Source organism: Streptomyces sp. NPDC059832, from assembly GCF_042731715.1.
Classification (GTDB): Bacteria; Actinomycetota; Actinomycetes; order Streptomycetales; family Streptomycetaceae; genus Streptomyces.
In genome coordinates this window covers 111,946-160,653 of the sequence record NZ_JBHWIY010000017.1, presented here as the reverse complement: position 1 = coordinate 160,653, position 48,708 = coordinate 111,946, and the positions used below count along the sequence as shown (strand labels likewise).

The following is a 48,708-nucleotide window of genomic DNA, read 5'->3' as shown; positions in this document are numbered from 1 at the left end:
ACAACAAGGTGAAGGTGACCGGCACGGTCGACGTCCTCGGCCGCCCGATCTCGCGCAGCGTGCTCTCCACCGTCACCCTCGTCGACGGCCACACCGCCCGGCATGCCGCCCGGAGCGGCCGCGGCGGCCTTCTCCGGCTTGTCGGCGATGACGGCCTCGGTGGTGAGGAACAGCGCGGCGATGGACGCGGCGTTCTGCAGAGCGGAACGCGTGACCTTCGCCGGGTCGAGGATGCCCTCGGCGATCATGTCGACGTACTCGCCGGTCGCGGCGTTCAGACCGTGGCCGACGGCCAGGTTGCGCACCTTCTCGACGACGACGCCGCCCTCAAGACCACCGTTGACGGCGATCTGCTTGAGCGGGGCCTCCAGCGCCAGCTTGACGGCGTTGGCGCCGGTCGCCTCGTCACCCGAGAGCTCCAGCTTCTCGAAGACGGCCGAGGCCTGGAGCAGAGCCACGCCACCACCGGCGACGATGCCCTCCTCGACGGCGGCCTTGGCGTTGCGCACCGCGTCCTCGATGCGGTGCTTGCGCTCCTTGAGCTCGACCTCGGTCGCGGCGCCGGCCTTGATGACGGCCACGCCGCCGGCCAGCTTCGCGAGGCGCTCCTGGAGCTTCTCGCGGTCGTAGTCCGAGTCGGAGTTCTCGATCTCGGCGCGGATCTGGTTGACGCGACCCTGGACCTGGTCGCTGTCACCGGCACCGTCGACGATCGTCGTCTCGTCCTTGGTGATGACGACCTTGCGGGCGCGGCCGAGCAGGTCGAGACCGGCGTTCTCCAGCTTGAGGCCGACCTCCTCGGAGATGACGGTGCCACCGGTGAGGATGGCGATGTCGCCGAGCATGGCCTTGCGGCGGTCACCGAAGCCCGGGGCCTTGACGGCGACGGACTTGAAGGTGCCACGGATCTTGTTGACGACCAGGGTCGACAGGGCCTCGCCCTCGACGTCCTCGGCGATGATCAGCAGCGGCTTGCCGGACTGCATGACCTTCTCCAGCAGCGGAAGGAGGTCCTTCACGTTGCTGACCTTGGAGTTGACGATCAGGATGTACGGGTCGTCGAGGGACGACTCCATGCGCTCCATGTCGGTGGCGAAGTACGCCGAGATGTAGCCCTTGTCGAAGCGCATACCCTCGGTGAGCTCCAGCTCCAGACCGAAGGTCTGGGACTCCTCGACGGTGATGACGCCTTCCTTGCCGACCTTGTCCATGGCCTCGGCGATGAGCTCGCCGATCTGGGTGTCGGCGGCGGAGATGGAGGCCGTCGAAGCGATCTGCTCCTTGGTCTCCACGTCCTTGGCCTGCTCCAGGAGGGCGGCGGAGACGGCCTCGACGGCCTTCTCGATGCCCCGCTTGAGAGCCATCGGGTTGGCACCCGCGGCGACGTTGCGCAGACCCTCGCGGACGAGAGCCTGGGCGAGAACGGTGGCGGTGGTCGTACCGTCGCCGGCGACGTCGTCCGTCTTCTTGGCGACCTCCTTGACCAGCTCCGCACCGATCTTCTCGTACGGGTCCTCCAGCTCGATCTCCTTGGCGATGGAAACACCATCGTTGGTGATCGTGGGGGCGCCCCACTTCTTCTCAAGGACGACGTTGCGACCCTTGGGGCCAAGGGTGACCTTGACGGCGTCGGCGAGCTGGTTCATGCCGCGCTCGAGACCGCGCCGGGCCTCCTCGTCGAACGCGATGATCTTGGCCATGTGAAGTGGTCCTCCCGGACAGGGGTGGATTTCTCCGGACCGAGTGGCGCCCGCGACGGACGGCCTGCGTGACCGGTGGTTCCTTGCCCCACCGACCTGCGGGCCTCACCGGCCCGGTCCAAGTTCTGTCACTCTCACCTGGAGAGTGCTAACGCCAATGATTAGCACTCGACCCCCGAGAGTGCAAGCGTCCCCCTCGGGATGTGGACACCGCGCCGGGGCGCGCGGGAGGCAGACACGGGGCGCACGGGACGCACTGAGGGCCCGTACCCCCGGGGTACGGGCCCTCAGTGCGTGAGTGCAGTGCGTGAGTGGCGTCGTTGGCCGACCGCTCGAACTCAGCCGACGGCGAGCTTGACCATGTCTGCCTGCGGCCCCTTCTGGCCCTGCGAGATCTCGAATTCAACTCGCTGACCCTCTTCGAGGGTGCGGTACCCGTCCATCTGGATCGCGCTGTAGTGGACGAAAACATCCGCACCACCGTCGACCGCGATGAAGCCGTACCCCTTCTCCGCGTTGAACCACTTGACGGTGCCCTGAGCCATGCCTAACTCCCCTATTACTGGCCCTTGCGCAGGACCGCACTTCGCGGACCCGGGTCAGAACTCACCCTCCGACAGGAGAGGGTGGGTGCGCCGGAACGCGTCGACCGCGGCTGAATGTATCTGCCCAACTGCCCTCTGCAACAGGTCAATCGGACGAGAATTCTCGGCAGAACCGAACGCCCGGATATGCGGAATTCATATGAATCCTGGGCAAGTCGGGCCAGGCAAAGGCGACTTATGCCTCAAGCGGATCGCGCACTTTGGCTGCATCTTGTCGTGGCCGGGCGCATTCTCGTATGCGGGCGGCACGGGCAGCTGGGGGGACTTCCCACACTGTACCGCGCTCAACCATGCAGAATTGCCCCCTCCGTTTTCAAACACGGAGAGGGCAATTCGATTACGCGGTGCGGTCGGACGGGGCGTCAGCAGCCGCCGGCCACGGCCGGGATGATCGAGATGCCGGCGCCGTCCGGCGTGGCCGTCTCCAGACCGCCCTCGAAGCGCACGTCGTCGTCGTTGACGTACACGTTGACGAAGCGGCGCAGCTTGCCCTGGTCGTCCAGGACGCGGGCGGCGATGCCCGGGTGGTTCTGCTCCAGGGACTCGATGACCTGGGAGAGGGTCGAGCCCTCTGCCGGGACCTCGGCCTGGCCGCCCGTGTAGGTGCGGAGGATGGTGGGGATGCGGACCTTGACGCTCATGGCGGGTGCCCTTCCTGGAGTCTCGGGTGGTCAGCTGGTGGCGAGGCCGGCGGCGCGGAACGCGTCCAGGCTGGGCCGGATCGTCGCGGTCGCCTGCGAGGTGTCGGCCACCGCGTCGAGGGTCTTGAGGCCGTCACCCGTGTTGAGTACGACGGTGGTCAGCGACGGGTCGATCAGACCGGCCTCGATGAGCTTCTTCGTCACGCCGACCGTCACACCGCCCGCCGTCTCCGCGAAGATGCCCTCGGTGCGCGCCAGCAGCTTGATCGCGTCGACGACCTGTTCGTCGTCGACGTCCTCCACGGCGCCACCGGTGCGGCGGGCGATGTCCAGGACGTACGGGCCGTCGGCCGGGTTGCCGATGGCGAGGGACTTGGCGATCGTGTTCGGCTTCTGCGGCCGGACGACGTCGTGGCCGCCCTTGTACGCGACCGAGACCGGCGAGCAGCCCTCGGCCTGGGCGCCGAAGAGCTTGTACGGCTTGTCCTCGACCAGACCGAGCTTGATCAGCTCCTGGAGGCCCTTGTCGATCTTGGTGAACTGCGAGCCGGACGCGATCGGGATGACCAGCTGGTCCGGGAGCTGCCAGCCGAGCTGCTCGCAGATCTCGTACGCCAGGGTCTTGGAGCCCTCGCCGTAGTACGGACGCAGGTTGACGTTGACGAAGCCCCAGCCCTCGCCGAGCGGGTCGCCGATGAGCTCGGAGCAGAAGCGGTTGACGTCGTCGTAGTTGCCCTCGATGCCGACCAGCTCACCGCCGTACACCGCGGCCATGACGACCTTGCCCTGCTCCAGGTCGTGCGGGATGAACACGCAGGAGCGGAAGCCGGCGCGGGCGGCGGCGGCGCCGACGGCACCGGCGAGGTTGCCGGTGGAGGAGCAGGAGAGGGTGGTGAAGCCGAAGGCGCGGGCGGCCTCGATGGCCTGGGCGACGACGCGGTCCTTGAAGGAGTGCGTGGGGTTGCCGGAGTCGTCCTTGACGAACAGCTTGCCCTGCTCGACGCCGAGCTCACGGGCGAGGTTGTCGGCCTGGACGAGCTTGGTCCAGCCGGGGTTCAGGTTCGGCTTCTCGGCGACATCGGCGGGGACCGGCAGCAGCGGCGCGTAGCGCCAGATGTTGGCCGGTCCGGCCTCGATGCGCTTCTTCAGCTCTTCGGGGGAGCCGCTCGGCAGGTCGTACGCGACTTCGAGCGGCCCGAAACAGGACGCGCAGGCGAAAATGGGGCCGAGTTCGAAACGCTCGCCGCACTCGCGGCAGGAAAGGCCCGAGGCGGGACCGAGGTCGACGGCTTCGGCGTTGGCGTCAGCGTCGGCGGAAGAATCGGTGCTTACTGCAACGGTCTGCGCAGCCATGGTGGCGAGGCCCTTTCTCCTCATCTTCCTCGCGGCGCGTTTCGCCACGAGACGGAATTGGCACCTTCCCCACCTGACCTCACGGTCGGCGGGGGGGTTGCCGGGACTTCAACGGGCCGTTCCCTCAGTCCCTCTGGATGAGCGCTGTGGCACCGGATCTTCGATCCGGGCATTTATCGGCGGACGGACCCCGGCATGCGATGGTCGTCCGCGTTGTTCAAGACTGTAACCGAAGCACCGGACTGTTGAGATAGTCGTCCGAACCGCGAGATGGATCACATACAGGGAGTATCGACCGTGCTGGAAGAGGTCGAATGCTGGCTGGCCAGGCGTTCCTGGTCGGCCGCCGACCGCCCGTTGGACCGCCTCCTGGCCGCCAGGGCCACGGCCGGGGAAGCGGGCCGCGGGAGCGTCAGTGTCGTACTGCCCGCGCTGAACGAAGGGGCGACGGTCGGCGAGATCGTCGCGACGATCCGGCGCGAGCTGATGGAGAAGGTCCGGCTGGTCGACGAGCTCGTGGTGATCGATTCCGGTTCCACGGACGACACCGCGAAGGCGGCCCGGGAGGCCGGCGCCCGGGTGGTGCACCGGGACGCGATACTCCCCCGGATCCCGGCCGTGCCCGGCAAGGGCGAGGTGCTGTGGCGCTCGCTCCTGGTGACCGGCGGTGACATCGTGTGCTTCATCGACGCCGATCTGAAGGACTTCTCGGCGGACTTCGTCTCCGGCATCGTCGGCCCGCTGCTGACCGACCCGGACGTGCAGTTCGTGAAGGCGATGTACGACCGCCCCTTCGGCGACACGGCGGGGCAGGGCGGTCGCGTGACCGAGCTGGTGGCCCGTCCGCTGCTCAATCTGCACTGGCCGCAGCTGGCCGGTTTCGTCCAGCCGCTGGGCGGCGAGTACGCCGTACGCCGCTCTCTGCTCGAACGGCTGCCCTTCCCCGTCGGCTACGGCGTGGAGCTGGGCCTCCTGGTCGACGCGCTGCACACGGTGGGGCTGGACGCGCTGGCCCAGGTCGACGTGGGGGTGCGCAAGCACCGGCACCAGGACGGGCAGGCGCTCGGCCGGATGGCGGCGGCGATCTACCGGACCGCGCAACTGCGGCTGTCCCGCGGCCACCTGGTACGCCCGGCGCTCACCCAGTTCGAGCGCGGCGCGAACGGCTTCGTACCGCGCACCCATGCCGTGGACACCGAGGAGCGGCCCCCGATGTGCGAGATCGAGGAGTACGTTTCGCGCCGCGCGGCCTGACGTGGCCTGACTTCGCACGTTTGGGCGGTTCGTGATCGGGCTAGATTCCGCAACATGGTCTCCGAGCACGAAGCCCAGTCCTCCGCCCGGCTCTCCGCCCAGGTCCTCGTCGCGTCCAACCGCGGCCCGGTGTCGTACACCCTGGGCGCGGACGGATCGCTCGACGCGAAGCGGGGCGGCGGCGGGCTCGTCTCCGGACTGAGCGCCGTCGACGACAAGTTGTGGGTGTGCGCGGCGCTGGGTGACGGGGACCGGGAGGCGGTCCGGCGGGGGGTCGGTGAGTCGGGCGTACGGATGCTCGACATCGACGCGGACGTGCACGCCGACGCGTACAACGGCATCGCGAACTCGGTGCTCTGGTTCGTCCACCACATGCTGTACCAGACGCCGCTGGAGCCGGTCTTCGACGCGGAGTTCCGGCGGCAGTGGGCGTCGTTCGAGACCTACAACCGGGCCTTCGCCGAGGCGCTCGCCGAGGAGGCGGGGCAGGGCGCCGCGGTGCTGGTGCAGGACTACCACCTGGCGCTGGTGCCGGGCATGCTCCGCGAGCTCCGCCCCGACCTGCGGATCGGCCATTTCTCGCACACCCCGTGGGCACCCGTCGACTACTTCCGGCTGCTCCCCGACGACATCGCCGAGCAGCTGCTGCACGGCATCCTGGGCGCGGACCGGGCGGCGTTCCTGACCCGGCGCTGGGCGGACGCGTTCATCGGCTGCTGCACCCAGATCCTGGGCGGCACCGGGCGGACCAGGATCGGGGTGCACGGTCTCGGCGCGGACGGGGACTTCCTGCGCCGCCGGGCGCACGAGGCCGATGTGGACGAGCGGATGGCGGCGCTGCGCGAGCAGACCGGCCCCGGCCGGAGGACGATCGTACGGGTGGACCGAACGGAACTGTCCAAGAACATCGTGCGCGGCCTGTTCGCGTACCGCGCGCTCCTGGACGAGCGGCCCGAATGGCGCGGACGCGTCGTCCATGTCGCCTTCGCGTACCCCTCCCGGCAGGACCTCGCGGTGTACCGCGACTACACGGCCGAGGTGCGACGGGTCGCGGACGAGATCAACGCCGTGTACGGCACGGAGGGCTGGACGCCGGTCGTGCTGCACGTCAAGGACGACTTCGCCCGCTCTCTCGCCGCGTACCGGCTGGCCGACGTGGCGCTCGTCAACCCGATCCGGGACGGCATGAACCTGGTCGCCAAGGAGATCCCGGTCGTCTCCGACCACGGCTGCGCGCTGGTGCTGTCGCGTGAGGCGGGGGCGTACGAGGAGCTGGGCAGCGACGCGGTCGTGGTGAACCCGTACGACGTCTCGGCAACGGCGACGGCGCTGCACGAGGCGCTGACGATGGCGGAGGACGAACGGGCCGCGCGCACGGAACGCCTGGCCGCGGCGGCGGTCGCGCTGCCGCCGCAGCAGTGGTTCCTGGACCAGTTGGACGCGCTGCGGCGGGAGTGAGCCGCCCGGGGTGTCAGATCCGCCGGGCCAGCCCGGCCAGGAAGGCGACGACGTCGCCCGGTCCGGCCAGCAGCAGGTCGGCCCGCTCGGCCAGTTCGGGCACCTCCGCGCTGCCGCTGCAGACCAGCAGTCCGGGGATGCCGTCGGGGCCCTCGGTACGGAGCTTCTCCACCGCGGCGTAGGCGGCGAGGTCGCCGAGGTCGTCGCCCGCGTACAGCACGGACTCGGCGTCCGTCTCCCGTACGTACTGGGCGAGCGCCACGCCCTTGTCCATGCCCGGCGGGCGCAGCTCCAGGACCAGCCGGCCCGGCTCGACGATCAGTCCGTGCCGGGCGGCGAGCTCGCCGAGCGGGCCGGTCAGCGCCTCGAACGCGGCCTGCGGATCGGCGGCCCGGCGGGTGTGGACGGCAATCGCCCGGCCCTTCTCCTCGATCCAGGTGCCGTGCCACGAGCCGGCCCGGTCCAGCACGCCCGGGAGCTCGGCGCGGACCGCGGCGATGCCGGGGTGCGGGGCGGGGGCATGGACGGTGCCGGACACGGCGTCCCAGCGCTCGGCGCCGTAGTGGCCGAGGACCACGAGGTGGTCCAGGCCGGGCACTCCGGCGAAGCCGCCGTGCCGGACCGCGACGCCGGCCGGGCGGCCGGTGATCACGGCGATGGAGGCCACCTTCGGGGCGAGCGCCGCAAGGGCCGCGACGGCGTCGGGGTGGGCGCGGGCCTGCTCCGGGTCCGGGACGATGTCGGCGAGGGTGCCGTCGAAATCGAGCGCGATGACGGCGCGGTCGGGGCGGGCGAGGATCGCGGCGAGGGCCTCTCGGCCGGCCGGGGTGGTGGGAGTCGGGAGCGCGGACGGGGTTTCGCTCGGTGTGGGTGCTTCGGGGTTGCTGCCCATGGAGGGAGCCTATAGCGGCGGGCCCGGAGCCGGCTCGCCCGCGGCGTGACGGGCGAGGAGCAGCCGGCCGCCACGCGCGCATGAGGCATCGAACGGACGAACGGTCCCGACCTGGCGTGTGGTGCCCATGGGGTGCGGACAGCGATCAGGGCGACCAGTTCCCCCACCTCGATCGGGAGCGGCCCTGATGCGCAGGTCTCTTGTCCTTTCCACGGTACTGGCGGCTCTCCTCGCGGGTGCCTCCCTCTCCCCCGCCCCGGCTCAGGCCCGGCCGGCCGGCCGGGCCTGAAGCCCGGCACGCGGCGGACGCCGGCCTCTTCTACACCAACGGCGACCACGTCCACGTCTCCAGTACGCCCCCGGCGACGGCGTCCGGACACGGCTGGTGGGTGCGGGTGAAGGGAGGGAAGCCCGGCGAGAAGGCCAAGGTCACCATCTGGCTCCAGGCGAAGGACCGGCACGGCAAGTGGAAGTCCGTGGCCAGTGGGTCGAAGAAGGTGAAGCCGACCAAGGGCAAGGCGAGCAGCACCCATCGGGCCAACGCCCGTAAGACCTGCGAGGGCCGGAAGAAGACGCAGTGGCGGAGCCTGATCGACGTGGACGTCATCGGCGAGGCCGGCTCCCCGGAGAAGGCCGTCACTGCCACGATGACCTTCAACTGCGGCGCGGGTGTGTAGGGAGAGGCAATGGGTGATGCGGTGCGGGATGCGACCCTGCTCATGGGCGTGCACGGAGTCCTCACCCGGCATCCCTGGCTCACACCGCCCGAGGACGGCTCGGAGTCCGGCGTACCCGAGGACACCTCGGATTCTGATTCCGACGTGGCCGAGGACGCCTCGGAGGCCGAAGACGTCGACGTCTTCGGCCTGGCGGTGAACCGGGCCGAGGCCTACGGGTGGAGCAGCACCCTGCTGGGCGCCGGCATGGAGCTCGGCGGAAGCCGGTGGGGGCACAACGACGCGGGGGAGGACTGGACGCAGGACGGGCGTGTCCGGGAGATCGGCTGGCTCCAGGTGGACGTGTCCTCCCGCCTGAACCGGCAGCGACTGCCCGTGCTGCCGGTGGCGACGGTCCTCGGCGATGTGCTGCGGCAGGTGGGCGACGTCCGGGTCACCGGAGTACACACCGTGGCACCGGTGCATCTGGCGCCGGATCCCGCCGCGGCTCTGCTGTACGCCGCGCATTGGTACGAGCTGGCCGATCCGGGCGCGGCCAGGGACATCACCGTCACCGTGTCGGGCCGCGAGGCGGGGCTGCCGGGCCGGGGCGGGCGCGTCCGCGACGAGGCGCTGGCGTGCGCCTACGGCCGGATGGCCGTCGAGCCGGAGAGCACCGCCGTGAACCTCCCGGGTCTGTCCCGGTCGCCGACCGGGAAGGTGCAGACCGAAGGGATGCGCCGGGCCCTGGCCTTCCGCTGCCGGGTGCCGGTGTGGTCCCTGGACGCGGCGGCCTGGACCACGGAGGTCTTCGTCGAGGCGCTCCGTGCCACCGGCACCGCGGAGCCCGTCCTGATCACCGTCTCCTGCTGAGCGGGCGCCGGTCCCAGCACCGCGCCGCCCCGTACTTCGCCCTCAGCGGCGTTCGCGTCTCGCGTCCCTCACCCGGCGCAGGCGGTTGACCGTCACCGGGTCCTCCGCCAGTGCGCGGCGGTCGTCGAGCAGGGCGTTCAGGAGCTGGTAGTAGCGGGTGGGCGAGATGCCCAGCTGTTCGCGGATCGCCCGCTCCTTCGCCCCGGGGCCGGACCACGACTGCCGTTCGACGGCGAGCACGGCACGGTCCCTGTCGGAGAGGCCGTCCGGGTCGTCGGGGCCGTTCGTGGGGGCGGTCATATCAGCCAACATATCGCCCGCCCGAAAGGCCGCCACCCGCTAATCCTCTTTCGCCGCCGCGGCCGAATCGCGCGCGATCCGCCCCAGCACGGTCCCGGGGCTGCCGTTCGGCGCGACCGCCTTGCCGATGTTCTCCTTGATCGACTCGCTGGACCGGGCCCAGGACCTCTTGCCGTACGGGTAGAACTGCGAGTCCGGCAGCGCGGCCAGGAACTTCCACAGCGGCTTGTACCTGGCGTCGGACTCCATGGCCGCGGAGGCGCTGTCGGTGACCGGGAGGAGGTCGTACTTGTCGGCGAAGCCGATGACGTTTTTGTCGGTGAACAGGTAGTCGAAGAACTTGCCCAGCTGCACACGGTGGCCGTGCTGCTTGAAGCCCATGATCCAGTCGGCCACGCCCAGCGAGTTCTTGCGGGGGCCGCCGCTGCCGGGCATCGGCACCATCCCGACGGAGACGCCCTTCCGCTCGGCCTCCTGCATCAGCGTCGGGTGACCGTTCAGCATGCCGACCCGGCCGTCGGTGAACGCGTCGAACGCCTTCTGGCGGTCGAGCTTCCCCGGGGCGACGGGGCCGACGAGGCCCTTGTCGACCAGGTTCGCCTTCAGCCAGTCGAACGTCCTGACGTTCTCGGCCGAGTCGATCTCGTACGAGCCGCTGTCGTCGATGTAGCCGCCGCCCCCGCCGAGCAGCCACATCATGGTCTCGGCCTGGGGCTCCTCCGGACCGAGCGGCAGCGCGAACGGGTAGGTCACGCCGCGCTGCCTGAGCACCGCCGCGTCGTCGCGGATGTCGTCCCAGGTCCGCGGGGCGTCGAGGCCCGCCTGCGCGAAGTACTTCTTGTTGTAGAAGAGCAGCCGGGTGCTGGCCACGAACGGCAGTCCGTACTGGGTGCGGTCCACGCTGCCCGCGTCGGCGAGGGACGGCAGGAAGTTGGCCTGGGTGCGGATGGACAGCATCTGGTCGGCCCGGTAGAGCTCGCCGGCCTTGGCGTAGTCGGCGTACGAGCCGATCTGGGCGATGTCGGGGGCCTGCCCCTTCTTCACCATCGTGGCGACCTCGCGGTCGATGTCCTTCCACGAATGGACGCTGACGTCGACCTTGATGCCGGGGTGGGTCGCCTCGAAGCCCTTGACGAGTCCGTCCCAGTACTTCTCGGAGCTGTTGGCGGGACCGGTGCCGTAGTCGGCCGCGACGAGCTTGAGGGTGACCTCCCCCGAACCGCCGCTGCCGCCGCAGCCCGCCAGCGTCGCCGTCATGCCCAGCGCGGTCACGGCCGCAGTCAGTACCCGGTAGCGCAGCTGCACAGCCCAGACCGTCCTCATCCATCGCGTCATCCGTGCCGACCACGCCGTCGTGGGGCCTTCGAACGGGGTGCGATCCTCCCCCAGGCCGTCGCCGATGGTCTACACCAAAGCGGTATCACTTTCGCAACGCAACCGGGCCGGTGCCCGGCGCCGCGCCTGAGAGCATTGTCCCCGAACTGCGCCTACTGCTAAGTAGGTTCAGGTGCGGGTGCCTTCGGGGTCCGCCTGCCCCGCACCACCGTTGTGCCGTACCGCCCGCACCGTCACGTGCCACGTCGCAAGGAGCCGTTCAGCATGTCGCGTACCGCATCGGAAATTGCCACCCAGCCCGGCTGCTGGCGGCGCGCCGCAGAGGCGGGGGCGGCGTTCGACGGGCTGCCGCGGCCGGGTGAGCGGGTCGCCGTCACCGGGTGCGGCACCTCCTGGTTCATGGCCATCGCGTACGCGGCGCTGCGCGAGGCGGCCGGGCAGGGCGAGACGGACGCGTACCCCTCCTCGGAGTTCCCGGCCGGGCGCCCGTACGACCGGGTGGTGGCGATCACCCGCTCCGGCACCACGACCGAGGTGCTGGAACTCCTCGGCGAGCTGCGCGGCAAGGTCGCCACCGTCGCGCTGACCGCCGACCCGGGGACGCCGGTGACGGACTCCGCCGACGCGGTGGCCGTACTTGACTGGGCGGACGAGGAGTCGGTCGTCCAGACCCGGTTCGCGACCACCGCGCTGGCCTTTCTGCGGGCCGGCCTGGAGGCGTCGGGTCCGCTTCCGGAAGGGGTGAAGACGGTCGCCGCCGCCGCGGTGGACGCGGAGCTCGCCGTGACGGAGCCGCTGGACGAGGCGGTGGTCTCGGCCGAGCAGTGGACGTTCCTGGGGCGCGGCTGGACGTACGGGCTGGCGCAGGAGGCCGGGCTGAAGATGCGCGAGGCGGCGGGCGCCTGGACGGAGTCGTACCCGGCGATGGAGTACCGCCACGGCCCGATCTCGGTCACCGGGCCGCACCGGGTGGCGTGGGTGTTCGGCCGGCTGCCGGAAGGACTCGCCGGCGATGTGGCGCGGGTGGGCGGAACGCTGGTCGCGCATGCCACCGCGGACCCGATGGCGGATCTGATCCGGGCGCAGCGGCTGGCGGTCGAACTGGCGGAGTCGAAGGGGTACGACCCGGACCACCCGCGCAACCTCTCGCGCAGCGTGATCCTTTCGCCCTGAGGTGTCCCTGAGCGGCCCGGTTCCCGTTGCCGCTCCCGTCCCGTGAATCCGCGGGCGCGATTTTGTATGGATCCGCAACAAACCGGGATAGTGGACTAGACCTTTTTGCCTCCTCGGGCGAAACTGTTTCCCGTGAAACACGTCATCGCCCTCGATGTGGGCGGCACCGGAATGAAGGCCGCACTGGTCGGGGCCGACGGCACCCTGCTGTACGAGGCGCGGCGGGCGACCAACAGAGAGCGCGGCGCCGAAGCCGTCGTGGAGTCGATCCTCGGCTTCGCCGCCGATCTGCGGGCGTACGGCGAGGAGCACCTCGGCGAGAGCGCCGTCGCGGCCGGCGTCGCCGTGCCCGGCATCGTCGACGCCGAGAACGGGATCGCGGTCTACGCCTCGAACCTGGGCTGGCGCGACGTACCCCTGCGGCAACTGCTCGGCGAGCGGCTCGGCGGTGTCCCCGTCGCGCTCGGCCACGACGTACGCGCCGGGGGGCTCGCCGAGGGCCGGATCGGCGCGGGCAAGGGTGCCGACCGCTTCCTCTTCATCCCGCTGGGCACCGGCATCGCCGGGGCCATCGGCATCGCGGGCACGATCGAGGCGGGCGCGCACGGGTACGCGGGCGAGATCGGGCACATCGTGGTCCGGCCGGACGGGCCCGACTGCGGCTGCGGACAGCGCGGCTGTCTGGAGACCCTGGCGTCCGCCGGCGCCGTCAGCCGCGCCTGGGCCGCCGCGTCCGGCGACCCGGAGGCGGACGCGGCGGACTGCGCGAAGGCCGTCGAGTCGGGCGACCCCGCGGCCGTACAGGTCTGGCAGAACGCCGTGGACGCGCTCGCCGCCGGACTGGTCACCGCGCTGACGCTGCTCGACCCGCGCTCCCTCATCATCGGTGGCGGTCTCGCCGAGGCCGGGGAAACCTTGTTCAGACCACTCCGTGCGGCCGTCGAGGAACGCGTCACGTTCCAGAAGCTGCCCCACATTGTCCCGGCGGCCCTCGGGGACACCGCCGGATGCCTGGGCGCAGGGCTGCTCGCCTGGGATCTTCTCTCCACGGAGGTATCCGCCTGATGGCCGGACGCGCAGACAGCACAGTTCTCGCAGGTGCCCGGGTGGTGCTTCCCACCGGGATCGTCGAGAACGGCCGGGTGATCGTCGAGGGCACCCGGATCGCCGGTTCCACGGCGGAGGGCGCACCGACCGTCGACCTGAGCGGCCACTGGGTGGTCCCCGGCTTCGTCGACATGCACAACCACGGCGGCGGCGGCGCGTCCTTCACCTCCGGCACCGTGGACGAGGTCCTCACCGGCATCCGCACCCACCGCGAGCACGGCACCACCACACTGGTCGCCTCCACGGTCACCGGCGAGATGGACTTCCTCGCCCACCGGGCCGGTGTCCTGTCCGAGCTGGTGGAGCAGGGCGACCTGGCCGGCATCCACTTCGAGGGGCCGTTCATCTCGCCGTGCCGCAAGGGCGCGCACAGCGAGGACCTGCTGCGCCACCCGGACCCGGCCGAGGTCCGCAAGCTGATGGACGCGGCGCGCGGCACCGCGAAGATGTTCACGCTCGCCACCGAACTGCCGGGCGGCATCGACTCGGTGCGGCTGCTCGCCGAGCACGGCGTCATCGCCGCGATCGGGCACACCGACGCCACGTACGAGCAGACCGTCGAGGCGATCGACGCGGGCGCCACCGTCGCCACGCACCTCTTCAACGCGATGCCGCCGTTCGCCCACCGCGAGCCCGGACCGATCGCGGCGCTGCTGGAGGACGAGCGGATCACCGTCGAGCTGATCAACGACGGCACGCATCTGCACCCCGCGACCCTGGAGCTGGCCTACCACCACGCGGGCGCCCACCGCGTCGCGCTGATCACCGACGCCATGGACGCGGCCGGCTTCGGCGACGGCCTGTACCAGCTCGGCCCGCTCGCGGTCGAGGTCAGGGACGGCGTCGCGCGACTGGTCGAGGGCAACTCGATCGCGGGCTCCACGCTCACCCTGGACACCGCGTTCCACCGGGCCGTGACCATCGACCGGATCCCGGTCGGCGATGTCGTGCGGTCCATCTCCGCCAATCCGGCCCGGCTGCTCGGCGTGTACGACCGGGTCGGCTCGCTGGAGCCGGGCAAGGACGCGGACCTGGTGGTCCTGGACGAGGACTTCGCGCTCAAGGGCGTCATGCGCAAGGGCGAATGGATCAAAGCGCCCCGGATCGGCTGATCTGCCCCGTTATTGACAGGGAGTCGAATACGTAACGAAGAGACGGCGGTTGGTCCCGAGGTCTGGGCCGACCGCCACCTCTTTGGCATGATCGCCTGGAAAACAGCCAGAGAAAGCGCATTCCGTCCACGGTTTCGCGCTTCGGAGCAGGGATCGAGGGAGCGGCCGCGGTGATCCTCACGGTCACACTGAATACGGCACTCGACCTGACGTACGGCGTCCCGGAACTCGTCCCGCACGCCAGCCACCGCGTCAGCGACATGTCCGAGCGACCCGGCGGCAAGGGACTCAACGTGGCCCGGGTGCTCTCCGCCCTCGGCCACGAAACAGTGGTCACCGGCTTCGCCGGAGGCTCCACCGGAGCAGTGCTCCGCGAGCTGCTGGCCGGCCTGCCGCCGCGGGAGACCGGTACGGACTCCCCGGCACCGATCGCCGCCGCGCCGATCACCGACGCTCTCGTCAGCGTCGCGGGGAACACCCGCCGCACCATCGCCGTCGTCGACCGGGCCACCGGCGACACCACCCAGCTCAACGAACCCGGCCCGCTCGTCAGCGCCGACGAATGGGCCGCCCTCCTCGGCCGGTACGAGGAGCTCCTCACCGGGGCCGACGCCGTCGCGCTCTGCGGCAGCCTGCCGCCCGGCATCCACGTCGGCGCCTACGCCGAACTGGTCCGGTCGGCCCGCGCCGCCGGTGTCCCCGTACTCCTGGACACCAGCGGCGAACCGCTCCGCCGCGGCATCGCCGCCCGCCCCGACCTGATCAAGCCGAACGCCGACGAGCTCGCCCAGCTCACCGGCTCCCGCGAACCGATGCGCGCCACCCGCGACGCCCGCCGCCGCGGCGCGCACGGAGTCATCGCCTCGCTGGGACCGGACGGCATGCTGGCGGTCACCCCCGACGGCAGCTGGCAGGCGACGCCGCCCGCCAAGGTCCTGGGCAATCCGACCGGCGCGGGCGACTCCGCGGTGGCCGGGCTGCTGTCCGGCCTCGTCGAGGGGCTGAGCTGGCCGGACCGGCTGCGGCGGGCGGTGGCACTGTCGACGGCGACCGTGCTCTCCCCGACGGCCGGTGATTTCGACCGCGCGGCGTACGAGGAGCTGCTGCCGCGCGTCGGCATCGAGGAACACGCACCGGCGGCCTGAGAGGCCGCGCCCGTCCCGACCCGCCCGATCGCGGTTCGAAATGAAGTAGCAAGAGGTCAGCATGCCGCTCGTCAGCACCGGTGAACTCGTCTCCGCCGCCCAGGCCGAGGGACGCGGGATCGCCGCCTTCAATGTCATCACGCTGGAGCACGCGGAGGCCATCGCGGCCGGCGCGGAGCGCGCCGGAGCACCCGCCATCCTCCAGATCTCCGAGAACGCCGTGAAGTTCCACGGCGGACGGCTCTGCGCCATCGCCGCCGCGGCCGCCGCCGTCGCCCGCGCCTCGGACGCCCCGCTCGCCCTCCACCTCGACCACGTCGAGTCCGTGGAGCTGCTGCACCAGGCGCACACCGAGGGCTTCGGCTCCGTCATGTTCGACGCGTCCAAGCTGTCGTACGAGGAGAACGTGCGGGCCACGGCCGAGGCGGTGGCCTGGGGCCACGAGCGCGGCATCTGGATCGAGGCCGAGCTCGGCAAGGTCGGCGGCAAGGAGGGCGAGGCCCCGCTCGACGCCCACGCCCCGGGCGTCCGCACCGACCCTGCCGAGGCCGCCGCGTATGTCCGCGACACCGGGGTGGACGCGCTGGCCGTCGCGGTCGGCTCCTCGCACGCCATGACCGAGCGCACCGCCGCCCTGGACCACGAGCTGATCGGCCGCCTGCGCGAGGCCGTCCCGGTCCCGCTGGTGCTGCACGGCTCCAGCGGCGTCCCGGACGAGGAGATCCGCCAGGCGGTCGCCTCCTCCGGCATGGTCAAGATCAACGTGGGCACGGCCCTCAACACCGCGTTCACCGGCGCGGTACGGGCGTACCTGGCCGAGAACACCACGGGCGTGGACCCGAGGAAGTACATCGCCCCCGGGCGCGAGGCGATGGCGGGGACGGTGGCGGGGTTCCTCGCGCTGATGGGCTGACCCGCTCCGCGCCCGGAGAACGATCCGGCCCCCTCGCCCGGAGGCGAGGGGGCCGGAGTGCGTCCAGGGATGGTCAGCGCTTCACGTGACCGGCCTTCAGCGACAGCTGATCCAGGTTGGCGTCGCACTGGTCACCCTCGTTGCACGAGATCGTGATCGTGTTCGGGCCCTTGTTGAGCTGCATCCAGGAGAACGTGGTCGTCCAGCCCTTCTCCAGATCGCCCTCAGGGGCCTCGGCGAAGTTCTTCATCCTGATCTCGCGGGGCGCCTCGGCATTGACCGTCAGGGACGTCTTGGCATCCTTGCCCGGCACTCCGTACGTCACGAACAGCGTGTACGGACCGGCCTTCGGCACCTCGACCGACCAGGTCGCCGACCGGCCGACCTCGTTGAGGTTGATGTACTGGCCGTTGGAGCTCTTGGCACCCTTGGTCGCGTTGTCCAGTTGGGCCGTGCCGCCGAGCTTCAGCGTCGCCGCGTCCTGCTTGGGGAGCTCGACCGGGGCCTCGGAGCTGGCGGACTGCTCGGGCTTCGGGGACTCCTCGACCTGGCCGCCGGGACCGGCGGAGGAGGTGGCCTCCTCCTTCTTCTTGTCCTTGTTGCCGTTGCCCGTGATCAGCGCGGCACCGATGCCGATGAGCACGACCAGGACCACCGCGAGAGCACCGATCAGCAGGCCCTTGGTGTTCGGACCGCCCTTGCCGGGGCCGCCGGGACGGCCGCGGCCGCCCTGCTGCTGGACCTGCGTGGTGGGTGCGCCGCCGGGGTACGTCTCCGGGGCGGCGTACTGCGCGTTCGGCTGGCCGTACGCCTGCTGCTGGCCGTACGCCTGCTGCTGGCCGTACGCCTGCTGCTGCGGCACCTGCTGGCCGTACTGACGCTCGCCGACGGTGCGTACCTGGTTGTACGAGGTCCGGGGCACGCCGGGCTGCGGAGCCGCCGGGGGGTAGCCGTAGCCGCCCTGCCGCGGCGGCTGGGCGCCCGCTGCCTGTCCGTCCTCGTACAGGTAGCCGAACGGATCGTCGTCCTCGGGCGTGTTTGCGCCGTTGTTCCCGGCCGTCATCCCTGGGTCACTCCTCACCATGTCGCCAGCCGTCGCCGAATAGTGCCAGCCGTGGCCGACCGGCCGAGCCTACCCCGAACGGCCCTCACCAAGAATTGCCGTCGCCGGTACCGGAACGGCGGCGGAGCCCGGGAAAGGCGCCGCCATGAACGTCAGCCTGCCCTGCGGTGAACCTTCGAGCGCGACCGCTTCTCCACGTACATCCGCTGGTCGGCGGAGCGCAGCACCTCTTCCGCGGTCATGCCGCAGGCGGCCCAGCCGATGCCGAAGCTCGCCCCCACCCGCACCGCCCTGCCGTCGACCCGAATCGGCGGAATGATGGCGTTACGCAGGCGTACGGCCAGGTCCGCGGCGTCCGCGTCGCCGAGTCCGTCGGCGAGGACGACGAATTCGTCACCCCCGAGCCGGGCCACGGTGTCGCCGTCGCGGACGCAGGTGGTGAGCCGGCGGGCGACCTCGATCAGCACGGCGTCACCGGTGTGGTGGCCGAAGCGGTCGTTGATCGACTTGAAGCCGTCGAGGTCGCAGAAGAGGACCGCGAGCCCCTTCGCCCCGTCGTCGTGCTCGGTGTCGGGTGCGACGGCGTGCACATGGTGGTCGTACGGGCCGCCGGGTGCCTGGTCCACCTCGTAGCCGTGCGTCCGCGCGTCCTGATCGTCGACGTCGCCGTAGGCCGCGTCCAGCGCCTCCACCGGGGTGGTGGCCGCCGCGTTCGGGCGCTCGCAGAGCCGGGCGCCCAGCCGGGAGCGCAGCTCGGCGCTGTTGGGCAGGCCGGTGAGCGCGTCGTGCGAGGCCCGGTGCGCGAGATGCAGCTCGTGGCGCTTGCGCTCCTCTATGTCCTCGACGTGGGTGAGCAGGAAGCGGGGGCCGTCCGCGGTGTCGGCGACGACGGAGTTGCGCAGCGAGACCCAGAGATAGGTGCCGTCCCGCCGCCCCAGGCGCAGCTCGGCGCGCCCGCCCTCGGCGGAGGTGCGCAGCAGGGTGCCGATGTCCTCGGGGTGGACGAGGTCGGCGAAGGAGTAGCGGCGCAGCACGGACGCGGGACGGCCGAGCAGCCGGCACAGGGCGTCGTTGGTGCGCAGCAGCCGGCCGTGCTGGTCGCCGCCCATCTCGGCGATGGCCATGCCGCTGGGCGCGTACTCGAAGGCCTGGCGGAAGGACTCCTCGCTGGCCCGCAGCGCCTGCTGTTCCCGTTCGAGGCGGACCAGCGCCCGCTGCATGTTTGCCCGGAGCCGGGCGTTGCTGATCGCGATGGCCGCCTGCGACGCGTACATCTGGAGGGCCTCGCGGCCCCAGGCGCCGGGGCGGCGGCCGTTGCGCGGGCGGTCCACGGAGATGACGCCCAGCAGATCGGGGCCGCCGCCGGAGGCGTACATCGGGGCGTAGAGGCGGTCCTGCGGGTGCCACTCGTCCTCGAAACGGGGATCCGGCCCGTCGGTGTGCCACTGCGGTACGTCGTCGTCGAGGAGGACCCAGCCGTCGGTGTGCGGTATGAAACGGAGCTCGTCCCAGGCCTGCCCCATCGTCAGCCGGCGCTCCCAGGAGGCACGCGAGCCGACCCGGCCGGTGATCAGGGCTTCCGCCGCGCTGTTGCCCGCGAAGGCGGCGACCACGAGATCGCCGTCGGGGCGGACCAGGTTCACGCAGGCCAGCTCGTAGCCGAGACCGGTGACGATTCCGTCGGCCACGGTCTGCAGTGTGTCGGCCAGGCTCCGCGCCGTGTTGAGATCGGCCACGGCCTGGTGCAGCTGCCGCATCGTCGCAAGACGGACGTACGGCTCCGACTCGGCCTCCATTGCTCGCACTCCCCGAGACCTCGACAGCACTCCAGGTTTCATATCGACGTACTTACTGCAGTGTCACGGCAACTGAATCACAGTGAGCTGTGCAGCCGGTACACAGGGTCAACAAATATTGCACTCTGTGACTCAAGTCACAACAGATGGTAAAGGGTTGTGAGTGGCGTACGGATCCGCCCCGTCCTTTTCTTGAACGCAAATCCGAACGCCGGTCCGTGACGCCGATCCGCCACGCGGACCCCTGCGTCGCGGCGCCGCGTCCGCGATGGACCACGGGTCCTAGGACCCGGCTGGTCCCTTGGCCCGATGCGGAGGCACGCGCTCCGCGGCTAGCGTGCCCGATGTGCTGCAGACGACGACCCCCGCCCCGCGTTCCCGGCCCGTCCCCCATGCTGAGGGGGTGAGCAACGATGAGTTCCGAGGCGCCCTCGCCCGGCTCGCCGCCGGTGTCGTACTGATCACCGCCCAGGAGCCGCCGCTGGACGAGCACGGACGCGGCGAGGATGTCGGTATGACGGCAACCGCCTTCATGTCGGTGTCCCTGGACCCGCCACTGGTGATGGTCAGTCTGCGCAACGACTCCCGGATGGACGACCTGCTGTCGGAGCAGCCGCTGTGGGCGGTGTCCGTGCTCGCCGAGAGCCAGCGGCACGTCGCCGGACGGTTCGCGATGAAGGGCCGGATCAGCGACCGGCTGCTGTTCGAGGACATCCCCTATACCCGGGGCGAGGTCACCGCCGCGCCGTTGATCGGCGGCGCGCTGGCCACGCTGGAGTGCCGTACCGAGCAGCGGGTCCTGGCGGGCGACCACACGCTGGTGATCGGGCGGGTGCTGAGCGCGTCCCTGCCCAGCGGGGACGGTTCGCCGCTGACGTACTTCCGGGGGCGCTACCGCCGACTGGGGTGAGGACGGCCGGGGACCGGCCGCCGGGCCCCGGGCGGGAGAACCGGTCCGTCACCAGTCGCGGCCGGAGCGGCCGCGCTTGGTGTCGCCGCGCTGCTTCTTCTCGCGCAGCCGGCGTTCGTTGATGCCCCGCGGGATCCGCGTCTTGCGGCGCGGTCTCGGGGGCGGCGCCGTCGCCTCGGCGAGCAGGGAGGCGAGCCGGACGAGGGCCGTCTCGCGGTTGCGCCACTGGGAGCGGTGCTCCGAGGCGCGTACCGCGATCACCCCGCCGACGAGCCTGCTCTCCAGCCGCTGGAGCGCCCGCTCCTTCCACACCTCGGGAAGCGACTCGGTCGCCGCGAGGTCGAAGCGGAGCTCCACCTGGGAGTCGCTGGTGTTGACGTGCTGCCCCCCGGGTCCCGAGGACCGCGAGAAACGCCACATGAGCTCGGCCTCCGGCAGGGAGACCGAACCGCGGATGACATAGGGCCCGGACATGACACCCATGTTCCCCGGAGCGGAGGGTGTTCGTCACCTTCTTTTGCCGTACCGGCCGGCCGTCCGACCGGGGGACTTCGGTAAAGAAAGTAAAGGGATCAGGAACCTCCTGGTCCCTTGTCCGCGTTATGGCCTGTGACGGTAGCTTCGTGATGGCATGAAGCCCGCAATCGACGATGAAAGGGACTTCCCATGGCTGTAAGCCTGTCCAAGGGCGGCAACGTCTCCCTCACCAAGGAGGCCCCGGGCCTGACCGCCGTCACGGTCGGCCTCGGCTGGGACGTCCGCACCACCACCGGCACCGACTTCGACCTCGACGCCTCGGCCATCGCGGTCAACCCGGCCGGGAAGGTCGTCTCCGACGGTCACTTCGTCTTCTTCAACAACAAGTCGACGCCCGACCAGACCATCGTCCACACCGGTGACAACGTCACGGGCCAGGGCGAGGGCGACGACGAGCAGATCAACGTCAACCTGGCGGGCCTGCCGGCCGACGTCGACAAGATCGTCTTCCCGGTCTCGATCTACGACGCCGAGACCCGCAGCCAGAACTTCGGCCAGGTGCGCAACGCGTTCATCCGCATCATCAACCAGGCCGGCGGCGTCGAGATCGCCCGCTACGACCTGAGCGAGGACGCCGCCACCGAGACCGCCATGGTCTTCGGCGAGCTGTACCGCAACGGTGCGGAGTGGAAGTTCCGCGCGGTCGGCCAGGGTTACGCCTCCGGTCTGCGCGGCATCGCCCAGGACTTCGGCGTCAACCTCTGACGCACGGGCACGACCACGGAAGCCCCCGGCCGTTGCTTGCGGCCGGGGGCTTTTGCGTGTGCGCGGCCGGGCGGGTGCACGGCCGGAGCACACGCACCGCCGGAGCAGAGGCAGGGCAGGGGCAGGGGCAGGGGCAGGGGCAGAACACCCCGTATGCGGTGTCACCGGACATCTACGCCCAACTCCCGCCGATTAACGAACACTTGTGTATTCCATTCGGACAAGAAGTAGTCAAATAAATGTGAGGTATTTGTTAGTGCTCCGTCAATGTCGGTCATTCGATGGCACGCTCTCGGCTCGTAACCCCCCACGGAACGAGCAACGGAGAGCGCATGACCCCCCACATGAACACCCGTCGCGCCGCAGCCCTGGCCGCCGTGGCCGCGATGGTCGTCGTCGGCATGCAGACCGGTGCGGCAACCGCCGCGCCCGACAACGGCAATGACGGTCCCTCCGCCACTCACAGCGCCGTGCCCTTCAGCGCGAACAAGGCCTCGCAGCGCAACGCCGCCATCAAGTCCGCACAGAGCGAGGTCACTTCGACCGCCGACTCGCTCGGGCTCGGCGGCAAGGAGAAGCTGATCGTCCGCGATGTGATCAAGGACGCGGACGGCACCGTCCACACCCGCTACGAGCGCACCTACGACGGGCTGCCCGTGCTCGGCGGCGACCTCGTCACCCACACCGCCCCCGGCGGAAAGCTCAAGGGCGTCACCAAGGCGACCAAGGCCCGGATATCCGTGCCCTCCACGACGCCGAAGATCAAGACCGCGGCCGCCGCCCGCAAGGTGATCTGGGCGGGCTCCGGCAAGCCCGTCCTCGCCCTGGAGACGGTGAAGACCGGGGTGCAGAAGGACGGCACGCCGAGCCGGGTGCACACCATCACCGACGCGATCACCGGCAAGAAGCTCCAGAGCTACGAGGCGGTCGAGACCGGCGTCGGCAACAGCCAGTACAGCGGCGAGGTCCAGCTGTCGACCACCGCGGCCGGCTCCGGCTTCGAGCTGACCGACGGCGACCGCGGCGGCCACAAGACGTACGACCTCAACCAGGGCGAGAGCGGCACCGGTGCCCTCGTCACGGACGACGACGACACCTGGGGCGACGGCACCGGCAACGACCGCCAGACCGCCGCGGTCGACGCCGCCTACGGCGCCGCGCAGACCTGGGACTTCTACAAGTCGGCGTTCGGCCGCGACGGCATCGCCGGTGACGGCAAGGCCGCGTACTCGCGGGTCCACTACGGCGACGCGTACGTCAACGCGTTCTGGGACGACAGCTGCTTCTGCATGACGTACGGCGACGGCGCCGACAACAAGAGCGCGCTGACCGCCCTCGACGTCGCGGGCCACGAGATGAGCCACGGCCTGACCGCGTCCACCGCCAACCTCGACTACTTCGGCGAGTCCGGCGGCCTGAACGAGGCGACCAGCGACATCCTCGGCACCTCGGTCGAGTTCGCCGCCGACAACAGCACGGATGTCGGCGACTACCTCATCGGCGAGAAGATCGACATCAACGGCGACGGCTCCCCGCTGCGCTACATGGACAAGCCGAGCAAGGACGGCGGCTCGGCCGACTACTGGGACAGCAGCGTCGGCGACCTCGACGTGCACTACTCCTCCGGCGTCGCCAACCACTTCTTCTACCTGCTGTCCGAGGGCAGCGGCGCGAAGACCATCAACGGGGTCGACTACGACTCCCCGACCAGCGACGGCTCGACCGTCACCGGCATCGGCCGGGACAAGGCCGTCCAGATCTGGTACAAGGCCCTCTCCGAGTACATGACGTCGACCACCGACTACGCGGGCGCCCGTGAGGCGACCGAGAAGGCGGCGACCGACCTGTACGGCGCGGACAGCGCCGAGCTCACCGCGGTCCAGGCCGCCTGGGGCGGCGTCAACGTGAAGTAGTCCGAACAGCAGCACTCCGACGGGAGCCGGTCAGTCCTTCGAGGCGGGCCGGCTCCTGCCGTACAGCCAGGTGTTCCACAGCTCCGTCAGGTCCTGCCCGGTCGTCTTCTCCACATAGGCGGTGAAGTCGGCGGTCGACGCGTTGCCGTGCCGATGGGCCTTCGTCCAGCCCCTGACGAGCGCGAAGAAGCGCTTGTCGTCGTCCACGGCCTGCCGGATCCTGTGGATGACCATCGCCCCGCGCCCGTACACCGGCGCCTGCGAGATGTCCGCGGCCGTCGGCGGATCGGCCGGCGGGAAAGCCCAGTTGTCGTCGTCCTCGAAGGCGGCGTCGAACCGGCCCTGGACCGGTCTGCCGTTCTTGTCGGCCTCCCACAGCCACTCCGCGTACGTCGCGAAGCCCTCGCTCAGCCACATGTCCCGCCAGCTGTCGGGCGTGACGGAGTCCCCGAACCACTGGTGGGCCATCTCGTGGACGAGGAGCCCGGCGTCGGGCGGCCCGGGGAAGAAGGGCCGGTTCTGGGTCTCCAGGGCGTAGCCGGCGTCCCCGGTGCGGCCGACTATCGCGCCCGTGGCGGAGAAGGGGTACGGGCCGAACCGCTCCGCCTCCCACTTCACGACCTCGGGGACCCGGGCGAGAATCCGCGCGCTGTCCGCCGCCACCGTCGTGTCCGCGGCGGTGAACACCTTGATGCCGTCCGCCATCGTCGACTCCTTCGTGTCGAAGCGGCCGATGGCGACGGTCGCCAGATAGGTCGCCATCGGTTCGGCCGTGTGCCAGCGGTACGTGGTGGTGCCGCCCGAGGTCCGCCGGGAGGTCAGCTCCCCGTTGGACACCGCCGTCAGCCCCGCGGGGACGGTGACGGCGATGTCGTACGACGCCTTGTCGCTCGGGTGGTTGTTGCCGGGGAACCAGGCCATCGAGCCGGTCGGTTCGCCGAGCGCGACCGAACCGTCCGCGGTCCTCAGCCAGCCCTCCCGCGACCCGTCGGGGTCGGTGAGGGTCCGCGGGGAGCCCGAGTAGCGGACGACCGTGCGGAAGGTGCTGCCCCTGCGCAGCCGGCTCGCCGCGTCGGGACGCAGCGTCAGCTCCTGCCCGGCGCGGTTGACGGCGGCGGGACGGCCGTCGACGGTCGCGGAGTCCACGGTGAGACCGACGAGGTCGAGGTCGAAGGCGCTGAGGTCCCGGGTGGCGCGCGCGGTGATCGTGGCGGTGCCGCGCAACCGGTGGGCGGCCGGGTCGACATCGAGCGCGAGGTCGTAGTGCGTGACGTCGTAGCCGCCGTTGCCGAGCTTCGGGAAGTACGGATCGCGCAGGCCGGAGCCGCCGGGCCTGCCCTCGACCCCGCCGGTGCAGCCGGTGGACGTCGTCAGCACCAGCAGGACGAGAGCGGCGGCGCGGGCCGTGCGGCGTACAGGTGTTCGCTGATCCACACCGGCGATCCTAGGCACGGAATGCCCGGTTGGCGGGATATCGGCTCAGAGGACCGCGATCCCCAGCGGGCGGGCGCCCGCGATCACCTCGAACGGTCGCTTCCTGCCCGTGAGATCGACGACGGTGATGCCGTACCCGTCGCGGGTGAAGCCCTCGGTGACGTACGCCGTACGGCCGTCGTCGGACGGGGACTGCGACGGGGCCGGGGCCGCCGGTGCGCTGTCCGGCGTACGGGGCGCGGCCGGGGCGGCGGGCGTACCGCTCGCACAGCCCGCGAGGACCGTCGCCGCGGCCGGCGCCAGCACCGCGCGGCGCGCGTTCACCGGGCGTCCCGCAGCCGCGCGGCGATCTCCGCGAAGCCGCGGCGCTCCGCGTGCTCCAGCGCGGTCGTCCCGTCGGCGTCCGGCAGGTCCACGCTCGCACCGGCCGCCAGCAGGAGCTCGATGACCTCCTGGTGCGCCCGGCCGCCGTCGCCGAGGATCACGGCCTCCAGCAGGGCCGTCCAGCCGAGCCGGTTGACGTGGTCGACGTCGATGTCGGTGACCCGGAGCAGCTCCCGTACGTAGGCGGCGTGGCCGCGCTCGCTCGCCGGGATGAGCGCGATGCCGCCGAAGCGGTTGCGGAGCTTCGGATCGGGGCCGGCCGGCAGCAGGACGTGCAGCATCGGGACGCTGCCGGTGACTCCGGTCGCCAGCCAGGGGCTCTCCTCGCGCCGGTCCTGTGCGTCGGGGTCCGCGCCCGCCGCGACGAGCAGCCGGGCGGCCTCGACGTGGTCGCCGTGGACGGCGAGGAGCAGCGGGGTGCGCAGCTCCTCGTCGCGGCAGTCCACCCGGGCACCGCCCTCGATCGCGGTCCGCACCCGGTCGGTGTCGCCGGTGAGTGCGGCGTCGAGCAGTTGTCGATCGAGGGCGTTCATGTCGTACTCCTGTCGCTCGGCCTGCCGGGCCTGCTCTGCTTGCTCGACGCCTACTTGGCGAGGGAGGCGACGCCGGCCTGGGCGAACTTCTCGTCGAGGTCGCCGCTCGGGGCGCCGGCCACCCCGATGCCCGCCACCGGTGCGCCCTTGGCCTGCACCGGGGCACCGCCCGCGAGGAACAGGGTGCCGGGGATGTCCTTCAGGGTGGGGGCCTGGGCCAGGCGCTTGGTCAGCTCGGAGGTGGGGGCGTTCCAGGAGACGGCGGTGTAGGCCTTCTTCACGGCCGACTCGTAGGCCTGCGGGCCGGCGCCGTCGCCGCGCAGCGTCACGACGGTGTTGCCGTGCGGTCGACGACGGCGACGGAGACGCGCTGGTTCTCCTTCTTCGCGGCGTCCAGGGTCGCCTGGGCGGCCTTGGTGGCGGCGGCCACGGTCAGGTGGGTGGTCTGCTGGAGGTTGCGGTTCGCGGCGTCGGCCTGGACGGCGGCGGGCGCGGCGGCCGGGGTGGAGGCGCTGGCGGAGGCGACTCCGAACGTGCCCGCGACGGCGGCGACGACGGCGGCACCGGTCAGGACACGGGCGCGCAGCGACAGCTTCTTCATGGTGGGCTCCTCAGCAGCGGTGGGTGAGCGTGTTCGGCTCCGTCATCGATCCTCCGGCCGGACCCGGCCCCGTACGGTCGACGGACCGGCTCGACGCCGCGCGCGGGACGGTCGACGGCCCCATCAGCCGATCGGTTGATGCGACGGTGGTCATCCGGGGTGACCATGGACGTATCCGTGCAGGTCAGCGGTGCCGCTGACGGTGAGGAGCGAGAGGTACGAGGTGAAGCACCGAACCCCATCCGCCGCACCGCACCGGACCGGCGACCCGGACGCCCGGTGGCTCACGCTCCTGATGCACGCCGCGTTCTTCCTGCTGCTCGGCGCCTCGCTCACCCGCTTCCTGCTGCGCCACCCCGGCGAGGCCCGCACCCCGTGGATCATCGCGCTCTCCGTCGCCCTCGCCGTGCTGTACGTGCTCGGGCCGGTGCTCGGTTCGCGTCCGACACCGCGCTCCCTGGTGTGGCTGGGGGTGCTGGTCGCCGTGTGGATGGTGCTGGTCGTCCTCGCGCCGAGCTTCGCGTGGTGCGCGGTGCCGCTCTTCTTCACCGGGCTGCGCATCCTCCCGCCGCGCGCCGCGCTCGCGCTCGTCGCCCTGCTCACCCTGTTCGTCGTCGCCGCGCAACTGCGGCTGGCCGAGGGCTTCGACCCGAATCTGGTACTCGCCCCGCCCGCCGTGGCGGCGGTCGCGACGGCGGTCTTCGTCCATATGCAGCGCCAGGCCGGGCGTCAGCGCGAACTGTCCGAGCGGCAGGGCGAACTCATCGACGACCTGCTGCGCACCCGCCGCGAACTGGCCGCCACCGAGCGCCGCGAGGGCACCCTCGCCGAACGCCAGCGGCTGTCCATGGAGATCCACGACACCCTGGCGCAGGGCCTCTCCAGCCAGCAGATGCTGCTCCAGGCCGCCGACCGCACCTGGGACGCCGACCCGCTGACCGCCCGCCGCCATGTCCGTACGGCCACCGGCATCGCGGAACGCAATCTCGCCGAGGCCCGCCGCTTCGTCCACGACCTGGCGCCCGCCGATCTCGCGGAGGGCGGTGGCCTGGAGGCGGCCCTGCACGCGCTGGCCGCCCGCGAGACGGCACAGGGGCAGGGGCGGCTCACCGTCCGCTGCCATGTGGAGGGGGAAGGGCACACCGCGCTGCCGGACCGGGTGCAGTCCGCGCTCCTGCGCATCGCGCAGGGCGCCCTGGCCAATGTGAAGGAGCACGCGCACGCGACGGAGGCGGCGCTGACGCTGACGTACCTCGACGACCGGGTCGTCCTGGACATCGCCGACAACGGACAGGGCTTCGCACCCGCCGAAGCCACCCGGGCCACCGGCAGCGTGCGCGGTCACGGGCTGCCCGCGATCCGGGCCCGGCTGCACCAGCTCGGCGGCACGCTGACGATCGAGTCGGCGCCGGGCGAGGGTACGGTGCTGTCCGCCGCCGTCCCGCTCACCCCGCCGACCACCCCGGAGGACCTCGCATGACCGCGACGCCGCCCGTACGCATCCTGCTCTGCGACGACCACGTCGTCGTACGCGCCGGTCTGCTCGCCCTCCTCGGCAGCGAACCGGACATCGAGGTCGTCGGCGAGGCCGGCAGCGGCGAGGAGGCCGTCGCCCTGGCCGCCAAGCTCACCCCGGACGTCGTCCTGATGGACCTCCAGCTCGGCCAGGGCATCGACGGCGTCGAGGCCACCCGCCGCATCGCCGCCACCGGCGTCCATGTGCTGGTCCTCACCACGTACGACACGGACGCCGACATCACCCGCGCCATCGAGGCGGGCGCCACCGGCTATCTGCTGAAGGCCGAGCGCCCCGAGGAGCTCTTCGCCGCGATCCGCTCGGCCGCCCAGGGCCGCACCACGCTCTCCCCGCCGGTGGCCAGCCGCGTCATGGCCCGGATGCGCAAGCCCCTGCCCACCCTCACCGACCGCGAGCTCGACATCCTGGCCCAGCTCTCCCAGGGCCTGGGCAACCGCGACATCGCCCGCGCCCTGTTCATCAGCGAGGCCACGGTCAAGACCCACCTCGGCCGGATCTACGACAAGCTCGGCGTCGACACCCGCGCGGGCGCCGTCGCCGTCGCCAAGGAGCAGCGGCTGCTGCCGTAGGGCCTCTCGGTGCCGACGCCCCCTCGGGCATGACACCATCGAAGCGTGCTCGACATCGGCTACTCCCTCTCCCGACGCTTCCCCGATCCCCCGCAGACCGACTACCGCCGCGCGGACGTCCACGCCCTGCGGCACGATCTGTTCTCCGGGGACGTCTACCTCGCGGACACCAAGGAGGACCGCGAGGTGTCCACAGCCTGGGGATGGGTGCCGGTGCTCGACTTCGCATGGGCGCTGTGCGACATCGTCGAGCAGATCGACCAGGACCCGCGCGGCAACCGTTCGCACCGGCAGCAGTTCGCCGAGCTGGACTTCACCGAATCGTCCGACCGGATGCTCTTCGAGCGCCGCTTCGGCTGGGTCGACGTCGAGGCGGACTGGATGCCCGGCGAGGAGCCCCCGCTCACCTTCAGCCACTCGCTGCTGCGCCGCGAGGCCCGCGACTTCCTGCACGATCTGATCGCCGACCTCGCCGACATGCACGAGGGCCTCGCCGACAACCCCGTGATCTGGGACCTCCAGGCCCGCTTCCCCCGTATCTGAACCCGGCCCCGGTCCTCGCGAAAGGGTCCTACGCCTCCACGCGCACCCCGATCTGCGCCGCGAACGCGGGCGCCAGCTCCATCAGCTGCGCCGGGCTGATCACCGCGCCCGCCAGCCGCTCCACCCCACGCGCGATGTCCAGTTCCGCGACCGAGCGCAGGTCCACCGACTCCATCCGGACGGAGCTGAAGTCGGCCCGCTTCAGCACACAGTCGCGGAACTCCACCCGCACCAGCTGCGCGTCGCCGAAATCCGGCTCGGACAGCACACAGCCCTCGAACACCACGTCCTTGAGCCGGGCCTTCCGGAGATTCAGGTAGTCGATCTTCCCGCCGCGCACCAGCACCCGCTCCAGCACCGCGCCGTGCAGCTGCACCCCGCCCAGCCGGGCGTCCACCACCTCCACGTCACGCAGCGACGCCCCCGCGAGATCGGTGCCCACGCCCCGTACGCCCGTCAGCACCGAGTCGATGAAGCGGGCCCTGATCAGCTCCGTGCGGTCCAGCGCGCAGCCGTCCAGCGCGCAGTCCATGAACCGGGCTCCCGGACCCGACTCGTCCGCGAGATCCGTCCCCTCGAACCGCACTCCGTCGTAGTCCCCGTCCGGCTCCAGGCCCTCGCCGTCGTACGGGACGAGCGGGGGGAGCCGCACCTCCGGCCGCCGAGCCGCCGCGATGGTGTCCGTCTTCCTGCTGTTGCTGCGTGCCATGCCCTCCATCGTGACCCATGCCACTGACAACGCTCCTCGCGCCGCTGCGCACGGGACCGGGACGGCGGGCCCGCCTCCGCCTACCGCTGACCGCCGAGCTCCGCCAACGCCTCGTCCGTCAGCCGGTACACCGTCCACTCGTCCTGCGGCCGCGCGCCCAGCGACTCGTAGAACGCGATGGACGGGGCGTTCCAGTTCAGCACCGACCACTCCAGACGCTCGTAGCCGCGCTCCGCACAGATCCGCGCCAGCTCCGTCAGCAACGCCTTCCCGTGGCCGCCGCCGCGCCGCTCCGGGCGTACGTACAGGTCCTCCAGGTAGATGCCGTGCACCCCGCGCCAGGTGGAGAAGTTCAGGAACCACAGCGCGAAGCCCACGACCTCGCCGTCGTCGTCCGACTCGGCGATGTGCGCGTACGCGGCGGGCCGCTCGCCGAACAGTGCCTCGTGCAGCTGCTCCTCGGTGGCGTTCGCCTCGTGCAGAACCTTCTCGTAGTCGGCCAGCTCACGGACCATGGCGTGGATGACGGGGACATCGGCGGGGACAGCGGTACGAATCATGGGGGCAGCGTAAACAGGGGCATGTCCCCCGCCCGCCCCACCCCCTCACCCGGCGGCACCGCCCGTTCCGCGCCGGTCAGCTCCGGCCCAGCAACTGCCGTGCGATCTCCGCCTGGTTCGGGTCCAGCCGCCGTCGGCCGTCCGACACGTCCCACAACGCGTTCTGCAGCAGCCGCCCCAGCGTCCAGGCCGGCGCCCGCTCCCGGTCCAGGCCCAGCACCCGGGTCAGCAGATCGAACCGCCACCGGACCGCCGCCGGACCGAACCGGTTGACCAGGGCCGGCAGCAGCTCGAAGCCCGGATCGCCGACCAGTGGCTTCGGGTCGATGGCCACCCACCGGCCCGCCCCGGCAGCGCCGCCAGGAATGCCCGCCCGGCATCGCCGTTGTACTTGGACCGGGTGGCGATCAGCCCGTCCGGAATGTCGATCACGCCGACGGTCCCAGGGCCGTGCGTCAATCGGATATGACTCCGAGCAGCCCCGCACCGCCCACCCGGCACCGCACCGTCGCCGGTTCGTGGATCCGCAGCGTCGGCTCATGGATCCGCAGCGCGCCCGGCACCTACGTCTGGCTGTCCGCGCTCTTCGTCACCACGGTCATCGTCCACCAGATGTCACCGGACTTCGACGAGGACTTTCTGCGCCAGCGCTCGACCAACATCCACGAACTCACCGAGGACCCCCTGCGCGTCCTGTTCGCCAGCGCCTTCTGGATCGGCGGCGGCCAGTGGATCCCCTACGCCCTCCTGTACACCGTCTTCCACGCCCCCGCCGAACGCTGGCTCGGCACCCTGCGCTGGCTCACCGTCGCCGTCCTGGCACACGTTCTCGCCTCCCTCGCCAGCGAAGGCGTCCTGGCCTGGGCGATCCGGCACGGACACGTACCACCCGCGGCTGCCAACACCCTCGATGTCGGCGTCAGTTACGCACTCGCGGGGGTCGTCGCCGTCCTCACGTACCGCGTCCCGCCGCACTGGCGGTTCGTGTACCTCTTCGCCGTCCTCGTCTTCTACGGCGTCCCCCTCATCACCGGCCGCTCCTTCACCGACCTCGGCCACTTCACCGCCGTGCTCATCGGCCTCGCCTGCTACCCACTGACCCGGTCCCGGCAGAGGACGAAAACGCCCGTTCCGCAGTAACGTCCCGCCCCAGAGGAAACGCGGCCTCGCGCACACCCTCGCACCACGCTTCACGCAACACTCCACCCAGGGCTTCACACCGGACAAAGCAGAGGCAACATGAGCACCGTCAGCACCGTCAACGGCGGCATATCGTTCTGGTACGCGGACCGAGGCACCCCTCTCGCCCGGGAACCCCTGCCGGGCGACGCCACCGCCGACATCTGCATCGTCGGCGGCGGATACACCGGACTGTGGACCGCCTACTACCTCAAGAAGGCCGTCCCCTTCCTCAACATCACCGTTCTCGAAGCCAAGTTCTGCGGTTACGGTGCCTCCGGGCGCAACGGCGGCTGGCTGTACAACGGCATCGCGGGCCGCGACCGCTACGCGAAACTCCACGGCCACGAAGCCGCCGTCCGGCTCCAGCAGGCGATGAACGAGACGGTCGACGAAGTCGTACGGGTGGCCGCCGAGGAGAACATCGACGCCGACATCCATCAGGGCGGCGTCCTCGAAGTCGCCTACACGCCCGCGCAGCTGGCCAGGCTCAAGGACTTCCACTCCGTCGAGATCGCCTTCGGCGAGACGGACCGCGTCCTGCGCGGCGCCCGGGAGACCTGCGAACGCGTCAACGTCACCGGAGCCGTCGGCTCCACCTGGACCCCGCACGGTGCCCGGCTGCACCCGGTCAAACTCGTCCAGGGGCTCGCCGCGACCGTCGAGGCGCTCGGCGTCACCATCCACGAGTCGACGCCCGTCACCGAGATCGAGCCCAAGCACGCGCGCACCCCGTACGGCACCGTCCGCGCCCCGTACATCCTGCGCTGCACCGAGGGCTTCACCGCGAACCTCAAGGGCCAGCGGCGCACCTGGCTCCCCATGAACTCCTCGATGATCGCCACCGAGCCGCTCCCCGCGTCGGTCTGGGACACCATCGGCTGGGACGGCCGCGAGACCCTCGGCGACATGGCCCACGCCTACATGTACGCCCAGCGCACCGCCGACGACCGCATCGCACTCGGCGGCCGGGGCGTCCCGTACCGCTACGGCTCGGGCACCGACAACGACGGCCGCACCCAGCCCGCCACCATCGAGGCCCTCCGCGACATCCTCGTCCGCTTCTTCCCCAGCACCGCGGGCGCCCGGATCGACCACGCCTGGTCCGGCGTCCTCGGTGTCCCCCGCGACTGGTGCGCCACGGTCACCCTGGACCGTTCCACCGGGCTCGGCTGGGCGGGCGGCTACGTCGGCTCCGGCGTCGCCACCACCAATCTCGCCGCCCGCACCCTGCGCGACCTGATCCAGCAGGACTCCGGCCAGTCGGGTCCCACCGAGCTGACCACCCTCCCCTGGGTCGGCCACAAGGTCCGCCGCTGGGAGCCGGAACCCTTCCGCTGGTTCGGCGTCCACGGCATGTACGCCGCCTACCGCGCCGCCGACCGCCGCGAACTCACCTCGCCGCGGGCCGGCACGGACCCGGTGGCGAAGGTGGCGGACCGGCTGGCGGGGCGGCACTGACCGGAAAACGGACGGGCACCCGCCACCGGGTGGTGGCGGGTGCCCGTGGTTCGTTCGGTCAGCTCTGTGGAGGTCGTGTCACATCGAGCGGCAGAAGTCCTTGCCGTGGCACGGCTTCGGCTTGCAGTGCTTGTCGTGCTTGTCGTGGCACGGCTTCGGCTTGGGCTTGCAGTGCTTGTCGTGGCACGGCTTGGGCTTGCAGTGCTTGTCGTGCTTCTCGTCGCACGGCTTCTTCGCGACGGTGATGCGCGCCTGGTCCTGGTTCGACCGGACGGTCCCGTTCTCGGCCGTGGCCACCGCGCGGTTGACGACCTCGCCGCGCTTGGCGTCGGCGGCCGTGACCCGGTAGGTGCCGGTGCAGGTGGTGCTGTCACCGGACTGCCCGGCCGGGGCGAGCGTGGTCGCCTCGCAGGTCACACCGGTCACCCGGTCGTCGGTGACCGCGACCCCCGTCAGCTCCTGGGAACCGGTGTTGGTGACGGTGTACGTGTACGTCACCTTGTCGCCCACCGTGTAGTGGCGCGAGTCGTCCACCGTCTTCGTCAGCCGCAGACCCGGCTCGGTCTCGGCCCGCAGCGTGACGCTGTCGGGCTCCGACACCACCTGCGTGGAGCCGGACCGCCCGTGCGCGGCGGCCACGTTGACGATCGTCCCCCGCGCGGCATCCGCCGCGGTGACGGTGTACGTACCGACGCAGGTGGTGACGGCCCCCGGGGCCAGCGTCGTCGCCCGGCAGGTCACGTTCGGCACGAGATCGTCGGTGACCCCGACGCCCGTCAGCGCCGCGTTGCCGGTGTTGGTCACGGTGTACGTGTACGTCACCTCGTCGCCGGCCCGGTACACACGGCTGTCATCGGCCGACTTCTCCAGCCGCAGCCCCAGTTCGGAAGCGACCAGCACGGTCACGTCGTCGGGCTCCGACTCCACCGCGGTGCCGCCGGACTGCCCGTGCGCGGTGGCGGTGTTGGTGACCGATCCCTGGCCGGCATCGGCGTCCGTGATCCGGTAGGTGCCGGTGCAGGTGGTGCTGTCACCGGACCGACCGGCCGGGGCGAGCGTGGTCGAATCGCAGGTCACACCCGTCACCCGGTCGTCTGCGACCGAGAGCCCCGTCAGCTCCTCGGGGCCGGTGTTGGTGACGGTGTACGTGTACGTCACCTCGTCGCCGACCTGGTACACGCGGGTGTCGTCGGCCGACTTCTCCAGCCGGACCCCGGGCCCGGACCGGACGTCCAGGGTGACCTGGTCGGGTGGCGACTGGATCGGTGTGCCGTCGGCCTGCCCGTGCGCGGTCGCGGTGTTGGTGACCGAACCGGCCGTGCCGTCCGCCTGGGTGACGGTGTAACTGCCGGTGCAGGTCATCGTCTCGCCCACGGCGAGCATGGTCTTCGGACAGATGATGCCGGAGACCCGGTCGTCGGTCACGGTCACGTTCGTCAGCGGGACGTTGCCGCTGTTGGTCACCACGTACTCGTAGGGCACCCTGGTGCCCGGTGTCACCGGGGTCGGCGGCGGCGGATTCTGGGAGACCTGCTTGACCAGGTTGAGCTGGGGCAGCGCGGCGGCCGGGTGAACGCTGAGGTTCCGGATCAGGTGGACGTCGGTGAACAGTCCGGTCGACGCGGCGAAGCCGAACTTGTAGGTGCTGGGCACCGGCTGGGGTGCCGGAGTCGACAGCACCTGCTGGGTGCCGTTGCCGTCGTGGAAGTCGATCGAGACCGTGATCACCGGGTTCGGCGACGGGGAGATCTCGACGGTCACCGTGCGGCGCGACGGCTCCAGCAGCGCTTCGGCCTCCTGCGGGGTGGAGTCCGGCGGCACCGAGGTGGTCGGTCCCTGCAACTGCCCCGGAAGCGTGGAGGGCCAGGGCCCGGTCGTCGAGAAGTTGCTGGTCGTCGCATCGAGGAAGCAGTAGCCCTCGGTGCCGTCGCCCGGCCCGCGCAGCGTCACCATGTTCGCGCCGGGCGCCGGGATCCGGAAGAACGTACCGGCCGGGGAACGGGTGGCACAGCCGTTGCCGCGGTGCTCCCAGTCACCGAAGTAGTTGCCGAGGACGTCCAGGCCGACCCCCACGTAGCCGTGGTTGACGCCCGGCAGGAATGTCCGGCCCGGGTCGTCGTCGGGCAGCTTCTGCGCGTAGCCCAGGCCGCCGCCGAAGGCCCCGGGCGAGGTCAGCGACGCGGCGCCGTCGATGAGGAAGAACGAGATGCCGTCGGCCGGAGGGTTGGTCGTACCTCCGTACTGCCACTGGTCGAACGTCGTGACCAGCCCCTGGTTGGCCGGGAGGGCGTGGTTGTAGAGCACCGCGGCGGACTGGTCGTTGGACGCGTCGGTCAGCCGGAGGTAGCCGTGCGGCGCGGCGTTGTTCGGCGGCACGGGGCCGGTCGCACCGGCCGGGCAGCCGGTGAGCGGATGGGTGCCGGGACCGGGCGCCGGGGCCTCGGGCGCACCCGTCAGGCAGGCGGGCCCGAACGCCTCGAACCCCGCGATGGCGTCGGCCCCGGTGAACGTCTCGTCCACCAGCGGTACGCCCACGGGCTGCGCGGCGGCCGTCTGCCCCGGCAGCCCCAGCCCGGCGGCCACCAGCCCCAGCACACCGAGCCCGCCCGCGGCCAACCGCCCCAGCCGATTCTGTCCACGACGCCGGCCACGACTCCTGGTCGGGGCACCGAAATGTCTGAGCCTCATGGCGGGCAAGGTAGGGACTCGTCCCGGCGCCGGGACGTAACACGCCCCGCGACCGCCGCCCTCCCTCCTTCCGGCGTACGCATCCGAATGATGGCCGACGGCGGCGGACGGTCCGAACGGTGCGCCCGGTCGCATGAACGGATCGCCAGGTCGCCCGGTCGCACGACCGAACCAAAGCCGGGAACGGAAGAAGGCCGGCGCCCTCCCGGGGCACCGGCCTTCTTCATGAGGCTCAGGCGACGAGCTCGGCGCCCTCCGCCGGGGCCGGGGCGGGCTCGGGCTTCGTGTCGCGCATGACCAGGGCGGCCAGGACGGCGGCGGCCAGGACGCCGATCGCGCTGATGGTGAAGGTGGTCGACATCGAGGAGGTGAAGGCCTCCCGGGCGGCCCGGACCAGGCCGGTGTCGCCGTGGGCCAGGGACAGCGCGTCGGTGATCGAGCGCTTCGCCTGCCCGGGTGCGTCGGCGGGCATCTCGCGGGCGAAGCCGCTGGACAGGAGCGAGCCGAGGATCGCGATGCCGAGTGCGGTGCCGGCCTGCTGGATGGTGTCGTTCAGGGCCGAGCCGACGCCCGCCTTCTCCGCCGGGATGGTGCCCATCAGCGCGCCGACCGCGGCCGGCATCGCGAGGCCCGCGCCGAGGCCGAGAAGACCGAGCGCGACCGCCGGGAGGGTGAAGCCGCTGTCGGGCGAGACGGAGGTCAGCAGCCCGAAGGCGGCGGCCATGACGATCATCCCGGCCAGCACCAGCATGCGGTTGCCGGTCTTCGCGGCGAGTCCGGTGCCGACGAAGTTGCCGATCAGCGCCGCGACGGCCAGCGGTACGAACGCCAGACCCGCCTTGACCGGCGAGTAGCCGAGCACGAACTGCAGGTACTGGGTGAAGACCAGCAGCAGGCCGCCGTTGCCGATCTGCACGAGGGTCAGCGAGAGCGAACCGCCGCTGAAGTTGCGGTGCTTGAAGAGGACCAGCGGCACCATCGGCGCGGCGGTGACGTTCTCCCAGACCACGAACCCGACGAGGGCGACGACCGCGACGGCCAGGGTGATCGCGGACCGGCCGCCGAAGGCACCGTGCTGCGGGATCTCGATGATCCACCAGACCAGGGCGGTCATACCGGCCGCGGAGAGCACCGCGCCGAGCGGGTCGGCCTTCTGCCACGGCCCCTTCGACTCCGGCATGAGGGTGAGACCCGCGAGGACGGCCAGCGCGACGACCGGAACGTTGATGAAGAAGATCGAGTGCCAGGAGAAGTGGTCGATCAGCACACCGCCGAGCACCGGGCTGCCGACCAGGCCGAGCATCGCCACCGAACTCCACACCGCCATCGCCTTGTTGCGTTCCTGCTCGTCGAAGACGGTGATGAGGATCGACAGCGTCGACGGCATGATCAGGGCGCCGCCGACGCCCATCGTGACCCGGGCGGCGATCACTTCACCGGGGTTGGTGCAGAAGGTCGCGGCCAGCGACGCCGCCCCGAAGAGCAGCAGCCCGATGATCATGATCTTCCGGCGGCCGAACCGGTCGCCGAGGCTGCCGGAGGTGAGCAGGAGCCCGGCGAAGACCAGGATGTAGGAGTCGAGGATCCACTGCGTGTCCTGGGCGCTCGCACCGAGGTCCTCGGTCATCGCCGGCACCCCGACGGTCAGCGCCATGCTGTCGACCACCAGGACCAGCGAGCTGAGGCACAGCACGATCAGGATCCACCAGCGGCGTGGATTACGGGTCTCCATGACGGTCTCCATGAGGCTTTCCCTTCGGGTTGCGCACACCGTTCCTTCGATGCGAACACTGTACGCAGATGAGTACGGCGTGCGCAACCATCCCTCATGTACGCTCGATGCGAACGGTGTACGCACTTCGCCTCACCGCCGAGCACCAGGCGCCACCGGGCTCCACGCGCCGCCGAGCGCCGGACACCGCCGAGTTCCGCGCACCCCGAGTTCCGCGCACCCCGAGTTCCGCGCACCATCAAGGAGGAGACGTCATGGCAGCCAGGACCACCCCGATCCCGTCCGTGTGGACGCGACAGCAGCGCGAGCCCGACCAGCCCGCGCTCAGCCGGGCCGCGATCGTCCGCGAGGCGATCGTGATGCTGGACGCCGACGGCATCGAGGCGCTCAGCATGCGCAAGCTCGGCGCCCGCCTGAACGCCGGCGCGACCTCCCTCTACCGGCACGTCGCGACCAAGGACGAGCTGATGGAGCTCGCGGTGGACGAGGTCTTCGCCGAGATCACGGTGCCCCCCGCCGACAGCCCGGACTGGCGCGCCGCTGCCACCGAGGCCGCCCGGTCCTTCCGCTCGACCGCCCTGCACCACCCCTGGCTGGCCTCGGTCCTCGGCCAGGCGGGCCTCGCCTACCTGGGCCCCAACCTGATGTCGTTCTCCGAACGGCTGGCCGCCCTGTTCACCGCCGTCGGCTTCCCCGAGCCGAGCCGCGCGATCGACACCGTCATGACCTATGTCATCGGCATGAGCACCACCGAGGCGGCCTGGCTCACCACCGTCGCCCGCTCCGGCGAGACCGAGGCCGACTTCATGTCCCGCCTCATGCCCGCCGCCCAGCAGGCCGCGGCCGAGCACGACCACCTCGCCGGCACCTTCACCGCCTCCGCGGAGACCGCCCCCGAGGAGATCCGCGACTCCAAGTTCACGTACGGCCTGGAAGTCGTCCTCGACGGACTGGCGTTGCGGCTCCCGCCCCGAGCGCACTGACCACGAGCACCGTCACCGGCGGCCGGGCCCGCGCAGGCCCGGCCGCCGACCCGGGCGGCCCCCGTCCCGGCAACTGAACAAATGTTCAGTATCTGCACGCATTGACATGGGCGATCCATACTCCAAATACTGACTACTCATTCAGTAAGGAGCCCTGCGCAGTGCCTGGAGAAACCATGTCGGAACCACCCGCGACCATCCCCGCCCGGCCCCCGCGAGGCGGGCTCACCGGCGGGGAAGCCCTGGTGCGGGCGCTCGCCGCGCACGGTGTGACCCAGGCGTTCGGCATCCCCGGCACCCACAACCTGGAGATCTACCGGCACCTGGCCGCCTACCGGATCGACCACCTCAACCCCCGCCACGAACAGGGCGCGGGCTACGCCGCCGACGCCTACGCCCGGGTCTGCGGCCGGCCCGGCGTGGCGATCACCACCACCGGCCCGGCCCTGCTGAACATCGCGGCCGCCGTCGGCCAGGCCTACTCCGACAGCGTCCCGCTGCTCGTCGTCTCACCCGGCATGCCGCTGCGCCACCCCCGGCAGTCGACCGGCCTGCTGCACGAGATGCGCAGCCAGACCGAGGCGCTGCGGGGCGTCGCGGCCGTCAGCCACCGGGTGTCCTCCGTCGAGGAGATCGGCGTGGCGGTCGCCCGCGCCTTCACCCTCTTCCGTACGCGGCGCCCCCGGCCCGTGCACATCGAGGTACCGCTGGACCTGCTCACCGCCGTGGAACCGGCCGGGCCCATACGGACCGCCCCGCCGGTCTCCCCCGCGACGGCGGACCCGGACGCGCTCTCGACGGCCGCCGAGGCGCTGCGCTCGGCCGCCCGGCCCGCGATCGTGCTCGGCGGCGGAGCGCGCGGAGCCGCCGCCGAGTGCCTGCGACTGGCCGAGGAGCTGGGCGCCCCCGTGGTGACCTCGGCCAACGGAAAGGGCATCGTCGCGGAGACCCACCCGCTGTCGCTCGGCGCCTCGCTGCACAGCCGGGCCGTCCGGCGCTGGCTGGCGGAGCGCGACGTGGTGCTCGCCGTCGGCACGGAGCTCGCCGAGTCCGACCTGTGGGAGCCCCTGCCCGCGCTCGGCGGCACCCTGATCCGGGCCGACATCGATCCGGCGCAGATGTACGCGGGCCCGCCCGCCGGCATCCCCCTGGTCGGCGACGCCCGGCACACCCTGCGCTCGCTCCTCGCCACCCGCCCCGGCGCCACCACCATCACCACCGAAACGCACCACGAGGCCCACCGCGCCGTCGTCGCGCTCCGCGACGAGCGGAACGCCGAGACCCGGAGCGAGGACGCGCACCTGCTGCCGTACCTGGCGGCGATCGGATCGGTGCTCCCTGCGAACGCGGTGCTCACCTCCGACAGCGCCCAGTGCTGCTACTACGGCGCGATCCCGCACCTGCCCGTCGCCCCGGAGGGCCGCTATCTGCACCCCACGGGCTTCGGCACCCTCGGCTACGCCCTGCCCGCCGCCATCGGCGCCAAGACCGCGGACCCCGCCCGGCCGGTCGTCGCGCTGAGCGGCGACGGCGGCCTCCAGTTCTCCGTACAGGAGCTGGCCACCGCCGTACAACTGCGACTCCCCCTGCCCGTCGTGGTGTTCGACAACGGCGGCTACGGCGAGATCCGCGACGAAATGGTCTCCCGCGGCGACCGCCCCACCGGGGTCGACCTCCCGCCGGTCGACCTGCCCGCCCTGGCCCGCGCCTACGGCGGCCACGGCGTACGCGCCGACTCGCCCGAGGCGCTCGCCGAGGCCCTGCGCCGGGCCCTGGACACCCCCGGCCCCACCCTCATCACCATCCCCGAGGAGCACTCCCGATGACCACGTCCCCCACGGCCCCGCGGACCACCGCCGGGTCGGCCGCCCCGCTGATCTCCCTCACCTGGACCGACCAGGAGACCGGACACCAGGGCCACCTGGTCATCGACCGACTGGTGCGCGGCGTCTCCAGCGGCGGCCTGCGGATGCGCGCCGGCTGCACGCTGGAGGAAGTCACCGGCCTGGCCCGCGGCATGACGATGAAGGAGGTGCTGCACTACAACCCGCAGGGCCGCTACATCCCGCTGGGCGGCGCCAAGGGCGGCATCGACTGCGACCCGCGCGACCCCGCCGCCTACGGCGTCCTCGTCCGCTACCTGCGTGCCGTACGCCCCTACATCGAACAGTTCTGGACCACCGGCGAGGACCTCGGCCTCACCCAGGACCTCGTCGACCGGGCCGCCGCCGAGGCGGGTCTGGTCTCCTCCATCCAGGCGGTCTACCCGCTCCTCGACGACGAGGAAGCCGCCCGGCGACGCCTCGCCGACGCGTTCGCCATCGACGTGGACGGCATCGGCCTGGACGAGCTGGTGGGGGGCTGCGGAGTCGCCGAATCGGTGCTCACCGCCCTGGACCGGGCCGGCGTCGCCCACCGGGGAACCCGCGTCGCGGTGCAGGGCTTCGGCACCATGGGCGGCGCCACCGCCCGCTTCCTGGCCCGCGCCGGACTGCGCGTCGTCGCGGTCGCCGACATCAAGGGCACCGTCGCCAACCCCGACGGCCTGGACGTCGAGGCGCTGCTCGCCGCCCGCGACGGCCACGGCGCCGTGGACCGCGCCGCACTCCGCGCCGAGGACCGTGAACTGCCGGCCGACGCCTGGCTGACCGCCGACGCCGAGGTACTGGTACCGGCCGCCGTCTCGTACGCCGTGGACGCCGCCAACCAGGCGGGCATCACCGCCCGCTGGATCGTCGAGGCCGCCAACATGCCGGTGGTCCCCGAGGCGGAGACGCTGCTGGCCGCCCGGGGCATCACCGTACTGCCGGACGTCGTCGTCAACTCCGGTACGAACGCCTGGTGGTGGTGGACCCTGTTCGGCGACATCGGCGCCGACGCCGACGAGGCGTTCGCGTACACCCGCCGGTCGATGCGCGCCCTGGTCGACCGGATACTGGCCCGCGCCGAAACCGGGACCACCACCCCCCGAGCCGCCGCACACGCCCTGGCCGCGGACCGGCTGCCGACGGTCGCGGACCGCTTCGGAACCTTCCGCTGACAGCTGGAATCCAGCCACTCAGAGCTCGGTACGCGTCCGTCGCTCATCCCGACTCACCGCCCCTCACTCGCGGGCCTCCCGGTCGTGACGGGTGGTGCTGGGCGGTACCGCGGGATCCCCAAGCGGTCATGCGCACCCCGTCACCTGGCCTTGCTTCATGAGTCAGTCCGCCGTGACGGCGGACGCGGCGAGCGAGTCCCGGGTTCCGCCGGCCTCGACCTGGTCGAGGTACTGAGTGCACTCGTCGTCGACGTAGAGCCCGACGGGCGAGCCGCTGTTGTTGGTCACCGGGCGTGCCGGAATCGTGGACCGGCATCCCGGCATCCCGGCATCGCGGCGAAGTCAGCGATCTGCACGGGTTCCTGGCAGTCGGCCTGCGGTCGGAAGCAGACCCCGCCTTGCGGCAGATGACGGGCTTCGCCGGACTGGTCACGGCCCCGCGCCGGGCCCTGCCCAGTGGCTGATGCCGATGCTCGTGTCGAACTGCCGCATGCGGCTCATCACGAGGTCCGAGGTGGGGTGGGCCAGTTCGTCGACGATGCGGCCGTCGGAGAGGAAGACGATGCGGTCGGAGTGGCTGGCCGCGAGCGGGTCGTGGGTGACCATGACGACCGTCTGGCCCAGCTCGCGCACGCACCGGCGCAGGAGCCCGAGGATGTCCGCGGCCGCTCGTGAGTCCAGGTTCCCGGTCGGCTCATCGGCGAAGACGATCTCCGGGCGGCCCACCAGGGCGCGCGCGCAGGCGACCCGCTGCTGCTGTCCTCCGGACAGCTGGGCCGGGCGATGGCCGAGCCGGTGGGCGAGGCCGACCGTGTCGATGACCCAGCGCAGCCACTGCTGGTCCGGCCTGCGTCCGGCGACGGTCAGGGGCAGCACGATGTTTTCGAGCACGGTCAGTGCCGGGATCAGGTGGAACGCCTGGAAGACGAAGCCGATCCGCTCCCTGCGCAGCCGGGTCAGGGCGCGATCACCCAGGCGTGACAGTTCCACGTCGCCGAGCCAGGCCCCGCCCGATGTGCCGGAGTCGAGTCCGGCCAGGCAGTGCATGAGCGTCGACTTGCCCGAACCCGAAGGCCCCATGATCGCGGCGAACTCGCCGCGGCGGAACGCGACGGAGACCCTGTCGAGGGCGACGACCTGGGCGTCCGGCTGCCCGTACACCTTGGTCAGGTTCACCGCGGAGGCCGCCGCCGCGGGGTCCACGGGCGGCGTGCGGTGAAGCGGGGCGCCGCCCGGCCAGGGACGGGGTGAAGCCATGTCGTGCTCCTCGGGTTCATCGGTGATCGGGGTGGTGCGGGGTTGCCCGTCGTGGGGCTCGGGAGCTTCAGGCCGGTCGCGGCGGCGAGGAGACGCAGTGCTCGGGCGCCGCGTGCCGCGGCGTCGGGGCCGGGGCGGACTCCCCGGTGAACAACAGCCGGAAGGACCGGCCGAGTCCTCGCGTACGCGGCGGGCGCGGCAGGCGAGTCATGACGCACTGCCCGCGAACTGCTCACGGATGTCACGCAGCGGGCGTGCGGACAGGGCCGAGGCGAGCGCCGCCGCGACCAGTACGGCGCCGAGCACGCCCAGCGTCCAGGGCAGGTCGAACGTCGGCATGGCATGTACGCCGAGTGCGGCCGACAGCGGAGTCAGGCAGATCAGTGCGGTCAGCGCGGACAGCGCCACGCCGACGACGGCGCCGCCCGACGACTCGTACAGGACACAGCGCAGCAGTTGCCACCGGGTGAGCCCCACGGCACGCAGGTGTGCCCGCTGAGCACGGCGGTCGCGCTGGGCCAGGGCGCAGGTGTTGGCGACGGCGAGCAGCGCGTAGCCGCTGACCACTGCCACGATCAGATGGGCGGCCAGGTCGTCCTGCGGGCTGCGCGGTGCGAGGTCGGCGAGATACGCGGAGCGCGAGGCCACCTCTTGGCCTGCTGCCTTCGGCCAGGAGGTGATGTCGCCGCGCAACAGGATCTGTTCGGCGTAGGCATCCGGGGTGTGGGCCATCGCGAGGGAGCCGGGCAGCAGGAACTCGGGGAAGGCGAGGTCACGGCCGTAGACGGCGGCCAGCCGCAGCCGGTGCGAACTGCCGTCCGCAAGCCGCAACCTGACCGTCTGGCCGATCTTCCAGTGGTGTCCTTCAACCTGTGTGGCACCGGCAGCGAAGCTGCTTCCGGTGAGCGCGTCGAGGCGGCCCTGCTCCACGTCGAGGTCGAGGACCCCGGGCAGCGCCCGCGCGTCGGCGCCCCAGGCGCGGACCGGCTCGGGGCTGTCGTCGTAGAAGGTCTTCGGCGCGGTGACCGTGGTGTGCACGAGAGGAGTCGCGGTGCCGCCGGGGAAGGCGGTGGCGCCGGCCCCGGCCGGCAGCCGGTGCTCCGGCTCGGCACTGACCACGCCGTCGGCCCGCAGGCCGCGCTCAGTCTGATCCCGCACCGCCTCGCCCACGGTCGCTCCGGCGCCGAGCATCGCCGCTGCGAGCCCGACGGCGAGGAGCACGGGCACGGCGACCGCGGTCGTACGCACGGGTGCCGCCCGCAGCCCGGCGGCCGCGATCCGTCCGACACGTCTGTCGAGCAGTCGCAGCAGCCCGCCGAGAGGCCGCACGAGCAGGGGCACGTACCACGGGGCGAGTACCGCGAGCACCGGGATGATCATGAGGGCGAAGCCCGGGGCCAGCGCCGCCTTGAGTACCCCCGGCAGCATGGGCACGACCATCAGGACCAGCAGCGGCAGGCACGTCGTGACGAGCAGTGCGACACCGATGCCGAGCCGCACCGGGCTCCGTCGGCTCGGCGCCATCGCCAGAGCGTCGTCCTTGAGCAGGTCGATCGGGCGCACCCGGCCCGCCGCGAGGACAGCGGTCAGCGCCGCCACCACCGCGACCACGGAGGTTCCCACGCAGACCGCGGCCGCCTCCAGTACGGTCACGGCGGGGGAAGGCAGCCCGGCAGCCGCGGGGTACAGGTCGCTGTCGGCCATCACCTGCCGGACGAACCTGGCCAGGGGCAGGAGGCCGACGCCCACGCCGACCACTGCGGACAGCAGCGACAGCGCGGCCACGTCCAGCATCGCCAAGGCGCGCAGGCGGCGGGCCGACACCCCGAGCGCCCGCAACACGGCGAACTGGCCGAGGCGTTGACCCGTCCACAGCGAGACCGTGGACCCGGTCACCAGGACGGCGGACATCAGCAGCAGGGTGAGCAACAGGGACAGGAGGTTCTGCGCGCTGTCGGCGGTGGCCGCCGCGGCCGAGTTCTCGGCATAGCCCGTGCCACTCACGCCGGTCATCAGCACCAGGCACGCACCGACACCGGCGGCGGTGACCGCACAGGCCACCGCGGCTCCGGCGACGCGCCCCGGATGCACCCGTACCTCGGACGTGAACAACCGTATGACCCCTGGGATTTGAAGGGGTTGTGTCGGTACGGTCGGCGCTGAGGTCATTGCGATTTCCTACCCTTCGGTACGGGTATGTTCGGTTTCCGGGAAGGCCGCACGAGCCGTGGCCCTCCCGGACCGACTCCTGCTTCTGTGCCGAGCTGTTTCAGCAGTTGAGGAGGGAGTACGAGCTGAACGGAGCGTCGAGAACGGTCTCCTCGTCGCCACATCGCTCCAACGCCTCGTACCACGCTGGATCCGCAATCGCACAGGACTCGTATCTCTCACCCATAAGACACCCACCCCCCTTTCTCCTTCTCCGAACTTCCGCGCCTCGGTGAAGACACTTACGATTCCCCATCCCGAACCTCCGCACCAACACCATTTAGTGGTCTCTAAATTCACCAAGTCAGAGACGGCCGCGGCGAGGTACAGCGATGGGCGAGCGCGATGAGCGCCACCATGAATCAATTACCGCGGCCATAACAAGCAGCCATCGGCGCACACCCTCCGTGGCATGATGCGATCATGAAGACGCGCATAGTGGTCGCGGATGATCAGGCGAGTGTCCGCGAGGGTTTCCGGCACATCCTGGAAGCCGAGGCGGACCTGGAGGTCGTGGCCGAGGCCGCCGACGGACCCAGCGCACTGGAGACCGTCCGGGAACTGCGACCGGACGTGTTGCTCGCCGACATCCGCATGCCCGGCATGGACGGCCTGGAACTGACCCGCCGACTGGTCGGCGTCGCCCCCGAAGTGAAGGTCGTCGTGGTGACCACGTTCGACCTCGACGAATACGTGCACACCGCACTGCGCTACGGCGCGTGCGGCTTCCTCCTGAAACGCTCCGGGCCCGCGCTGCTCGCCGAGGCTGTACGGTCCGCGGTCGCCGGCGACGCGCTCATCAGCCCCGAGATCACGATGAGGCTGCTGCGCCGCTACACCGAACCGCGTCGTCGCCCGTACGAACCGGTGGAACCTCTGACCGCTCGCGAGGAGGAGATCGCCACCCTGGTGGCCGAAGGGCTCACCAACGCCGACATCTGCGCGGAACTCTTCATCTCACTGGGCACCGTCAAGTCCCACCTGAGCAACCTGCAGCGCAAGCTGCGAGTGCGCAACCGGGTGGAAATCGCCGCCTGGGCCTGGGAAGCGGGCCTCAGACCCGGGCCGTGAGCCGGGCACCGGAGGCGGTTCGACGACCGGCTCGCCGGGCGCTCTCGCCACGCAACAGATGCAGGCCCAGCATCGTCACCGTGTGCAGCACGCTGCTGCCGCTGCGACGGCTCGTGATGAGTCCGGCTGATCGAAGGACGGCCGCATGCTGGCTCACCGCTGCGGCTGTCACCCCGAGCGAGTCGGCGAGCTCGCTGGTGGTGGACTCGTCGAGCACGGCGCGCAGGAGCGCGGCCCTGGTCCGCCCGACGAGCGCCCCGAGCGACTGCTGTCTGTCGCGTGCGGCGATGGCGCCGTCGGACTCGCCGGTCAGCAGAACTTCCCGGCGCGGGTCGAACCGCACCGGGAAGGCCAGCGTCGGTACGCTGTTCCCGGCCCCCTCGGCGTTCATCAGCATCTCTCCCGCGGTCTGCAGGAAGAGCGAGGGAGCGAGTACCAGCCCCCGTCCGTCCAGGACGACCTCGCTCGGCTCGTCCGCAGGGATCTCAAGGCACCGGCCCCGCCAGCGAATTCGTGGATGCAAGCTGCTCAGCAGCGTCTTCACTCCGGCACTGCCCGCGATCTGCCGGCAAGCGTCCGTCTCGGCGTCGATGCGCGCCTGAATCTCGGGCCAGCCGGGCGCCATGGCCACACGACAGAAATCCCGTACCAATTCTCTTGCCTCGGCGTGCGACCGAAGAGGCATTGTGTTCTCACCCGATGCCATGTCGTTGTCGCCCGTCCAGGCCCTCAGGACGTCCCGGAACAATCCTGGCGTCCGAACCAGGTCATCGAGACGGGCCGCCAAATCCCCTTGCAAGGAGAGCCGTTTACGCACGCCGTTCCGCCACGCTTGAAAGTGGTTCGCACTCCCTTGCAAGACTTCCAGCGCGAAAATCGCCTCGATTTCCGGACCAAGGCCCGAGCCGATACGAATACACGTCAGATCCTCGGCAGACATGCGAATGCGAATCATCTGGAAGATCCCCCCGAATCTCCTGACCAGTAATTTCCCGCGTGGGTGTATCACCGGATCAGGGACGGACCGTGTCCCTCAGCCGGCCCCTTCATAGTCGCTCAGCGCCTGCTTCCGTGGCATCAGCCGTTCGGCCGGTCTTGTTCGTCACCCCTGCCAGGCCCCGATGCCACCAGGGGCAGCAGCACGCTCACCCGCCAGCCCCCCGAAGGGTGCGGATGCGCGGCGAGTTCACCCCCCATGTCCGCCGCGCGCCTTCGAAGATCCGCCAGGCCGGTCCCACCGCCCAGCCGCTCAGGCTCCCCGGGCTCGCCCGAGTCCTCCTCCGAGCCGACGTCCGGCGCGTCGTCGATCACGGTGATGCTGAGCGTGTCCATGCCGCCGTACGGCGCACGGGACACCGCTATGCACACCTCGGACGCGCCGGGGGCATGCCGCCGTACGTTGGTGAGCGCCTCCACCACCACGCGGTATCCCAACTCGCTGACGCGCCACGGGAGGTCGACCAAGGCGCCGTCGGCCAGATCAAGCCGCACCGCCGCACCGCCCGTGCGGGCGAACCGGTCGGTCAACGCCTTCAGCCCGTCCAGATCCCGCGGACGCGGGCGGAGCGCGTCGCCGCCCGCATCGGCCGTCTCCCCGGCCTGCCGCCCGTGCCGGACCGTCGCCGCGTCGTCACCGGTGAACACGTGCACGGTGCGGTCCAGCGAGGACAGAGCCTGCCTGCCCGCCTCTTCGATGTGCGTGAGCAGTTCCCCGACCCGCTTCGGGTCCTGGTCCACAAGGACCTGGGCGGCCTGCGCGAGGACCACCACCCCCGTCACGTCATGGGCGGCGAAGTCGTGGAGATCCCGGGCGAGTTCGAGTCGCTGGGTCCGTCGTTCAGCAGCCAGCGCCGCGCTGCCGCGCGCGTCCAGAACCCGCAGATGGCAGCCAATGCCGTTGGCCGCCGCGGCCAACAGCAGCCAGGCCAGACAGAGCTTGACGGCTTGCTCGAAGGTAGCCGGTGGATCCATCCTCAGCACCATCCGCAGCGGTAGTTCCGTGATGGTCGCGGTCAGGAGCACTGTGAGCAGCAGCGCAGTGCGTCCACGGGGCCTGCGCACCGCCGGCACCACCAGCACCATCAAGCCGACGCTCTCCACCAGCCACCAGGTCTCCGCTTCACCGGCAACCGGCCCCTGGAAGACGAAGGTGGCCACCTGGGACACCGCGCAGGCGCCCAACACGATGGCCGGGACCCAGTGTGCTGTGCGCGGCGACCACAGCGCGGGAAACATCGCCGCCGCGACGGCGACCAACGCGGCGGCGACAAGGAGCGGTGCCGTCGATGCCATCGCCAGACAGCCCACCATGAGCGCGGTCGCCATCGCCACGCCATATCCGCCCCAGTACAGCGAGTTCATACTGAGCCCACCCATGCGCCAGATCGTACGCATTGGGCCGTGCACGACTTGAAGTCACGGATGGCGTACTCGCTGACGCCGACGACTCCGAGGGCGTCCAGCTGATCGCCGAGTCAGCCACGCCAGGCTGCCCCTTCCTGACCTGGAGGAGACGAGGCGCCGCCTCAAGGCCGCTCACGCAGGCCGTCCCGCTTTCCCTCAGCCGTACGCCCGCCACGCCCCCGAGCAACACAAAACCCCAGGTCAGCTGGTGCCCGACCTGGGGTTTCCCAGAGCCCCCTGTCGGATTCGAACCGACGACCTACGCATTACAAGTGCGTTGCTCTGGCCAGCTGAGCTAAGGAGGCATGCCGGAGCAGTGTAACCAACGCCGCACCCTGCGCGGTCCCGAAATTTCGCGCCCGTCGAACTACTGAC

At 71.1% G+C, this 48,708-nt stretch carries 43 protein-coding genes, 1 tRNA gene, 2 pseudogenes and 1 riboswitch; of the genes and pseudogenes, 21 read left to right on the top strand and 25 right to left on the bottom strand.

The window, feature by feature from the left end; all coding sequences use genetic code 11:
• The 4 genes from groL to thrC form a co-directional block, all read right to left on the bottom strand.
• The coding region (gene groL / locus ACFV8T_RS27795) for a chaperonin GroEL (RefSeq protein WP_385332522.1) at positions 1-1,700 on the bottom strand (1,700 nt) is incomplete at its 3' end.
• A 338-nt stretch (positions 1,701-2,038) separates the two neighbouring features.
• Entirely contained in the window at positions 2,039-2,245 is a 207-nt protein-coding gene (locus ACFV8T_RS27790; protein ID WP_003967346.1) for a cold-shock protein, read from the bottom strand.
• Positions 2,246-2,667: 422 nt separating this feature from the next.
• The gene (locus ACFV8T_RS27785; protein ID WP_072487929.1) at positions 2,668-2,946 is read right to left on the bottom strand and encodes a MoaD/ThiS family protein; all 279 of its coding nucleotides are present in this window, start codon (positions 2,944-2,946) and stop codon (positions 2,668-2,670) included.
• A gap of 30 nt (positions 2,947-2,976) precedes the next feature.
• Positions 2,977-4,299, bottom strand: coding sequence for a threonine synthase (gene thrC, locus ACFV8T_RS27780; RefSeq protein WP_385332519.1), 1,323 nt, complete (start codon positions 4,297-4,299; stop codon positions 2,977-2,979).
• Positions 4,300-4,316: 17 nt separating this feature from the next.
• Positions 4,317-4,443, bottom strand: a riboswitch (SAM riboswitch).
• Positions 4,444-4,596: 153 nt separating this feature from the next.
• Between thrC and ACFV8T_RS27775 the strand changes: the two genes are divergently transcribed.
• Positions 4,597-5,553, top strand: coding sequence for a glucosyl-3-phosphoglycerate synthase (locus ACFV8T_RS27775; RefSeq protein ID WP_385332536.1), 957 nt, complete (start codon positions 4,597-4,599; stop codon positions 5,551-5,553).
• 54 nt (positions 5,554-5,607) lie between these two features.
• Positions 5,608-7,011 carry a trehalose-6-phosphate synthase gene (locus ACFV8T_RS27770; RefSeq protein ID WP_385332517.1) on the top strand — a complete coding sequence of 468 codons (1,404 nt, stop codon included), beginning with the start codon at positions 5,608-5,610 and terminating at the stop codon, positions 7,009-7,011.
• 13 nt (positions 7,012-7,024) lie between these two features.
• Here the strand turns inward: ACFV8T_RS27770 and otsB are convergent, their stop codons facing one another.
• Positions 7,025-7,903 (bottom strand): trehalose-phosphatase, encoded by an 879-nt coding sequence (otsB, locus tag ACFV8T_RS27765; RefSeq protein WP_385332514.1) that lies wholly within the window; start codon positions 7,901-7,903, stop codon positions 7,025-7,027.
• Between the two features lie 200 nt (positions 7,904-8,103).
• On the opposite strand from otsB, the gene ACFV8T_RS27760 reads away from it, so the two are divergent.
• Complete coding sequence (locus ACFV8T_RS27760; protein ID WP_385332511.1) at positions 8,104-8,580, top strand: hypothetical protein; 477 nt, start codon at positions 8,104-8,106, stop codon at positions 8,578-8,580.
• Between the two features lie 9 nt (positions 8,581-8,589).
• The gene (locus ACFV8T_RS27755) at positions 8,590-9,432 is read left to right on the top strand and encodes a hypothetical protein (protein ID WP_385332508.1); all 843 of its coding nucleotides are present in this window, start codon (positions 8,590-8,592) and stop codon (positions 9,430-9,432) included.
• A 42-nt stretch (positions 9,433-9,474) separates the two neighbouring features.
• Here ACFV8T_RS27755 and ACFV8T_RS27750 read toward each other — a convergent pair whose 3' ends face one another.
• Together ACFV8T_RS27750 and ACFV8T_RS27745 are read right to left on the bottom strand one after the other, a co-directional pair.
• Positions 9,475-9,732: a DUF3263 domain-containing protein gene (locus ACFV8T_RS27750; protein ID WP_385332505.1), complete on the bottom strand. Its 258-nt coding sequence runs from the start codon at positions 9,730-9,732 to the stop codon at positions 9,475-9,477.
• A 39-nt stretch (positions 9,733-9,771) separates the two neighbouring features.
• Entirely contained in the window at positions 9,772-11,055 is a 1,284-nt protein-coding gene (locus ACFV8T_RS27745; protein WP_385332502.1) for an ABC transporter substrate-binding protein, read from the bottom strand.
• A gap of 276 nt (positions 11,056-11,331) precedes the next feature.
• On the opposite strand from ACFV8T_RS27745, the gene ACFV8T_RS27740 reads away from it, so the two are divergent.
• The 5 genes from ACFV8T_RS27740 (at position 11,332) to ACFV8T_RS27720 (ending at position 16,517) form a co-directional block, all read left to right on the top strand.
• Positions 11,332-12,240 (top strand): SIS domain-containing protein, encoded by a 909-nt coding sequence (locus ACFV8T_RS27740; RefSeq protein ID WP_385332499.1) that lies wholly within the window; start codon positions 11,332-11,334, stop codon positions 12,238-12,240.
• A 132-nt stretch (positions 12,241-12,372) separates the two neighbouring features.
• Complete coding sequence (locus ACFV8T_RS27735) at positions 12,373-13,305, top strand: ROK family protein (protein WP_385332496.1); 933 nt, start codon at positions 12,373-12,375, stop codon at positions 13,303-13,305.
• Positions 13,305-14,459 carry an N-acetylglucosamine-6-phosphate deacetylase gene (nagA, locus tag ACFV8T_RS27730; protein WP_385332493.1) on the top strand — a complete coding sequence of 385 codons (1,155 nt, stop codon included), beginning with the start codon at positions 13,305-13,307 and terminating at the stop codon, positions 14,457-14,459. The genes ACFV8T_RS27735 and nagA overlap by 1 nt, the downstream gene beginning before the upstream one ends.
• A gap of 170 nt (positions 14,460-14,629) precedes the next feature.
• Entirely contained in the window at positions 14,630-15,604 is a 975-nt protein-coding gene (locus tag ACFV8T_RS27725) for a 1-phosphofructokinase family hexose kinase (protein ID WP_385332490.1), read from the top strand.
• 61 nt (positions 15,605-15,665) lie between these two features.
• The gene (locus tag ACFV8T_RS27720) at positions 15,666-16,517 is read left to right on the top strand and encodes a ketose-bisphosphate aldolase (RefSeq protein WP_385332487.1); all 852 of its coding nucleotides are present in this window, start codon (positions 15,666-15,668) and stop codon (positions 16,515-16,517) included.
• Between the two features lie 73 nt (positions 16,518-16,590).
• Here the strand turns inward: ACFV8T_RS27720 and ACFV8T_RS27715 are convergent, their stop codons facing one another.
• Complete coding sequence (locus ACFV8T_RS27715) at positions 16,591-17,580, bottom strand: carbohydrate-binding protein (protein WP_385332484.1); 990 nt, start codon at positions 17,578-17,580, stop codon at positions 16,591-16,593.
• 152 nt (positions 17,581-17,732) lie between these two features.
• Positions 17,733-19,376 carry a diguanylate cyclase CdgB gene (gene cdgB, locus ACFV8T_RS27710; protein WP_385332482.1) on the bottom strand — a complete coding sequence of 548 codons (1,644 nt, stop codon included), beginning with the start codon at positions 19,374-19,376 and terminating at the stop codon, positions 17,733-17,735.
• A 403-nt stretch (positions 19,377-19,779) separates the two neighbouring features.
• On the opposite strand from cdgB, the gene ACFV8T_RS27705 reads away from it, so the two are divergent.
• Positions 19,780-20,286, top strand: coding sequence for a flavin reductase family protein (locus tag ACFV8T_RS27705; RefSeq protein ID WP_385332480.1), 507 nt, complete (start codon positions 19,780-19,782; stop codon positions 20,284-20,286).
• Between the two features lie 48 nt (positions 20,287-20,334).
• Here ACFV8T_RS27705 and arfB read toward each other — a convergent pair whose 3' ends face one another.
• The gene (arfB, locus tag ACFV8T_RS27700; RefSeq protein WP_266416089.1) at positions 20,335-20,769 is read right to left on the bottom strand and encodes an alternative ribosome rescue aminoacyl-tRNA hydrolase ArfB; all 435 of its coding nucleotides are present in this window, start codon (positions 20,767-20,769) and stop codon (positions 20,335-20,337) included.
• A 183-nt stretch (positions 20,770-20,952) separates the two neighbouring features.
• Here arfB and ACFV8T_RS27695 point away from each other — a divergent pair, with 183 nt between their 5' ends.
• The gene (locus tag ACFV8T_RS27695; protein ID WP_266416091.1) at positions 20,953-21,528 is read left to right on the top strand and encodes a TerD family protein; all 576 of its coding nucleotides are present in this window, start codon (positions 20,953-20,955) and stop codon (positions 21,526-21,528) included.
• 332 nt (positions 21,529-21,860) lie between these two features.
• A complete protein-coding gene (locus ACFV8T_RS27690; RefSeq protein WP_385332477.1) occupies positions 21,861-23,441 on the top strand; it encodes a M4 family metallopeptidase in 1,581 nt (526 codons plus the stop codon).
• 30 nt (positions 23,442-23,471) lie between these two features.
• Here the strand turns inward: ACFV8T_RS27690 and ACFV8T_RS27685 are convergent, their stop codons facing one another.
• The 4 genes and pseudogenes from ACFV8T_RS27685 to ACFV8T_RS27670 form a co-directional block, all read right to left on the bottom strand.
• Positions 23,472-24,875 (bottom strand): M1 family metallopeptidase, encoded by a 1,404-nt coding sequence (locus ACFV8T_RS27685; protein ID WP_385332475.1) that lies wholly within the window; start codon positions 24,873-24,875, stop codon positions 23,472-23,474.
• Between the two features lie 45 nt (positions 24,876-24,920).
• Positions 24,921-25,199 carry a hypothetical protein gene (locus tag ACFV8T_RS27680; RefSeq protein WP_385332472.1) on the bottom strand — a complete coding sequence of 93 codons (279 nt, stop codon included), beginning with the start codon at positions 25,197-25,199 and terminating at the stop codon, positions 24,921-24,923.
• On the bottom strand, positions 25,196-25,792 hold the full coding sequence (locus ACFV8T_RS27675; protein ID WP_385332469.1) for an ankyrin repeat domain-containing protein: 597 nt from the start codon (positions 25,790-25,792) through the stop codon (positions 25,196-25,198). Before ACFV8T_RS27675 ends, ACFV8T_RS27680 begins: the two co-directional genes overlap by 4 nt.
• A gap of 50 nt (positions 25,793-25,842) precedes the next feature.
• A pseudogene (locus tag ACFV8T_RS27670) lies at positions 25,843-26,393 on the bottom strand (heme-binding protein).
• Between the two features lie 223 nt (positions 26,394-26,616).
• Here ACFV8T_RS27670 and ACFV8T_RS27665 point away from each other — a divergent pair.
• The 3 genes from ACFV8T_RS27665 to ACFV8T_RS27655 are packed head-to-tail and all read left to right on the top strand — an operon-like array spanning position 26,617 to position 29,042.
• Positions 26,617-27,873, top strand: a complete 1,257-nt coding sequence (locus tag ACFV8T_RS27665) for a sensor histidine kinase (RefSeq protein WP_385332466.1) — start codon at positions 26,617-26,619, stop codon at positions 27,871-27,873.
• Positions 27,870-28,499, top strand: coding sequence for a response regulator (locus tag ACFV8T_RS27660; protein WP_385332463.1), 630 nt, complete (start codon positions 27,870-27,872; stop codon positions 28,497-28,499). Before ACFV8T_RS27665 ends, ACFV8T_RS27660 begins: the two co-directional genes overlap by 4 nt.
• 45 nt (positions 28,500-28,544) lie before the next feature.
• Complete coding sequence (locus ACFV8T_RS27655; RefSeq protein ID WP_124717226.1) at positions 28,545-29,042, top strand: hypothetical protein; 498 nt, start codon at positions 28,545-28,547, stop codon at positions 29,040-29,042.
• A 28-nt stretch (positions 29,043-29,070) separates the two neighbouring features.
• On the opposite strand, the gene ACFV8T_RS27650 is transcribed toward ACFV8T_RS27655, so the two are convergent.
• The 3 genes and pseudogenes from ACFV8T_RS27650 to ACFV8T_RS27640 form a co-directional block, all read right to left on the bottom strand.
• Positions 29,071-29,751, bottom strand: a complete 681-nt coding sequence (locus ACFV8T_RS27650; protein WP_323180102.1) for a pentapeptide repeat-containing protein — start codon at positions 29,749-29,751, stop codon at positions 29,071-29,073.
• A gap of 80 nt (positions 29,752-29,831) precedes the next feature.
• Positions 29,832-30,311 carry a GNAT family N-acetyltransferase gene (locus ACFV8T_RS27645; protein ID WP_385332459.1) on the bottom strand — a complete coding sequence of 160 codons (480 nt, stop codon included), beginning with the start codon at positions 30,309-30,311 and terminating at the stop codon, positions 29,832-29,834.
• A 76-nt stretch (positions 30,312-30,387) separates the two neighbouring features.
• Positions 30,388-30,666, bottom strand: a pseudogene (locus ACFV8T_RS27640) (hydroxyurea phosphotransferase); the annotation flags it as partial.
• 110 nt (positions 30,667-30,776) lie between these two features.
• Between ACFV8T_RS27640 and ACFV8T_RS27635 the strand changes: the two are divergent.
• Complete coding sequence (locus ACFV8T_RS27635; RefSeq protein ID WP_385332456.1) at positions 30,777-31,451, top strand: rhomboid-like protein; 675 nt, start codon at positions 30,777-30,779, stop codon at positions 31,449-31,451.
• A gap of 99 nt (positions 31,452-31,550) precedes the next feature.
• Positions 31,551-32,951, top strand: coding sequence for an NAD(P)/FAD-dependent oxidoreductase (locus tag ACFV8T_RS27630; RefSeq protein WP_385332453.1), 1,401 nt, complete (start codon positions 31,551-31,553; stop codon positions 32,949-32,951).
• 78 nt (positions 32,952-33,029) lie between these two features.
• Here ACFV8T_RS27630 and ACFV8T_RS27625 read toward each other — a convergent pair whose 3' ends face one another.
• Positions 33,030-35,639 (bottom strand): hypothetical protein, encoded by a 2,610-nt coding sequence (locus ACFV8T_RS27625; RefSeq protein WP_385332450.1) that lies wholly within the window; start codon positions 35,637-35,639, stop codon positions 33,030-33,032.
• A gap of 232 nt (positions 35,640-35,871) precedes the next feature.
• Positions 35,872-37,371: an MFS transporter gene (locus ACFV8T_RS27620; protein ID WP_385332534.1), complete on the bottom strand. Its 1,500-nt coding sequence runs from the start codon at positions 37,369-37,371 to the stop codon at positions 35,872-35,874.
• Positions 37,372-37,625: 254 nt separating this feature from the next.
• On the opposite strand from ACFV8T_RS27620, the gene ACFV8T_RS27615 reads away from it, so the two are divergent.
• The 3 genes from ACFV8T_RS27615 to ACFV8T_RS27605 all read left to right on the top strand — a co-directional run bounded on the left by ACFV8T_RS27615 (position 37,626) and on the right by ACFV8T_RS27605 (position 41,394).
• Positions 37,626-38,354, top strand: coding sequence for a TetR/AcrR family transcriptional regulator C-terminal domain-containing protein (locus ACFV8T_RS27615; protein ID WP_385332447.1), 729 nt, complete (start codon positions 37,626-37,628; stop codon positions 38,352-38,354).
• 176 nt (positions 38,355-38,530) lie between these two features.
• Positions 38,531-40,180 (top strand): 5-guanidino-2-oxopentanoate decarboxylase, encoded by a 1,650-nt coding sequence (locus ACFV8T_RS27610; RefSeq protein WP_385332444.1) that lies wholly within the window; start codon positions 38,531-38,533, stop codon positions 40,178-40,180.
• Positions 40,177-41,394: a Glu/Leu/Phe/Val dehydrogenase dimerization domain-containing protein gene (locus tag ACFV8T_RS27605; protein WP_385332441.1), complete on the top strand. Its 1,218-nt coding sequence runs from the start codon at positions 40,177-40,179 to the stop codon at positions 41,392-41,394. The genes ACFV8T_RS27610 and ACFV8T_RS27605 overlap by 4 nt, the downstream gene beginning before the upstream one ends.
• Positions 41,395-41,556: 162 nt before the next feature.
• Here the strand turns inward: ACFV8T_RS27605 and ACFV8T_RS27600 are convergent, their stop codons facing one another.
• The 3 genes from ACFV8T_RS27600 to ACFV8T_RS27590 form a co-directional block, all read right to left on the bottom strand.
• Positions 41,557-41,682, bottom strand: coding sequence for a hypothetical protein (locus tag ACFV8T_RS27600; RefSeq protein ID WP_385332438.1), 126 nt, complete (start codon positions 41,680-41,682; stop codon positions 41,557-41,559).
• Between the two features lie 141 nt (positions 41,683-41,823).
• Entirely contained in the window at positions 41,824-42,651 is an 828-nt protein-coding gene (locus ACFV8T_RS27595) for an ABC transporter ATP-binding protein (protein ID WP_385332436.1), read from the bottom strand.
• Between the two features lie 207 nt (positions 42,652-42,858).
• Entirely contained in the window at positions 42,859-44,763 is a 1,905-nt protein-coding gene (locus ACFV8T_RS27590) for an FtsX-like permease family protein (protein WP_385332433.1), read from the bottom strand.
• A 519-nt stretch (positions 44,764-45,282) separates the two neighbouring features.
• Here ACFV8T_RS27590 and ACFV8T_RS27585 point away from each other — a divergent pair.
• The gene (locus ACFV8T_RS27585) at positions 45,283-45,930 is read left to right on the top strand and encodes a response regulator (RefSeq protein ID WP_385332430.1); all 648 of its coding nucleotides are present in this window, start codon (positions 45,283-45,285) and stop codon (positions 45,928-45,930) included.
• On the opposite strand, the gene ACFV8T_RS27580 is transcribed toward ACFV8T_RS27585, so the two are convergent.
• The 3 genes from ACFV8T_RS27580 to ACFV8T_RS27570 all read right to left on the bottom strand — a co-directional run bounded on the left by ACFV8T_RS27580 (position 45,914) and on the right by ACFV8T_RS27570 (position 48,638).
• Positions 45,914-46,870 carry an ArsR/SmtB family transcription factor gene (locus ACFV8T_RS27580; protein WP_385332427.1) on the bottom strand — a complete coding sequence of 319 codons (957 nt, stop codon included), beginning with the start codon at positions 46,868-46,870 and terminating at the stop codon, positions 45,914-45,916. The genes ACFV8T_RS27585 and ACFV8T_RS27580 overlap by 17 nt on opposite strands.
• Positions 46,871-47,007: 137 nt before the next feature.
• Positions 47,008-48,306, bottom strand: a complete 1,299-nt coding sequence (locus tag ACFV8T_RS27575; protein WP_385332424.1) for a sensor histidine kinase — start codon at positions 48,304-48,306, stop codon at positions 47,008-47,010.
• Positions 48,307-48,564: 258 nt separating this feature from the next.
• Positions 48,565-48,638 (bottom strand) — tRNA-Thr (locus ACFV8T_RS27570).
• Positions 48,639-48,708 lie beyond the last annotated feature (70 nt).

Excerpts from the sequence above, each read along its gene's own strand:
- ACFV8T_RS27745 (WP_385332502.1), bottom strand. The coding sequence starts at position 11,055 with ATGAGGACGGTCTGGGCTGTGCAGCTGCGCTACCGGGTACTGACTGCG.
- ACFV8T_RS27695 (WP_266416091.1), top strand. The coding sequence starts at position 20,953 with ATGGCTGTAAGCCTGTCCAAGGGCGGCAACGTCTCCCTCACCAAGGAG.
- cdgB (WP_385332482.1), bottom strand. The coding sequence starts at position 19,376 with ATGGAGGCCGAGTCGGAGCCGTACGTCCGTCTTGCGACGATGCGGCAG.
- ACFV8T_RS27675 (WP_385332469.1), bottom strand. The coding sequence starts at position 25,792 with ATGAACGCCCTCGATCGACAACTGCTCGACGCCGCACTCACCGGCGAC.
- ACFV8T_RS27660 (WP_385332463.1), top strand. The coding sequence starts at position 27,870 with ATGACCGCGACGCCGCCCGTACGCATCCTGCTCTGCGACGACCACGTC.
- otsB (WP_385332514.1), bottom strand. The coding sequence starts at position 7,903 with ATGGGCAGCAACCCCGAAGCACCCACACCGAGCGAAACCCCGTCCGCG.
- ACFV8T_RS27715 (WP_385332484.1), bottom strand. The coding sequence starts at position 17,580 with ATGACGGCCGGGAACAACGGCGCAAACACGCCCGAGGACGACGATCCG.
- thrC (WP_385332519.1), bottom strand. The coding sequence starts at position 4,299 with ATGGCTGCGCAGACCGTTGCAGTAAGCACCGATTCTTCCGCCGACGCT.
- ACFV8T_RS27650 (WP_323180102.1), bottom strand. The coding sequence starts at position 29,751 with ATGGCACGCAGCAACAGCAGGAAGACGGACACCATCGCGGCGGCTCGG.
- ACFV8T_RS27625 (WP_385332450.1), bottom strand. The coding sequence starts at position 35,639 with ATGAGGCTCAGACATTTCGGTGCCCCGACCAGGAGTCGTGGCCGGCGT.
- ACFV8T_RS27575 (WP_385332424.1), bottom strand. The coding sequence starts at position 48,306 with ATGGGTGGGCTCAGTATGAACTCGCTGTACTGGGGCGGATATGGCGTG.
- ACFV8T_RS27635 (WP_385332456.1), top strand. The coding sequence starts at position 30,777 with ATGACTCCGAGCAGCCCCGCACCGCCCACCCGGCACCGCACCGTCGCC.
- ACFV8T_RS27610 (WP_385332444.1), top strand. The coding sequence starts at position 38,531 with ATGTCGGAACCACCCGCGACCATCCCCGCCCGGCCCCCGCGAGGCGGG.
- ACFV8T_RS27595 (WP_385332436.1), bottom strand. The coding sequence starts at position 42,651 with ATGGCTTCACCCCGTCCCTGGCCGGGCGGCGCCCCGCTTCACCGCACG.
- ACFV8T_RS27720 (WP_385332487.1), top strand. The coding sequence starts at position 15,666 with ATGCCGCTCGTCAGCACCGGTGAACTCGTCTCCGCCGCCCAGGCCGAG.
- ACFV8T_RS27645 (WP_385332459.1), bottom strand. The coding sequence starts at position 30,311 with ATGATTCGTACCGCTGTCCCCGCCGATGTCCCCGTCATCCACGCCATG.
- ACFV8T_RS27690 (WP_385332477.1), top strand. The coding sequence starts at position 21,861 with ATGACCCCCCACATGAACACCCGTCGCGCCGCAGCCCTGGCCGCCGTG.
- arfB (WP_266416089.1), bottom strand. The coding sequence starts at position 20,769 with ATGGGTGTCATGTCCGGGCCCTATGTCATCCGCGGTTCGGTCTCCCTG.
- ACFV8T_RS27630 (WP_385332453.1), top strand. The coding sequence starts at position 31,551 with ATGAGCACCGTCAGCACCGTCAACGGCGGCATATCGTTCTGGTACGCG.
- ACFV8T_RS27770 (WP_385332517.1), top strand. The coding sequence starts at position 5,608 with ATGGTCTCCGAGCACGAAGCCCAGTCCTCCGCCCGGCTCTCCGCCCAG.
- ACFV8T_RS27755 (WP_385332508.1), top strand. The coding sequence starts at position 8,590 with ATGGGTGATGCGGTGCGGGATGCGACCCTGCTCATGGGCGTGCACGGA.
- ACFV8T_RS27580 (WP_385332427.1), bottom strand. The coding sequence starts at position 46,870 with ATGTCTGCCGAGGATCTGACGTGTATTCGTATCGGCTCGGGCCTTGGT.
- ACFV8T_RS27740 (WP_385332499.1), top strand. The coding sequence starts at position 11,332 with ATGTCGCGTACCGCATCGGAAATTGCCACCCAGCCCGGCTGCTGGCGG.
- ACFV8T_RS27605 (WP_385332441.1), top strand. The coding sequence starts at position 40,177 with ATGACCACGTCCCCCACGGCCCCGCGGACCACCGCCGGGTCGGCCGCC.
- ACFV8T_RS27615 (WP_385332447.1), top strand. The coding sequence starts at position 37,626 with ATGGCAGCCAGGACCACCCCGATCCCGTCCGTGTGGACGCGACAGCAG.
- ACFV8T_RS27785 (WP_072487929.1), bottom strand. The coding sequence starts at position 2,946 with ATGAGCGTCAAGGTCCGCATCCCCACCATCCTCCGCACCTACACGGGC.
- nagA (WP_385332493.1), top strand. The coding sequence starts at position 13,305 with ATGGCCGGACGCGCAGACAGCACAGTTCTCGCAGGTGCCCGGGTGGTG.
- ACFV8T_RS27790 (WP_003967346.1), bottom strand. The coding sequence starts at position 2,245 with ATGGCTCAGGGCACCGTCAAGTGGTTCAACGCGGAGAAGGGGTACGGC.
- ACFV8T_RS27585 (WP_385332430.1), top strand. The coding sequence starts at position 45,283 with ATGAAGACGCGCATAGTGGTCGCGGATGATCAGGCGAGTGTCCGCGAG.
- ACFV8T_RS27750 (WP_385332505.1), bottom strand. The coding sequence starts at position 9,732 with ATGACCGCCCCCACGAACGGCCCCGACGACCCGGACGGCCTCTCCGAC.
- ACFV8T_RS27620 (WP_385332534.1), bottom strand. The coding sequence starts at position 37,371 with ATGGAGACCCGTAATCCACGCCGCTGGTGGATCCTGATCGTGCTGTGC.